Raw genomic sequence first — 56,117 nt, forward strand, 5'->3', positions numbered from 1 at the left:
GACCGCACGCGTAAAGACCGTGCTTCGCCCACCGATCTGGACCGGGCACGCCGATTTCACCAACCCGTTTGAATTCGCGACCTTCATGCGAATGGCCGAGGGGCTGTTCTTTGACGTGATGATGGAAGGCAAGTCCAAGGATTTGAGCCTTTTGCGGCTGCGCCCCGATCTGTTGCGCTTCGCCCCCGACGTGGCGGCACGGTTCGGGATCACCGAGAAGGATGCGGCTGCCTTTGCCGCCGACGAAGCATGGCTGGACCAGGGCATGGAGTCGGATGACGAGCCCGACGTCGATGAGGGATTGGCGCAGGCGGCGGAATGATCGCGCACGGCACGAGTTGAAAAGGAGTGGAGATGGAAATCATCAAGCAACCGATCGGCGAAGCGGCTCCGATCGACGGCGATTGCATCCGCGTCCAGGAACTGGAGGGCGGGCGTTTCCTGCTAAACGGATCGGTGTTGCTCAACTGCGGCGATGTCGAGCCGGCGGAATCGGTCGCGCTGGTCGGCGGCGAGCCATATGCCAGCTATGACGCGGCAGAGGCTGCGGGCCTCGCCTGGGCGAACGATCATTGCACGGATCGGCTTTACGTCTGCCGATCGGATGGCACGATACCGCTGCCCGACATGGTGTGACGATTGCGACAGGTTGTTGCGTGAAAGGGTGTTGCTACGTAACCACGAAGCTATGAAGCTCCTTTCCACGGCGGCAATCGCTGCGCTCGCGCTATCCCTCGCCACTCATGCCGCGGCAGAGGTGCAGCGCTACAGCGTGATCTTCGGCGGCAAGAATGTCGGCCACCTCAATGCCGATGTGCAGGGCGAGCGCACGGCAATCGATTTCGATTACAAGAACAACGGTCGCGGCCCGACCATGAAGGAAGTGCTGCGCACCGACGCCAGCGGGCTGCCGGTCGCCTGGGATATTACCGGCACGACCACCTTCGGCTCCAAGGTGGAGGAGCATTTCGCGCGCGACGGCAAGGGCGCGCGCTGGACCGACGCCACCGGCACTGGCTCGGCCGCGGGCACGGGGGTCTATGTCGCGCAGAGCGGCAGCCCCTGGGCGACGGCCCTGTATGCGCGCGCGATCATGAACGCGGGCGGCACCACGCTAGCGGCGCTGCCCGGCGGCACACTGACGCTGACCAAAGGGCAGACGCTGACGGTGAACGGCGCCGGCGGGCCGTTGCAAGTGACCGCCTATGACCTGGGCGGCATCGAGACCACCCCCGACACGATCCTGCTGGATGCCAAGGGCGACATGTTCGCGGCGCTTTCCACGCGGCAGGTGATCGTGCGGGCGGGCTATGAAGGCGAGGCCGAGCGGCTCAAGACGCTGGCGGCGCAATGGTCGACCGACCGGTTCGTGGCGATCAACAAGAAGGTGGCGCATCGCTATGCTGGGCCGGTGCGCATCCGCAACGTGCGGGTGTTCGACAGCAAGGCGGGCACGGTCGGTACGCCGGTGTCGGTGCTGGTTTCGGGCAACAAGATCGTGCGGGTCGAGCCGCTGTCGGCCAAGGGTGCGGCTGGTGAAACGGTGATCGATGGCGCGGGCGGGACAATCGTTCCCGGCCTGTACGAGATGCATGCGCATACCGGACAAGAAGGCGCGCTGCTCAACCTGATGGCGGGCGTCACCACGATGCGTGACATGGGCAACGACAATGCGGTTCTAGACAAGCTGGTCGAGCGGATCGACGGCGGGGTGATCGCCGGCCCGCGCATCGTTCGCGCCGGCTTCATCGAGGGCAAGAGCCCGTTCAGCGCCAACAACGGCATCCTCGTCAACAGCGAGGCCGAAACCGTGGCGGCGGTGCGCTGGTACGCCGACCAGAAGAAGTTCTGGGGCGTCAAATCGTACAACAGCATGAACCCGGCGTGGATTCCCGCGCTGGTCAAGGAAGCGCATGCGCGCGGGCTGAAGGTGGCGGGGCACGTCCCCGCCTTCGCCACGGCCGACCAGATGATCGAGGCCGGCTTCGACGAGATGACGCACATCAACCAGTTCATGCTGGGGTGGGTGATCAAGCCGGAGGAGGACACGCGCACGTTGTTCCGCCTGACCGCGCTCAAGCGCCTGCCGGCGCTCGATCTGGATAGCCCCAAGGTGCAGCATACGATCGGGCTGATGGTCGACCGCAAGGTGCCGATCGACGTGACGCTGGGCATTCACGAGAACCTGCTGCTCAATCGCGACGGGCAGGTCGCGCCGGGGGCGGTGGACTATATCGATCACTTGCCGGTCGGCGCGCAGCGCAGCCTGAAGCAGCAGTGGATCGATACGTCCGCGCCCGGCGACGATGCGGCCTATCGCGGTGCTTATGACAAGATCGTTGCGACGATCCGGATGCTCAACAATCGCGGTGTGATGATCGTGCCAGGTACCGACACGGGCGGCTCGTTTACGTTTCACCGCGAGCTGGAGCTTTACCAGAAGGTCGGCATGACGCCCGCGCAGATCCTGACGCGCGCGACATGGGACATGGCGAAGTATCTGGGGCAGGATGCGACGCTGGGGTCGGTGGAGCAGGGCAAGCTGGCCGACTTCTTTCTGGTGCCGGGTGACCCGACGAAGGATTTGAAGGCGATCAAGCGCATCGCCATGGTGGTGAAGGATGGCGCCTTCTACTACCCGGCCGAGGTATATCCGGAGTTCGGGATCAAGCCGTTCGCGGCGGCGCCAGTGGTGCGTGGGGCGGCGAAGTAAGCGCAAGCCACGCGCCCCCCGGGGCCGAGCACGTGCGCCGGTGCATATGCTGCGACGTGCACGCCCATTTGCTTCTTCATCCCGGACTTGATCCGGGATCCATGGTGCCGCGCAGGGTGCGCTCACAAGGCAAGCGGGAGCGCCAGCGGAGGGTTGGATCCCGGAGCAAGTCCGGGATGACGGATTATTTCGGCGCCGCGTGCTCAGGACAGGTCTGTGCCAGGGTCCAGATTCTGGGAACCAGGCGATATCGGAGTGCGCGGCACCCTGATGCCGGGTCAAGCCCGGCAGGCGGGGCCGTTTAAGGAAGCTGGCGGGAGTGGCCGGATGGTGAAAAAGCATTACGGCGCATTATCTTAACGGTTCCATGACCGTCGCTACCCCGCTCATCCTCGCGTTCGGCGACAGCCTTGTCGCCGGCTATGGCCTCGCCCCTACCGACAGCTTCCCGACGCAGCTCGAACGCCGCTTGCGTTCCGAGTATCCACAAGCGCAGGTGCTTAACGCCGGCGTGTCCGGTAACACCACTGCCGACGCGCTGGGTCGCTTACCCCGCGTTCTCAGCGCGTTGCCCGCGCGGCCGGATCTGGCGGTCGTGCAGATCGGCGCGAATGACGTGCTGCGTGGCATCGCGCCGGATCGTACCCGCGCCAACCTTGATGCAATGCTGACCGAGTTCGCGCGCTGCGGCATTCCCGTGCTGCTCGCCACGCTGGAGCCGCCGGCGTTTCTGCGGGCTCGCACCAGCGCGTATCTCGGCATCCATGCCGAGGTGGCGGCACGGCACGGGGCGGCGATCGCGAGCTTCTTTCCGGCGGGCGTGCTCGGGCGTGCGGACATGGCGCTGTTCGACCGGGTGCATCCCAATGCGCGCGCGATCGCGGCCGTCGTGACGCACATGCTGCCGGCGATCGAACAAGCGCTGCGGCAGCGTAGCGGCGGGGCCATGGCGGCTTGACGTTATTGATCGGACCGGTCTCTCGTTTCGTCTTCTTTGATCGATTTCGTCGCTGTCGCTGACGAATATATCCTGCTTCTCTCGCGTTGGGATCGGCCTAGGCTGACCCCCGAGATTTCGCGAGGAGAGGATAATCGTCATGGACGCACCAACCAGCGGCTGCCCAGTCACCGGGAGCGGGGGCGGGAGTCCGCTCAGCGATCATAGCAAGGAGCCGGCGGCGCTGCGCAGCCTGCTCGGCCGCACCAACCGCGATTGGTGGCCCAACCAATTGTCGCTGGAAATCCTTCAGCAGAACGGCCTGTCGGGCAATCCGATGGGTGACGATTTCGATTATGCCGCCGAATTCAAGACGCTCGATCTCGAAGCGGTGAAGGCGGATCTCAAGGCACTCATGACTGACAGCCAGCCATGGTGGCCGGCCGATTACGGGCATTACGGCCCGTTCTTCATCCGCATGGCATGGCACTCGGCCGGCACCTATCGCACCGGCGACGGCCGCGGCGGTTCGTCGTCGGGTTCGCAGCGGTTCGCGCCGCTCAATTCCTGGCCGGACAATGGCAATCTCGACAAGGCGCGCCGGCTCTTGTGGCCGATCAAGCAGAAGTATGGTCGCAAGCTGAGCTGGGCGGACCTGTTCATCCTGACCGGCAATGTCGCCATCGAATCGATGGGCGGGCCGGTGTTCGGCTTTGGCGGGGGGCGCACCGACGTATTCGAGCCCGAGAAGGACATCTATTGGGGCACCGAAGAGGAATGGGTCGGGCATGAAAGCAGCCAGACCCGGATCCAGCCCGATCGCGAGATGGTGCTGGAAAGCCCGCTTGCTGCCATCCAGATGGGCCTGATCTACGTCAACCCCGAAGGGCCGGGCGGCGTGCCCGATGCGGCGCAATCCGCGCGCGACATCCGCGAGACGTTCGCGCGGATGGGCATGAACGACGAGGAGACGGTGGCGCTCACCGCGGGTGGCCACACCTTCGGCAAGGCGCATGGCGCGGGCGATGCGAAGCTGGTCGGGGCGGAGCCGGAAGGCGCCGATATCGCGCAGATGGGCCTCGGCTGGGCCTCCACGCACGAAAGCGGCATGGGCGATCACACGATCACCAGCGGCATCGAAGGCGCGTGGACGCCGACGCCGATCACCTGGGACATGACCTATTTCGACATGCTGCTCGACCATGAGTACGAGCTGGTGCGTAGCCCGGCGGGCGCGAAGCAGTGGCAGCCGGTTGGCAATCCGGAGGAGACGCTGGCGCCCAAGGCGCATACGCCGGACGTCAAGGTGCCGACCATGATGACCACCGCCGACATGGCGATGAAGGTCGATCCGAAATACCTCGAGATCATGCAGAAGTTCCGGGCCGACCCGGAGTATTTCGCCGACGCCTTTGCACGCGCCTGGTTCAAGCTGACCCACCGCGACATGGGGCCGAAGATCCGCTACCTCGGCCCGGACGTGCCGGCGGAGGATCTGATCTGGCAGGATCCGATCCCCAAGGCCGATCATGCGCCGATCGACAGCAGCGACGTGACTGCGCTGAAGCAGAAGATTGCAGATGCAGGGCTGACGATCAGCCAGCTGGTGAAGACGGCCTGGGCCTCGGCGGCGACCTATCGCCGGTCGGACCATCGCGGCGGCGCGAATGGCGGGCGCATCCGGCTGGAGCCGCAGCGTAGCTGGGACGTGAACGAGCCGGAGAAGCTGGCCAAGGTGCTCGACGTCTATGAGCGGATCAAGGCCGAGTTCGACAGCGGCGCGAGCGGCGGCAAGAAGGTGTCGATCGCCGATCTGATCGTGCTTGGTGGCACAATGGGTGTGGAGCAGGCGGCGAAAGCGGGTGGCCATGACGTGTCGGTGCCGTTCACGCCGGGGCGCACCGATGCCAGCGCCGAGGAAACCGACGCTGAAAGCTTCGAGGTGCTGGAGCCCAAGGCGGATGGTTTCCGCAACTACCTCCAGGTGCGCTACAATGTGCCGACCGAGGAGCTTCTGGTCGATCGCGCGCAACTCCTCGGGTTGAGCTCGCCGGAAATGGCGGTGCTGGTCGGCGGCCTGCGCGTGCTGGGCGCCAATCACGGCGACACCGACCATGGCGTGCTGACCGATCGTCCGGGGCAGCTGACCAACGACTTCTTCGTGAATGTGCTCGACATGGGCACGGCGTGGAAGCAGGTCGATGACAGCAGCGACGAGCTGTATGTCGGCAGCGACCGCGCGACGGACGAGCCGCGCTGGAAGGCGACGCGGACCGATCTGGTGTTTGGCGCCAACTCGCAGTTGCGCGCGCTGTCGGAAGTCTATGCCTCGGCAGATGCCAAGGAGAAGTTCGTGACGGACTTCGTGGCGGCATGGACCAAGGTGATGAACGCCGATCGCTTCGATCTGCGGTACAACTGACAACCTCGTCACCCCGGACTTGATCCGGGGGTTCCGCTGTTGACTGACTTCGCAGAAGAAGCGGGACCCCGGCTTAAGGCCGGGGTGACGTGCCTGTCCGGGGCAGGGCAACGCCTCGTTATCGGAACCCCACCCCCGCGCCCCCGTTCATCGGCGCATGGCCAATGATCCGCATAGCGTCGGCGATATTCTCGACCGGCTCGACGAACTCGCCGATAGCAATGACGAGGTGTCGCTCGGCCAGACGATCGAGGCGTTCGGCAATCGCAGCTATGCGCCGTTCCTGATCGTCATTCCCCTGATCGACATTTCGCCGGTGGGATCGATCCCCGGCTTGCCGACCCTGCTCGCGCTGGTGATCGTGCTGACCGCCGGACAATTGCTGTTCGGGCGCAAGCATCTGTGGCTGCCCGGATTCCTTGCCAACCGTTCGCTCAAGTCGAAGAAGGTGAAAAAGGGCGTGGAGAAGGTGCGCCCGGTCGGCAAGTGGATGGACAAGTGGTTCCACGGCCGGCTGCCGGCGCTCACCAAGGGGCCGATGGTGCGGGTGGCGGCGGCGGCGATCATCGTGTTGACCATGGCGGTGCCGCCGCTGGAGCTGCTGCCGCTCGCCACCACCGCGCCGATGGCGGCAATCGCGGCGTTCGGCATGGCGCTGCTGGTCAGGGACGGGCTGCTGATGATCGTGGCGTTTGTTGCTGCGGCGGGCGCGCTGGCGGCAGCGGCGGGGCTGTGGGCGTCGCGGGGGTAGGGGATACCTCCTCCAATTGGACAAAGTGTCGGCGTTCGTCCGGTGAGTCGACGCAGGTATCTTACCTCCATGCCGGGCTTGTCGCGGCATCCAGGCACCCGTGTACTCACTGGCCGCTTGGTTTGCGGAACACTGGATGCCGGAACGAGCCCGGCATGACGATTGTGGCCAGGTTGGTGTTTCAGCGACGGGGTTCCCCGGTCGTCACGCCATCACACGATCAGCGCTGGCAATCCCTGCCACAGCACGGAGATGGCGCTGATCCCCGCGCCGACGAGTGCGAGCTTGCGCATCCATTCGCGGAAATCGTCACCGCCGCTGGGCACACGCAGACGCACGATCAGCCACGCATCCGCCGCGAGGCACGCCAGCGTGATCAGCAGCGTCAGCACATGGCCGAGCGGAAGCCCGGGAAACACACTTGCCGCGATGTAGATGGCGAAGAAATGGACGGTCCAGACGATCAGGCCGCCCAGCATATAGGCCCAGGCGCGCATCGCTCAGAACGGCCCCGGAAAGAGGCGCGCGATCAACGCGGCGGCGATGCCTTCGACGGCGGTGTAGCACATGAACATCACCACCAGGTCCATCGTGTTGTTGCGTGGGCAAACGATCAGTGCGCGGCTGTTTCGCGCCGACAGGTAACCGGCCATCAGCACGCAGATGAACACCAGAATGCCCTGCAGCGACTGGAAGGCGTAGACGATCGCGCCCTGGCCGCTCGCCGTCGGCCACAGGCCGTGCGCGGTCCAGTTCCAGCAATCCACGCCGAAACCGAAGAGCAGCGAGGCGGCGGCGCAGCAGATCAGCACGCCGGGGGTCCATAGCTCGGTATTTTCGCGGGCCAGCATATAGCGGGCCAGGATCGCCAGCCCCGCGCCGCCGCCATGGCCGAGCAGGATCGGGACCAGCCACGTCACGTCGGGCGGCTTGATCCAGAATTGCGGATGGATGCCGTAGAGGTAGAAATAGCCGAACACCGACATGGTGAAGATCATGCCGACGACGATCAGCAGGATGATCATCGCCCACCAGCCGTGGGTGCCCGGCCCGGTGCGATAGGTCGGCAGCATGATTCCGGCGCCGACATCGACCTTCTTGTCGGGCACCAGCCGATCGGTGTCCCACATCCAGCGCAAGATGCAGGCGATCGCCAGGACGCCATTGGCGAAGGCGGTGTAATAAGCCTGGATCGTCAGGATCATGAAGAAGCCGGCGGTGAAGATCGCGGCGAGCAGCGGCCACGGCGACGGGCCAGGCATGATCTGCACATATTGCGGCTCGGCACGCAGCGGGCTGGTGACGATCGTTTCGCGCAGGCCAGTGGCGGAGTTCGGGAGGAAGTAGCGACCTTCCTCAACATCCTTTGGCAGGTCCGGATCGTCCCACAGCGGATAGCGGCTCTTCACCACGGGGATGCTGCGAGTGGAATACAGGCCGGTTGGCAGCCATTCGAGCGTGCCTCCGCGATATACGTTGCCCGCGTCATTGTCGGTGGTGAAGCGCATGTTGCGTGCGCAATCGATCAGGAACAGCAGCACGCCCGCGCCGAACAGGAAGGCGCCGACCGTCGAGATCATGTTGAGCAGATCCCAGTCGCGGCCGGGCAGATAGGTATAGACGCGGCGCGGCATGCCCATGAAGCCGGTGAGATGCATCGGCAGGAACGTCACCTGCATGCCGGCGAACATCAGCCAGAAGATCCACTTGCCGAGCCGCTCCGACAAGGCGCGGCTGCTCGTCATCGGCGTCCAGTAATAAAGCGCGGCGAAGAAGGGGAAGACCATGCCCCCGATCAGCACGTAGTGGAGGTGCGCGACGATGAAATAGCTGTCGTGCGCCTGCCAATCGAACGGCACCATGGCGACCATCACGCCGGTGAGCCCGCCGATCACGAAGGTGATGAGGCCGCCGAGCAGGAACAACGTCGGCGTGTTGTAGCGCGCGCGTCCCATCGCGAAGGTCGCGATCCAGGAGAAGACCTGGATACCGGCGGGCACGCTCACCGCCATGCTCGCCGCCGAGAAAAAGCTGACCGAGAGCGTCGGCATGCCGGTGGTGAACATGTGGTGCGACCAGACGCCGAAGCTGATGAAGCCGGTGGCGAGGAAGGCGAGCACGATGAGATTGTGGCCGACCAGCGGCGTGCGGTTCACCGCGGCGATGACCATCGAGACGAGGCCAGAAGCGGGCAGGAAGATGATGTACACTTCCGGATGGCCGAAGAACCAGAAGAGGTGCTGCCACAGCAGCGGATCGCCGCCGCGGGTCGCGTCAAAGAACGGCCAGTTGAACGCGCGCTCCAGCTCGAGCAGCAGCGTGCACAGGATAACCGACGGGAAGCCGATGATGATCATCACGCCGAACACCAGCATCGCCCAGGCGTAGATCGGCATCTTGGCCAGCGTCATGCCCGGCGCGCGGGTGCGCAGCGCGCCGACGATGATCTCGATCGCGCCGGCGATGGCGCTGATCTCGATGAAGCCAATGCCGAGCAGCCAGAAATCGGCGTTGATGCCGGGCGAATAGGTGGTGCTGGTGTACGGCGGGTACATGAACCAGCCGCCATCGGGCGCGAGGCCGACGAATAGCGAGGCGAAGAAACACAGCCCGCCAACGGCATAGGCCCAGAACGCATAAGCCGAGAGGCGCGGGAACGGCAGGTCGCGCGCCGCCAGCATCTGCGGCAGCAGCAGCACCGCCATCGCCTCCATCGCGGGGACCGCGAAGAGGAACATCATCACCGTGCCGTGCATGGTGAAGAACTGGTTGTACGTTTCCTGCGGCAGCACGCCCATCAGCGGCAGCGCAAGCTGCACGCGCATGACGAGCGCGAGCACGCCCGCGAGCAGGAAGAAGGCAAAGGCGGTCGCGACGTAGAAGAAGCCGATGTAATTGTTGTTGACCGCGGTCAGCAGCTCCCAGCCCTTGGGCTTGCACCAGATGTCCTCCAGCTGCTTCAGCTCGCCGGCGGGACGCTCTCCCTTGGTGGGAAAGCGATCGTAGAGCGCGGGGTCGAAGCCGGTTTCCGAGCTCACTTCTGCGCCTGCATGTAGTCGGCCAGCGCCTGGAGATCCTCACCCGACAGCATTGTGTAGGGCGGCATGCGGTTACCCGGCTTGATCGCTTGCGCATTGCCGATCCAGCCGATCAACGTACCGCGATTGTTGGGCAAAATGCCGGCGCCAATGGACTGGCGCGTGCCGATATGGGTCAGGTCCGGGCCGGCGAGGCCGTTCGCCTGTGTACCGGCGATGCGGTGGCAGGCCGCGCAGCCGGTCGACTGGAAGAGCTGCGCGCCGCGGGTGTTGGCGGCGGCGGCCTGCTGCACGCGTGTCTGGCGAGCGGCCATCCAGCGCTGGAACTCGGCCGGTTCGTGCGCGACCACGACGAAGCCCATCAGCGCGTGCGGCCCGCCGCAATATTCGGCGCACTGCCCGCCGAATACGCCCGGCTTGTCGGCCTGGATCTTCATGACGTTGCGGCGGCCGGGGATCATGTCGAGCTTGCCCGAGAGCCGCGGGACCCAGAAGCTGTGAATGACGTCGTTGGATTCGAGCTGCACCACCACCGTCTTGCCGACCGGGATATGAAGTTCGTTGGCGTCGCGCATCGCCAATTGGCCGTCGCTGCCGAGATAGTCGACGCGCCACCACCACATCTCGCCGGTGACGCGCACCGTCATCGCCGTGGGGCCCGGCGGCGCGGTGAGGTTGCGGGTGAGCGTCAGGCCATAGACCAGCAAGGCGGTGAGCACGACCACGGGAAAGGCGATGCCGCCGATCCAGATCACCTTCTTGCCGCCAAGCCGCGCGCGCAGCCGTTCCTTGCCGAACAAGGCGATCCACAGCGCCATCAGCACCACGCCGAGCACCGCCACACCCATGAAGAACAGGATCCACGACAGCGTCGTCACCGATCCCGCATACGGCCCCGCCGGATCGAGCACGGGCGGCGGCCATCCGGCGAGGCTCTCCGCAAAGCCGCCCTTATTTGGCGCGGAGAGTGTAGAGGTAGGCGGCGACATCGCGCGCTTCCTTCTCGTTGAGCGGCATGGCCGGCATGGTGGTTCCGGGGACGAGTTCGGGCGCTGCGCGGACGAAATGCGCGAGCACGTCGGGGCGGTTAGGCAGACGGCCGGCGATCATGCCCTGATCACCGAACTTCTCCAGCGAGGGGCCGAGCGCGCCCTTGGGCCAGTTGAGGCCGGGAATGGCGTGGCACGCCGCGCAGCCGACCCGCTCGATCGCTGCCAGGCCGGCGGCGGGATCGGCCTGCGGCATATGCTGACGCTCGTCGGGCGGCGGCTTGCAGGCCGCCACCAACGTTACCAGCGGCAGCAAGGCGCGTAACGCGAACAGAAATCCCCCGTCATGCCGCATCGCAAGACCCGGCAGTTTGTTTCGGAACCGATCGGACCACGCGTAGGTTCCCAGAGGCGCGATGACGACGGCTGAAACTTTCCGACGGCGGTCGCTCGTCTGCCTTCCCCTGCTCCTGATCTCGGCCTGCGGTGTCGCCGATCGTACCGCGGCGGATCGGTTCGTGGAGACCGGCCAACTTGTTGCGCTGAGCGGCGGCGATGCGGGGGCGTCGAGCGCGTGCTTCAGCTGCCACGGCATGGATGGGCGCGGCAACGGTGCTGGCGCGCCGCGGCTGGCGGGGCTGGACCTCGGCTATATGTCCGCGCAGCTGGAGGGATACGCCAGCGGGCGGCGCAAGCACCCAGAGATGGAATGGATCGCCAAGCGGCTGACCCCGGCGAATCGGCAGACCGTGTCAGCTTATTATGCGTCGCTGCCCTACAAACCGGCCACCGAAACGGTAGCCACAACAGGGCCGGGCGCTGCGCTCTATCAACACGGCGATGCGTCGCGCGGGCTTCAGCCTTGTGCCGTGTGCCATGGGCGTGCGGGCGAGGGGGGAGGACCGGGCAACCCGGCGCTGGGCGGGCAGCCCGCCGGCTATTTGTCCGAACAGCTCGACCAATGGCGCAAGAGCGAGCGGCGCAACGATCCGGGCAACGTCATGCTGGAGATCAGCCGCAAGCTCACCCCGCCTGAGGTTGCGGCTCTCGGTGTTTATGCGTCCGGTCTCCCTGGGGGTCTTCCTCGTCGGGAATCTCCGGCAGCATCCCGCGCAGAACGTCGTGGCGATCCCAGAAATGATGCTTCAGCGCCGCCCCGACGTGGAGCGGAATGACCAGGAACAGCGCGAACACGGTGACGAGGTGGACATCCTCCGCCACGTCCATGATCCGCCAGCGCAGGGTGAGCGGCATGTCGCCGAGCGGGAAAGACGGCCAGGGGATCACCCCGGCAAGGTAGAGCGGTCCCGGCTCGGCCAGCGCGGACCACATGATCCAGCCGCTGATCGGCAGCAGGAAGAAGGTGGCGTAGAAGACCCAGTGGATCGCGACCGACACGGTCGTCTGCCAGCCCTGCTTGTCGGCATCATTGATCGGGCCGGGAACCGCGAGCCGCCACCAAAAGCGGCCGATCGCGAGCAGGATCACGACCAGCCCCGCGGCGCTGTGCACCTGGTAGAAATAGAGTTTGTCCGCGCCGACCGGCAGCCGGCTCATGGTCCAGCCCCAACCGAGCTGGAACAGGATCAGGAAGGCCATGACCCAGTGAAAGGCAATGCCGACGGGCGAGTAGCGGGCACGGTCGGTGTGGCCGCGCGCCCATTCGCGAAGTGCCTTGATCATCGCGCGGTCACCGCCTCGCCGCGCTCCTCCACGCCCAGCCAACGCGCAAGCATCCACAGCGCGCCGGCGAGATAGAAGCCTGCGGCTGGCGCCCACATGATGAGGCCGGCGAGCTGCTGGTCCTCGAGCGGCGAAAAGCCCCAGGCTTGCGTGCTGAGATAATGTGGCGCGTAGAGCGCGTCGGCGTTGAACACGAGCAGCGCGCCGAGCAGCCCCATCTGCACCATCAACGCCAGCAGTGCGGCGATCCCGAACGGCAGGGCAGCGGTGCGGATGTGCGCCCACATGCCCCAGGCGGTGACGAGCAGGCTCGCCTGCATCGTCCAATAAAGCATGTCGCTCGACAGCGCGGCGGCATAAGCGGGCGGCGCATGCCACAGCCAGAAGGCGAAGATATGCACCACCGTCCAGATCGCGATCCCGCCGCGTGGCGCGCGGGCGACCGGGGAGAGCGCAAAGGCGAGCAGCGGCGCGAGAACGGCGGTGAGCAGCGTGTGGTGAACGGTGCGGGCGGAGAACAGCGCGCTGGTCAGCGCACAGAGCGGCGACACGAACAGCAAGGCCGCCAGCGCCAGCGCGGCGACGAAGAAGCGCCGCTCGGCCGCGTTGCTGGGCAGCAAGCGATAACAGCCTGCCGCGAGGATCAGCGCGACGATCAGGATCGGATCACCGTTCCAGCGCGCCATCAGCCCGTCAGGCGCCGGCGCGACCCCGCAATAGGGTAACCATGTCGCTGCGCTGTTCATGCCGGCTTCCCCCTTGGCGTCCGTGCCCCGCGTCGTTCGGGACGAACGCTAAGGGAGACTAACGGGGCGCCTTGGGGTTCCCGTTGGGCTTGGTGCCAGGCAGCGTCACTGGCGCGCCGAGCGCCGGGGCGGGGGCAGCGGGCGCGGCCTGATAGGGCGGGGGATTGTCCGCCGCGATATAGGCGTGGACGATGCGGGTGGGGTTCGCCGGCGGCTCGCCCTTTTGGATCCCGTCCACATATTGCATGCCCTGCAACACGCGGCCGAACACGGTATATTTGTTGTCGAGGCTGAGGCGCGGCATCAGCATGATGTAGAACTGGCTGTTGGCGCTATTCTCATCCTGCGCGCGCGCCGCGGCGACTGCGCCGCGCACGTGGGGCAGGTAATTGAACTCTGCCTTCACGTCCGGCAGGTCCGACCCGCCGGTGCCATCGCCCTGAGGGTCGCCACCCTGCGCCATGAAGCCGTCGATCACGCGGTGAAAGGTGAGGCCGTCGTAGAATTTGCGGCGCGTCAGGTTCTTGATGCGGCGTACCATGTCGGGCGCCACGTCCGGACGCAGCCAGATCGAGACGCGGCCACCCGACGACAGATCGAGCAACCAGGTGTTTTCGAGATCGTTGGTGGGGGGCGGGGTATAGCGCTGCTTGCTGGCGGTGGTGGTGGTCGCCTTGGCCGCTTCCTCCATCGCCTTGTTCTGAGCCATGGCCGGGCCGGCGAGCAGGGTCGCGGCCAGCATCGCGATCATTCCAACAAAACGCATCGTTATCCCAACCAGATCGTGTCCAGCCGGCCCTAGACCAGATCGGGCCTTGCGCCAATCTGAACTGCGTGGGGGAGCACTTGTCGTCACCCCGGAATTGATCCGGGGTCCCGCTGCCTTCGGCTGTGTTGGAAGAAGAAGCGGGATCCCGGCTCAAGGCCGGAATGACGGCAGGAGGGTCGTTTCTCTTCATTCCTCCCTGCTAGGGGGAGGATGACAAGGTCAGCCGCCGCGCTTGCCCCGCTGGGCCACGCGCGCGATTACTTCCTCGCGCACTGACGGCGTCACGAACTTGCCGATCTCGCCGCCGAACATGGCGATTTCCTTCACCAAGCGGCTGGCGATCGGCTGGAGCGCGACGTCGGCCATCAGGAAGACCGTCTCGATCCGATCGTTCAGCTGCTGATTCATGCCGGCCATCTGATATTCGTATTCGAAATCGGCGACGGCGCGCAGGCCGCGGACGATCATGCTGGCGCCCTCGCGCTCGGCGAAATCCATCAGCAAGAGGTCGAAACTGACCACCTGGATGTCGGCATCAAGGGAGGCGCATTCGCGCTCGACCTGCGCCATCCGCTCTTCCAGCGTGAACATCGGGCTTTTCGACGGATTGGTCGTCACGCCGATGACCAGCCGATCGACCAGCTTCGCGCCGCGACGAATGATGTCCATATGGCCCAGCGTGATCGGGTCGAAAGTGCCGGGGTAAACACCGATACGCTTGGTCATGATTTTCAATGATCCCTTGAGAGCACGAAACGGGCGATATCACGGAGGAGATCGGCCTCCGGGCCGTAGGAACGCAGATGGGCGATGGCCTGATCGACCAGCATGCGGCAGCGCTCGCGCGCCGGCTCCACGCCAAGCAGGGAGACGAACGTCTCCTTGCCCGCGCCTTCGTCCTTGCGCAGCTTCTTGCCGGCGAGCGCCTCATCGCCCTCCACGTCGAGCAGATCGTCGACGATCTGAAAGGCCAGACCGATGTCGCGGGCATAGCCGCGCAGATGCGTGCGCCCGTCAGGCGGCACGCGACCGAGGATCGCGCCCGCTTCCACCGCAGCGAGGATCAGCGCCCCAGTCTTCATCGCCTGCAATCGCGTGACGGTGGCAAGGTCAAACGCGGCGCGTTCCGCCTCCAGGTCCATCATTTGCCCGCCCGCCATGCCGGCGGGGCCGGCGGCGTGCGCGAGATTGAGCACCAGTTCGGCGCGAACAAAAGGATCGGCGTGCGTGGCAGGATCGGCGAGCACTTCAAAAGCGAGCGCATGGAGGCAGTCACCGGCAAGGATGGCGGTTGCCTCGTCGAACTTCCTGTGCACTGTCGGGCGACCGCGACGCATGTCGTCATTGTCCATCGCCGGCAGATCATCGTGGATCAACGAATAAACGTGGATCGCCTCCAGCGCCGTGGCAACGCGCCCGGCACAGTTCATGTCGCAATTGAACAGCCGCGCGGTGGCGAAGACCAGCAAGGGACGCAGCCGCTTGCCGCCGTCGATCGCGGCGTGGCGCATCGCGCGGTAGAGATCGGCGCGCGGATCATCCGGCACCGTCAGCAGCACGTCAAAGCGTGCGTCGACGTCACGCGCGGTATCGGCGAGCGCCGCCTCAAGCGCGGGGGAAAGGCTCATCCGGCGGCGAACGGCGTGGTGGTCGCCCGGCCTTCGGCATCGAGCCGGATCGCCTCGATTCGCGCCTGCGCGGCATCGAGCCGTTCGGCACAGCGCGCGCGCAGGGCATTGCCGCGTTCGTACAATTCGATCGCATCGGCCAGCGGGGTGTCGCCGGATTCGAGGCGCGCGACGATCGTCTCGAGCTCCTTGAGCGCGGCCTCGAACGTCAGGCTCTCCACAGGGGTGTCCATGGGGGCGCTATGGGCCAGCGGCGTATCGGGGGTCAAGGATACGCACCGGGCGCCGACCGCTTGCGGTGACAGATTTCGGAGCGTTGATCCCCTCACCGGTGCCAAAGAGACCGCTTTTTGCCGAGTGGATCGACAGGCCCGAGCTTGGCATTCATAGTGTGCACGCGTCGAGGGACGTGACGAAGGTGTCCGGGCGAACGCTCCATTCCGGCGGCAGCCCGTCGCATCCTTTACCGCCCGTTTACCTTGCGGGGCGCACGTCTGTGGCTCGGGAGCCGGGGGGTAATCGGAGCCGTCATGTCACGCGTCACGCAAGCCATCTTCGCCACGGCCGCCATTGCGGCGATTGCCGCCTGTTCCACCAGGCCGAAGGAAGTGGCGATCGCGCCGCCGCCGCCTGAGCCGACGCCCGTTCCGGTCTATGTCACGCCGCCGATCTCGCCGATCAACCGCGGGCTCTCGCCGGCAGCAACGGTGTGGCACATGCGAGTCGCGCTCAACGTCGCTGCGCTTGCCTGCCGCGGTGCGCAGGAGGCGGTGATCGTTCAGCGCTACAATGCGCTGCTCGCGAAGCACAAGACGACGCTGGCAGGCGCTGAGAGCACGTTGGAGCAGCAGTATCGCGCTACCGGTGCAGGCTGGCAGGATCGTTATGACGATGCGATGACCAGGCTCTACAATTTCTTCTCGCAGGCGCAGGTGCGCGAGGCCTTTTGTACGGCCTCCGCGGCGACACTGACCGAAGCCGAACGGCTTGTGCCGGGCGAGTTGCAGACCTTTGCGGCCGCAGTGTTGCCGACGCTTGACGCGCCGTTTGCCGAAATGCTGGTACCTCGGCCGGTGATAGCGGCGGCTGCGCCGGCGGCCGCGCCGATTAGCGGGGCGGTGCCGCTGGTGCCGCTTGGGCCTGTTGCTGTTCCCGCGCCTGTTGCTGCACCAGCGGTCACGCCGGCGACGGCGGTGGGGACCCGGGCGGCGGCGCCAGTGGTTCCAGCACCGACGGCGGCGGCTCCCGCCGTCGCGACGCGTGCGCCGGCGCCGGCTGTGGGTATGCGAGCAGCGCCGGCTGGCGCTGTCGGTACGCGTGCGCCGCGGATCGAGGTCGATCCGTCGGTGTTGCAGGACTGATCTAGCCTTTTTCGACCACTTCGACCCGTTCGCCCTGAGCTTGTCGAAGGGCGCGTTCGGGACACGTGCTTCGACGAGCACAGCACGAACGGTTCGGGTGTAAGGCGCTGGGAACGGCGAGGTTGGGCGCGGTCGTAAGCATCGTCGGCCTTTCGCCCCCTCCGCCACCCCGGCCCTGTGCCGGGGTCCAATGTTCCGCAAAGTTGATAGCCAGAGGTTTGCGGCACGGTGGATGCCGGGACGAGCCCGGCATGACGGGACAGGCTGTGTGGCCGATCCTCTTTATGCGGGATGACGACCTCGCTTCTCCTACGGGACTGTTCTAGCGCGAACGCTTGGGTTAACAGCGGGCTATGGAGACCGGCCGTGCCGATCAGCCCGCAGACCAGCCGACCGGGGGGCGCTTCGTCGGCGCCGAGCACCGGTTGCCGATCCGTGTCTATTTCGAGGACACGGATCTGTCGGGCATCGTCTATCACGCCAATTACCTGCGTTTCATGGAACGCGCGCGATCGGACATGTTGCGGCTTGCCGGCGTGGACCAGCGCACGGCGCATGAGGCGGGCGAGGGCGCCTATGCCGTGGCGAGCCTGGCGATCCGCTATCGCGCGCCGGCCAAGCTCGACGATGCGTTGGTTGTCATTACGCGCGTGACGGAAGTGCGCGCGGCGAGCGTCTCCATTCATCAAAGAGTCATGCGCGGCGCGCTTGTGCTGGCCGATGCGGATGTCGTCGCCGCACTGGTTTCACCCTCGGGCCGGCCGCGGCGGCAACCGCGTGACTGGATCGATCGTTTCGCCGCTCTTGTCGAAAATGGGGTAACAAGGCCTTGAACCCGTTCTTCAATACCGATGCCGCTACTTTGTCGCCGATCGCGCTGTTCCTGCAGGCCGATTGGGTGGTGAAGGGCGTGATGTTCGGCCTGCTCGCCGCGAGCATCTGGACCTGGGCGATCATTTTCTCATTCTGGCGCAAGCTGGGCCGGACGCGGAAGGCGACGGAGGTGTTCGAGCGCGATTTCTGGAAAGCGGACGACATCGACGCTTTCTACAAGACGCGCGCTGATGAGGACCTGCCGAGCGCGCGGGTGTTCGCCGCGGGCGTGGCGGAATGGCGGCGGTCGACGCAGGGCTCGGTGATCGATCGCGGCGGCACGCGCGAGCGGCTGGCGACGAGCATGGGTGCTGCCGTGGCCAACGAGATCGACAAGCTTTCGGATCGGCTGAACGTGCTGGCGACGGTTGGCTCGGTGGCGCCGTTCGTCGGGCTGTTCGGCACGGTGTGGGGCATCATGCGCAGCTTCACCAGCATCGCCAGCCAGCAGAACACCAGCCTTGCGGTGGTGGCGCCGGGTATCGCCGAGGCGCTGTTCGCGACCGCGATCGGCCTGTTCGCGGCAATTCCGGCGGTGATCGCGTACAATCGCTTCAGCCATGGGATCAACCGGATCGAGGCGCGGCTGAACCGGTTCGCGGATGGATTCCATGCGACGCTGTCGCGCCAGTTGGACCGCGAACGGTGACGGGCGATCAGGTTATCCTCCCCGCTCCGCGGAGGATGTAAGCCATGGCGATGCAGCTTCCTTCGCAGCGCTCGGGTGGGCGTCGGGCGCCGATGGCGGATATCAACGTCACGCCGCTGGTCGACGTCATGCTGGTGCTGCTGATCATCTTCATGGTGACCGCGCCGCTGCTGACCGCGGGCGTGCCAGTGAACCTGCCGGACAGCCGAGCCAAGCCGCTGGACCAGGACAAGCAGCCGACCGAGATCTCGCTCGACGCCGACGGGCGCATCTTCATCGCCAAGGACGAGGTATCCGCGGATGATTTGCCGGCGCGATTGGAGGCAATCGCGGCGCAATCGGGTGAGGGCGATCCGCCGCAGGTCTATCTGCGTGCCGATACGGCGCTCGGCTACGGCCAGGTGATGCGCGTGATGGGCGAGCTCAACCGCGCGGGGCTGAACCGGGTCGCGCTGGTGACGATCGGGGACGAGTGACCCGGATGGAGCGGTCGGAAAAGGTCGGGCTGGGCGTCGCCGGGGCAGGTCATCTTGTCCTGTTCGGGCTGCTGTCGGTCGGCTTTCTGTCGACCCCCAACCCGGAGAAACTGAAGCAGCAGCCGATCGACGTCAGCCTCGTCAAGGATGTCGGGCTGGAAGCTGCCGCGCCGCAGGCGGTGGAGGAGCCGGCGCAATCGATCGCGCCCGAAACCGGCGAGCCCGACGATGCCGCGCCGCCGGCGCCGGCCGATCCAGCGCCTGAGCCTGCTCCTGCGCCGCCGCAGCCCGCGCCCAAGCCGGCACCGCCCGAACCCGCGCCCAAAGCGGCGCCTAAGGCTGAGCCGAAGCCCAAGCCTGCGCCGCCCAAGCCGAAGCCTGCCCCCAAGCCGGTCGAAAAGCCCAAGCCTGCGCCCAAGCCAAAGCCCCCTGCGGCAGATCAGGCGGCGGCGGCGAAGAAGGAGGCAGCCGAGGCAAAGGCCAAAGCGGCGGCTGCGGCAAAGGCCAAGGCGGCGGCCGATGCCAAGGCCAAGGCAGCCGCCGAGGCGAAGGCGGCCGCAGCTGCGAAGGCGGCAGCGGACGCTAAGGCCAAGGCGGCGGCAGCGGCGAAAGCGCGCGGCACGGGATCGGACAGCCAGTCCAAGGCGAGCAAGCCCAAGGGCGGGCGGCTGGGCGACGATTTCCTCAAAGGGCTGACCAGCGAGCCGTCGAAGAGCCGCAGCCAGACGCCGCGTGCCGCCAAGATCGACGCCAGCGCACTTGCCTCGATCGTCCAGGCGATCGCGCGGCAGATCCAGCCATGCGCCGATCGCCAGGTCGACCCCGGCCCCGGTGCGAACGAGATCGTCACGACGCTGAACCTGAAGCTCAACGAGAACGGCACGCTGGCGGCGACGCCGACGATGGTGCGGCAGACCGGGGTGACGCCGGAGAACCAGCGCTATGCGCAGCGTGTGCGCGACCTGGGGATTGCGGCGTTCAAGGGCTGTTCACCGCTGAAGTTGCCAGCGGAATATTACGACACGCCCAATGGGGGGTGGAACAACATCAACTTCAAGTGGAAGCTGCGGTGATGACCGACCCAACAACCGTTCGCCCTGAGCTTGTCGAAGGGCTGCACTTCCCGGCGAAGAAGGGCAGGGCTTCGACAAGCTCAGCCCGAACGGGGTTGGCGGCGCTTTGCCTTGCGATGCTCGCCGCCCCCGGCGTGGCGCAGGACATGCCGCCGACGCCGCTGATTGTGCCCGATCAGGCGCCGGCGACCACGGCTGCGCCGGGGCAGACTGCGGGCGGCCCGCTGGAGGTGGACGTCACCGGCGGCATCTCCGCGCCGATGCCGATCGCGATTCCTGCCATGCCGACCACCGCGGTAACCTCGACGCCGGCCGGGTCGACCGACGAGCTCGGGCGGCAGCTCGCGCAGATCGTGACCAACGATCTCAAGAACTCCGGCCTGTTCACCCCGCTCCAGCCGGCGCAGCTGCGCGCGGTGATGTACCCGGAGGTGCAGGCGCCGGCGTTCAGCTATTGGGGTGGCACGGGCGCGCAGGCACTGGTGCAGGGTTATGTCCGTGCCAATGGCGATGGGACGCTGACGGTCGGATGTTATCTGTACGATGTGTCGGCGCAGACCGAGCTGATGCGGCAAGGCTTTGTCGTGCCGCCGTCGGACTGGCGGCGCGCGGCGCATAAATGTGCCGACATGGTTTATGCCCGGCTGACCGGCGAAGGGCCGTATTTCGACAGTCGCGTGGTGTACGTCTCGGAGACCGGACCCAAGGGCAAGCGCATCAAGCGGCTGTCGATCATGGACCAGGACGGCGCCAACCACCGCTTCCTGACCAACGGCCAGTCGATCGTGCTGACGCCGCGCTTCTCGCCCAACCAGCAGTCGATCGTGTACATGAGCTATGTCGGCCGGGTGCCGGGCATCTACGTGTATGAGATCGGCTCCGGGCGGCAGCGGATGGTGGTGCAGAACGTCGCCACCACCTTTGCGCCGCGTTTCTCGCCCGATGGGCGCTGGATCCTGTTCTCGATGGCGACGGGCGGGAATACTGACCTGTACCGCGTGCCTGCTGGCGGTGGCACGCCGCAGAAGCTGACCAATTCGCCGGGCATTGATACCGGCGGCAGCTATTCGCCCGACGGCAGCCGGATCGTGTTCGAGAGCGACCGCTCTGGCGGGCAGCAGCTTTACGTGATGAATTCGGACGGATCGAACCAGCAGCGCATCAGCTTCGGCGGCGGCCGCTACGGCACGCCGGCATGGAGCCCGCGTGGCGACATGATCGCCTTCACGCGCATGTCGGGCGGGTTCAAGATCGGCGTCATGAGCCCCAATGGCGGCGGCGAGAAGATCCTGACCAACGGCTGGCATGACGAGGGCCCGTCCTGGGCGCCGAACGGCCGCGTGCTGATGTTCTACCGCTCGGCGCAGGGGCGCAGCGGCAAGGCCGATGTCTGGTCGGTCGATCTCACCGGCGTGAACGAGCGGCGCGTGCCGACGCCGCTCGACGGCTCGGACCCGTCTTGGGGTCCGTTGCGGCCGTAAATCCGTTACCGCGGGGGCGAACGGGGAATGCAGTTCATGGGAGACACGAGAATGGCGAAACTGACCACCACCATCCTGCTCGCAACGGCACTGGTAACCACTGCGGCCTGTTCCAAGAAGCGGCCCGAAGTGCTGCCGCCGGCGCCGGGCGAAGCGCCGCAGGGGCCGATCGATGGTTCCGGTGGGGCCGGCAGCGGCGCAGTGACGCCGGGTTCGTCGGAGGATTTCAAGCGTTCGGTCACCAGCGACACGGTGAACTTCGGGCTCGACATGTACGACATCGACGCCACCGCGCGCGGCATCCTCGACAGTCAGGTCGTGTGGCTGCAGCGCTACCCGAACGTGCGGGTGACGCTGGAAGGCCATGCCGACGAGCGCGGCACGCGTGAGTATAACCTGGCGCTGGGTGATCGGCGCGCGAATGCTGCCAAGAACTATCTCGTCGCTCGCGGCATTTCGCCAAGCCGGGTGACGACGATCAGCTACGGCAAGGAACGGCCGCTCGCATTGGGATCGGATGAAGAGAGCTGGGCGCAGAACCGCCGTGCCGTGACGGTGGTGCTGAACTGAGATTCCTGGCCTCTGCCGTGGTGGTTCACCAGAGCCACCCGGCAGAGGCCGCGTTTTTCTTTCACGAGCGATCCGGTGCGTTCCGTGATTGCCGTTCTGATCTTTCGCGTCGGGCTACGATTAGAGATAAAGGGGCACGGTGGGCCGACAGGCCAGGCCGTGCCGATAGGCCGGGCGCGGGCCGCTTGATGGATGCTCAGGCGCCGGTGTCGCCCGAAAGAGGGCGCGCTTCCTCCACCAACAGCACGGGAACGCCGTCGCGGATCGGATAGGCGAGACCCGCCGCCGCGGACACCAATTCGCCCGCCGCCTCATCCAGAACCAGCGGTGTGCGGGTGAGCGGACAGACCAGGCGCTCGAGCAGCCAGGGATCGATCATCATTGCAGCGTTACGCGATCGTCGCCATCGTGGCGACCGAAGAATTGCATCAGCTGAACGATCAGGTCGGCGCGGGTGACGATGTCGGGCGCTTCAAGAAGCGCCTGCTTGGCCGCGACGTCGAACGGCGCGATTTGGGCGATGCCGTTGACGAGGCTCTGGTCGTCCAGACGGGAGACCGCTTCCCAATCCACCGCATAGCCCTGGCGCTCGGCAAAGCGGCGTGCTTCCATTTCCAGCGAAGCGCGGCCGCCGAGCGACAAAGTGTCGGCCTCGCCGTTGGCGATCAGCTCCGCTTCGACCTGCCGGAACAACGTCGTCACGTCGAGTTCGTGGACGAGGCGGAACAGCGATACGCCCTCCAGCACCAGGTTCGATCGGCCATCATCGAGCATCTCGATCTCGGCGATGCGGCCGACGCAGCCGATGTCGTAGAGCGCGGGTTTGTCGCCAGCGCCTGCTTCCATCGCGCGCGGCTGAATCATGCCGATCCGCCGGTCACGCGCCATGGCGTCCGACACCATGGCGCGATAGCGCGGCTCGAAGATGTGCAGCGGCAGGTGCATGCCTGGGAACAGCAGCGCGCCGGGCAAGGGAAAGACGGAAAGCCGCGTCATCCGAACAGAATGGCGGAGAGGCGGCGGCGCTGCGCGGAGACCCATGGATCTTCGAGCCCCACTACCTCGAACAGCTTCAATAGCTGCTGGCGCGCGGCGCCTTCGTTCCAATCGCGCTCGGCCGCGGTGATCGCAAGGAAGCCATCGGCGGCGGCATCGCGGTTGCCTGCCGCCATCTGCGCATTGGCAAGGTCGAAGCGGGCCTGGAGATCGTCGGGGTTCGCTGCAACGGCCGCTTCCAGCGGGGCGAGATCATCGACCTGAGGAGCCGAGCGGGCGAGCGCGAGCGCGGATCGTGCGCGTTCGATGTCGGGACGCTTGGCAGCCTCCTCTGGCAGCGTCGCGAGTGCGGCTTCAGCCTCGTCATGCGCGCCCGCCGCGACCAGCGCACGGATGCGGCCGGAGAGGACGGCAGGGTGCTCGGGCGCCATTTCGAAGAGCTGATCGAAGATCGACAGCGCGCGTTCGACATCGCCTTCGGCCAGCACTTCCTCGCCCATCGCGATCAGCGGCTCGAGCTCAGCCTCCTGCGATTGTGCCTCGCCCTGGATCGGCAACTGGCGGAGCAATTGATCAATGGTGGTGCGCAGTTGCGATTCGGTGCGCGCATTGGTGAGATCCGCAACAAGCTGACCCTGGAACATCGCATAAACGGTGGGAATCGAGCGGATCTGGAATTGCGAGGCGATGAACTGGTTCTTGTCGGTATCGACCTTGGCCAGCACGACGCCCTTGTCGGCATAAGCGGCGGCGACCTTTTCCAGCACCGGCGCCAGCGCCTTGCAGGGGCCGCACCATTCGGCCCAGAAATCGATAATAACGAGCTTCGTCATCGACGGCTCGACCACATCCGTGCGGAACGCCTGAACGGCTTCCTTTTCCGCGGCACTCATTCCCAGCGTAGCCAAGGGCTGCTCCCGTTTCGTCGTTCGCGCCCTTATGTGGGGATGGGCCAGGGGAAGCAAACCCCTGGAATGCTGGATGACCCGCTCTCTAGCCATCCTCCCCATGCACGGCATGGGGAGGGGGACCAGCCGACGGCTGGTGGAGGGGTACGCCGCAAGCATCGCGTTCGTGACAGTCCCCTCCACCACCGCCTGCGCCGGCGGTCCCCTTCCCATGCCGTGCATGGGGAGGATCGATACGTCAAAAGGCCGCGGTGAGCGAGAAGACCACCTTGCTTCCGGCGATCGAGCCGGTGCCGTCTTGCCCCCGGCTGAAGCTGGGCTGGAGATAGGCGGCCTCGGCGGCGTCGATGTTGGTGTCGACATAGGCCACGCCGAGCGTCAGCGGCGTGCCGGGGATGACGAGATCGGCGCCGAGCAGCCAGTCGATATACTCGCCGGTCGGCGCGACGCTGGTCGCGAACGGCCCGAGCCCCGCGTTGCCGTTGGAGAAGCCGGCATGGCCCTTCAGCGTAACCGGCGTATTCGGGATGCCAGCCGCGCCATCGACCCAGACGTAGAGATTGTCGCCCTTCGCGCCGGGATCGTCATAGAAGCCGGTGGCGGCCGAGGTGCCGTTGAAATACCAGGCGCCCAGTGCCTCCTGCTTGGGGGCATAAGCGGCGCCGACGGTAAGCGCGGCCGGCCCCATCGTGCCCGATACCTTCACATAGGGTTCGATGAAGTCGGTGTTGTCGAAACCGCCGGGATACATATACCAGGTGGCACCGACATCGACCGTCACGTCGTCGAAGGTCGTCTTGTAGCCGGCGATCAGATCCAGCTCCATGTTCGCGCCGCCGAACGTGCCCCAGCCCGACAGGTTGGAGCCCCAGGTGCCGATATAGACACCGCTTTCGTGTGCGATGGTGAGGCCGCCCTGGACGGCGAGCTGCTCGTCCGACTGGGAAACGCCGCGGAACCGATAATCGGAGACGAGGCCGACACTGCCGCTGACCGTGACCGGTTTGGGCGGCTCTTCATCCTGCGCGGCGGCCGGAACCGCGAGGAACGCCATGATGGCGGCAGGCACATACTTCAGAAACGTCATGGAACCTCCTGTTGGCAGAGGCTCCTCCTGCTTCCGGTCCGCCCGCGCTCCTCCTCCCTGGGGAGCGGTCGCAAGCTAGCCGGAAAGCTGACGCTATCGCAGCAACTCGAACAAAGTGTTGCTGGATAGCGTCAAAGTGTTTCTGTGCTTAACTTTCAGGCAGCCAGCGCGGCGATCTGATCTCGCTGGCCGCGCAGCTCGACGGGGTTGCCCGCAGCCTTGCGGCGCTGGAACCAGTCCCGCAACATTTCGGCTGTGGTGTGATCGACCGAGTCGAGCTTGGAGACGTCGAGCCGGACGGGTGCGTTTGACGGCACGCGATCCAGCGTGGCGGACAGCTTCGGCAAGGTCACGAAGGTTGCCGCACCATCGAGCGAGATGGCATGCGCTTCGCCGTCGCGCTGCTCGAACACCTTGAGACGCAGGCGCCGCAGGTTCGGGATCAGTTCCAGCACCGTCAGGCCGATGCCGACCAGCACGCCCGTCAGCAGGTCCGTCGCGACGACCATGATCAGCGTGATCGCCCAGATCGCTACCGGCAGCACGCCGTAATCCTTGAACAGGTGACGCGCATGCTTGAGGCTGACGAGGCGCCATCCGGTGATGACCAGCACCGCACCGAGCGCGGCCATTGGAATGGTGCGCAGCAGCCATGGCAGTAGCGCGACGAAGCCCAGAATCCAGGCGCCGTGCAGAACCGTCGACAGACGAGTGACAGCACCAGCCTGCACGTTGGCCGAACTGCGCACGATCACGCCCGTCATCGGCAGCGAACCCGCGAAGCCGCACAGCAGGTTGCCGATGCCCTGCGCGCGAAGTTCCTTGTTGTAATCGGTGCGCACGCCATCGTGCATCTTGTCCACCGCGGCAGCGGACAGCAACGTTTCGGCGGACGCGATAAAGGCGATGGCGAGCGCGGCGGTGAGCACCGACGGGTTCGCGAACCGTGCAAGCCAGCCATCCTCCGGCGGGGTGATCGCAGCGAAGATCGATTCCGGCACCGCAACCTTGGCGACATCAAGCCCGAGCGCCACCGTCAGCAGCGTCGCCACGACCACGCCGACGAGCGCTCCGGGCAGCAGCCGCATCGATTGCGGGCGAAACTTCTCCCAGCCCAGCATGCTGCCGATGGTGACCAGCGCCAGGAAGAAAGCGAGCTCGGTCGCGCGGATGTCGGTCGACAGGCCGAGCAGGCGACCCGGCATCGCCGCCAGATTGTCGAGACCGGACGAGAGCGGCTTGGCGTCGAACAGCACATGGAACTGGCCCACCACGATCAGCACGCCAATGCCGGCAAGCATGCCGTGCACCACCGCCGGGCTGATCGCGCGGAACCAGCCGCCGAGCTTGAAGATGCCGGCGACCACCTGGATCGCGCCGGCCAGGATCAGGATCGGCCCAAGTGCCGACAAGCCCTGGTCACGCACCAGTTCGAAGACGATGACCGCCAGACCGGCGGCGGGACCCGACACCTGAAGCGGCGAGCCGGCAAATGCGCCGACGATGAGGCCGCCGATGATACCGGTGATCAGCCCCTTCTCGGGCGGGACGCCGGAGGCGACCGCGATGCCCATACACAGGGGCATCGCGACCAGAAACACAACGATCGAGGCGGTGAGATCCCGCCCGAGGAATTTAATCGAGGGTACGGAGACGCCTGGGCGCTCGATCGCTTCGGATGTCATTACTCGGCTGCCTCTTGAATGAAGTCGGCCGCGAGGCGCTTGGCGGCCGGCAGGGCGACAGGGAGCGGCTGATCGGCGCGAACGGCCTCAAAGCGATTGGTGTTGCCGTTCAGCGCCAGCATCTGGCCGTTGTGGATGTCGACAAACCAGCCGTGGAGCGCGATCTCGCCCCGCGCGATACCGGCGGCAACCGACGGGTGGGTGCGCAGGTGGGCAAGCTGCGTGACGACGTTCTCGAGGCTCACGGCACGGACGCGATCGTCATCGCTCAGATCCGCATAGCTCGAATCAACGACCTGCCGTGCGGCGCTGCCGTGCCGCAGCCAGGCGGCGACGTTCGGCATCGGTTCAAGCTTCGCGGGGTCGCCCGCCAGACCCTTCATGGCGCCGCAATCGGAGTGGCCGCACACGATGAGGTCGCGAATGCCAAGGACCATGATGGCATATTCGACCGTCGAGGTGACGCCGCCGTTCTGGGTGGCATAGGGCGGCACGATGTTGCCCGCGTTGCGGCAGACAAACAGGTCGCCAGGCTGCGCCTGCATGATCTGCTCAGGCACAACGCGGGAATCAGCGCAGCTGATGATGAGGGCCTTTGGTTCCTGGCCATGGTTCGCGAGCTTCGAGTAGAGCGCGCGGCTGTCTTCATAGACCTTCTTTTCGAAGTTGAAGACGCGACCGATCAGTTCGTTCACGGGGGCTGCTCCTAAAAAACTGGAACAGCCTATTTAGTTGCTGGGCCTTTCCGGCGCGCAGCGGCAGCGTTACGTTTTATGTCCGGATAGGGCGAGTCGGGTGATCGGCAGGGTGACAGTCGCCGCCAATCCGCCCCCCGGACGATTGGCCAGCGAAAGCGTGCCGCCCTCGGCTTTGATCACCTGCACAACGATCGGCAGGCCGAGCCCAAAGCCGATCGTGTCGCGCCCGCGCGCCGGATCGAGACGCACGAACGGCTCAAGCACGTGCGCCATCTCCTCTTCGGGAATGCCGGGACCATTATCGAGCACGCGAACGGTGACCACGCCGTCGCCGGGTTCCAGCTCCACCGTCACCCGCTCGCCGTAGTGAAGCGCATTCTCGACCAGGTTGGTGAGCGCGCGCTTGATCGCCAGCCGGCGAAGGCGAAGCTCGAAGTGATCCGGGCCGACATAGGTCGCTTCGAAGCCGCGATCGCTCGCATCGTCGATCAAGGTTGCGCAAAGCACCGCGAGATCAAGCGAGCTGGGCTTTTCGGGGTCGCTGTCCCCGCCGAGAAATGCGAGCAGCGACGCGATCATTGCCTCCATCTCGGCCACGTCGTGCACGATCGCGTCGTGCGTTTCGCCGGGGGCAATCGCCTCGGTGCGCAGGCGCAGGCGGGCAAGCGGCGTCCGCAGATCGTGGCCAACCGCAGCCAGCGACTGGGTGCGAGCGTCGATCAGGGCGGCGATGCGCGCCTGCATCCGGTTGAACGCGGCGACGAGCCGGCGCACTTCGCGCGGGCCGTCCTCGGTCACGGTGCCGACCTCGTCATAGCCGACCCGATCGGCCGCCTCGGCAAGGCGACGCAGTGGATGAAGCGCCCGCCGGAGCATCAGACCACCGAGAATCATCAATGCGATCGCCGGCACGAGGCCGAGCAGGATGCGCTCGAACGCGAAATCGAGCTTGGCAACGGCGGAAAGCGTGCGGAAGTGCAGCCAGCTGCCATCGCGCAGCCGCAGCGCGCCCTTCACCTTGGAATGCCGCCCGGGCGAGATCAGCACCAGCCTGAGATCGCCGGTGCGCAGCGTCGGTTCCCATTCCACGATCTGCCGCCGCATCGGATCGAGCGCAGGCTCGACCCGCGGCGGGACGCCGATCTCGCCGTCCCAATGCACCTCGTAGCGGTCGGTGGTGAGTTCGTTGGCAAGCGCAGGGCGCTGCGCCGGTGCGCGATCGTCAAGCAGGCGTCGGCTGATGACGAGATGCTCGGCCAGACGTCGAGCCTCGTCGTCGCGCACCGAGAACTCGCTTGCCCGCTCGTAAAGCAGGGTCGAGACGCCAAACTCGATAACCATGGTGAGCAGCAGGATCGCGACGACCTGCCCGAGCAAGCCGACCGAGGGCAGCCACCGCCTCAACTGCGCTCCACCGGCACGTTGAGCATATAGCCGACACCGCGCACCGTCACGATCGGCGCCTGTTCGCCGGCGCTGGAGAGCTTGCGTCGCAGTCGGCTGACCAGCACGTCGATCGAACGATCCGAACTGTCCCCGAGCCGGGTGCGCGACAATTCGATCAGCCGCTCGCGCGCGATCACGCGTTGAGCATGGTCCGCGAGCGCGACAAGCAGATCGAATTCCGCTCCCGTCAGATCGACCGAGGCTCCGGTGGGCGAGGTCAGCTCGCGACGCGGCAGGTTAACTGTCCAGCCTTCAAACTTGAGCATGCCATGGTCACCCTCGCCAGAGCGGCGATCGAGCGCGGGGCGGCGCAGCACCGCGCGAACACGGGCGACGAGCTCGCGCACGCCGAACGGCTTGGCGATGTAATCATCCGCGCCAAGCTCCAGCCCGACCACCCGATCGGTCTCGCTGGAGCGCGCAGAGATGAAGATGATCGGCACGTCGCTCTTCTGCCGCAGCGAGCGGCAGAGATCGATGCCGCTGGTGCCGGGCAACATGATGTCGAGCAGAACGAGATCGACCGGCCCCGAATCGAGCGCGAGCCACATTTCGGGCGCGGCAGAGGCGGGGCGGACGTTGAAGCCGTTTTCCTGAAGCGCGCGTGCTGTGAGCATGCGCAGCGCGGGATCGTCCTCGACGAGCAATATGGTGGGGGCGGTCATGCGGCCGCTGCGGTAAAGGCGAACAGGCGCCCCGGTCAACGTTTCGCACAAAATGTTGCGAAAGGGGGGTTGCCGGGTTGGAAAGCCACTGCTAGTGGCCGCGCCTCACCCAGCCCGGAACCTTCCGGGACTGACGCCAGAGCGGGCGTAGCTCAGGGGTAGAGCACAACCTTGCCAAGGTTGGGGTCGAGGGTTCGAATCCCTTCGCCCGCTCCAGTTTCTTCAGCAACAGCAGCGACATAGAAACTGACCGCCCGGGCGGATCGGTACGAGCACGTCTTCTCGAGCAACGCTCGAGTAGGTCGCGGTGATTACAGTCTTTACCGCGATGCCACTCGACCTTCGATCCTCCACGAACGCGCTCGCCCCAATTCACCCTTAAGCAGGCGGAGGATGGAGCAACCGTCAAGCAGGTCTGCCGGAAGCCTGGCATCCCGATCCGGGCCCATTGCCGACGACGCAGCAGATACCTGCCGCCTGATCCCGTCAGAGATGAACCTACCGAAGTGCTTGAGGAGCAAAACGTCCGCCTGAAGCGGCTGGTGGCCGATTTCTGTTCGGGCAAGGGGATGCTGCAAGACGTCATCCGCCGACAAATGTAGGGCTTGCTCGAGCCCTGAGATCGTCGGTTATTTGCAGGCGAGTTACCAGGTTCAACGGACGGCGAGCTTGCAGTGAGTTTCCGATCGATTGATCGATCGATCGATCGACCCAGCGCCATCAGTTCTGCCGGCCTAATCAGGTCGCCCTCAAGATTTGGATCAAGGAGGCGGCGACGACCGTGTTCGCTACAAGTATCGACGCCTCACGGACTACTGCGGCGTGAAGCCTGAGGGATAAACCACAAGCGCATCCATCGCCTGCATAGCGAAGTGGCGCTTCAGCTGCGCGACAAAACACCCGGGCGCAAGGTCAAGGCAAAGCCGCGCGGTGACCGAACACCGGCAACTGCGCCAATGAGTGCTGGTCAACGGATTTCTTGTCAGACCAGATGCCTGCTGAGTGCAAGATCCGCGCGTTGTCGATCGTCGACAACTGCAAACGGGTCTCGCCGGCGCTTGACGCGCGGCAAACTATTGCGGTGCCGACATGGTTAAGGCGCTCCAGCGCATCGCCGCGGTACATGGCCGGCCTTAGCGCATTCGTCCGGACAATGGCGCGAAGTTCATATCGAAGGACCTGGACCTGTGGCTATGTCAGTACGGCGTGGCGCTTGATTTTAGGGGGTCCGGCAAACCAACTGGCAATGCATTTCCATAGGCGTTCAACGGCCGCCTAGGTGCTGGACGCGTCCTAACACTGCCTCGCCTATACTTGTGTCAATCGAGGACAGGTTGAGAAATGTGCAGATAAATTCGTTGGATGACCCGGCCGGGGTATGGTCAAGCCCCCGGAATGCGTTCATAGTTTGTTAACGAACACGAGTCGTCGAAGAATTCGTGCGGGGGGTTTTGATGAAGTGCTTTGCTCTTGCGTCTGTGTTGAATGTGAGCGCTGCGTTCTTCTTTGTGTTGCCGGCCTCGGCGCAGGATATCACATACCAGCCGATCGATCCCAGCTTTGGCGGAAACCCGTTTAATTCGGCCCATCTGCTGGGCATAGCCAACGGGCAGAACGACTACAAGGACCCGGCAGCAGCGGCGACGAGCAACTCTCAAGCGGATATCTTCGCCCGCCAGCTACAGTCGCGGCTACTGTCAGCTCTGTCGTCCCAGATCGTTGATGCCGTTTTCGGCGAGAACCCGCAGGAAAGCGGCACCGTCAGCTTCGGCGGACAAACGATCAACTTCGTGCGCAGTCTGACCGACGTCACCCTGACCATCACCGATGACGATACAGGCGAGGTGACGAAGATCGTCGTTCCGACCTTTATCGACGTGACTCCGTAAGGGTGGGCCGCAGCAGATGCTTGCCAGATCCATCTCCGTCAGCCTCACGGCTCTTGCCCTTTCCGCGTGTGGCACGTTGACCGACCACGGACGCACCAATTTTCCGGAAACCCGATCCAAGGCGTTCATTCCAGACAAGACGCAGACCCAGACCTTGCTGGAAGCGCTGCCCGCGCCGGATCGGCCAGTGGCCGTCGCAGTGTACGGGTTTTCCGACCAGACCGGCCAGTTCAAGCCGATGGAGGCCGGGCAAACGCTGTCACGCGCGGTTAGCCAAGGTAGCTCCTCGATTTTGGTCAAGGCGCTCCAAGATGCTGGCCGGCGCCGGTGGTTCACCATCGTGGAGCGGGAATCGCTCAAGAACTTGCTCAACGAGCGGCAGATCATCCGAGAGATGCGCGAACGCTATCTCGGCGAACAGGGGATCAATCCGCAGGCGCTGCCCGCGCTGCTGTTCGCCGGCGTGCTGCTCGAAGGCGGGATCGTCGGCTACGACACCAATACAGTTACCGGCGGGGCGGGCGCTGCGTTCCTCGGGATCGGCGGGCGCACTGAATATCGGCAGGATACCGTCACTGTGTATCTGCGCGCGGTTTCGGTTCGTACCGGTGAGGTGCTGACCACGGTGACCGCATCCAAGACGATCGCCAGCCAATCGCTTGGTGCCAGCGCATTCCGGTACGTCGCGTTCAAGGAGCTGCTCCAGGCGGAAGCCGGCTATACGACGAACGAACCGGACCAACTCGCGCTGCAACAGGCGATCGAGAAGGCAGTCTATGGCATGGTTCTGGAAGGGGTGGAACTCAACCTGTGGAGCTTCGCCGATCCAGCAGCCGGAGCGCAGCTGTTGAGCGAATATCGTATCGAACGGGAAGGCCGGGTTGACGCGGCCAAGATGGCCCAGGCGCTGCGCAATGCGCCGCCGATGGCGCCCGAACGGATCAAGCGCACTGCCGCGAAGGACGAAGGCGACGAATTGCCGCTCGGCCGGCGCGGAAGGGAGCGCGCAAGCAATTGATCGCCGCCACCCGGCGGTGATCGATGGCGCGGGCAGGGGCCGGACCTGTTCGGAAACGCCAAGGTTCCGGTGGTCTTGCAGGGTGGTTGCAGCCGCTCCGCCAGGCCGTTGAAGGCAAAGGCGCGCCGGAGTTGCAGCTCCGACGCGCCCCAAGAGACAAAGTTGCGTGTGAGACAACCACGTCTGCCCCGTGCATGTGCACGTGACAGGCATGGCTATGAATCTCCGGTAGGAGTTTGACAACCATGTTCCGGGAAGAACGACCCGTTATGCACCGGGTTCCTGCACGCTGCAGGTTAAGAAGTCCTGAAACCAAGCTCCTGTCCGGACCGCGGGGAACGGAGGGCCAGTGCGCCTTCCGCAAGCCGATCAACAAGAACGAGGCCCGCCAAAGGGCCCACGCTTCAGCGTTCAGCGAGGCCACTCGCGGAGCGCCGGGCCGCACCTTCGGACCAGCAAACCGCTTCAGGAGCTTTTGAAATGAAGAATATGCTTTTCGCGACCGTTTCGGCCGCTGCCCTCGCGTTTGGCGCTCCCGCCGTGGCGCAGACCGCCAGCCTGGAGTCAAATGACCAGCAGTCCGCCGTTACCCAGACCGGTGATGACAACAAGGCCACTGTCACGCAGCGCATGGCGAACCAGACCTCGACCATCGAGCAGACCGGCAACAAGCACACCGCGACCGTGACCCAAGGTCACAATTTCGGCAGCACGAGCAACAACAACACCGCCACGATCACGCAGGGCAAGCGGGCTGATGGCACGACCGCACCGACTGGTTCGCAGGCTGAAGTGTATCAGCTCACCGCCAACAACACCGGCACGATCGAGCAGAAGGGCCGTAACCAGGCCGATATCGCTCAGGGAACTAACGACAACCTGAAGGGCGGCAACAACACTGCCACCATCAGGCAGTCGGACACCAACCTGGTGGCTGCCGGCGTCAACATCAACGTCGGCGGGATCAAGCAGGACGGCTCGAACAACGTCGGCACCACGAACCAGACTGGTGACGGCAACATCGCACTCGTAAAGCAGACCAACGCCGTTGGCGGCGCCGGAAACTCGTCGACCCTCACTCAGACCGGCCTACGCAACGTGTTCGACCTGGGTCAGGCCGGCAACGGCAACATTCTAACCGCTGGCCAGATCGGGGATGACAATCTCGCTGACGTTCTTCAGACGGGCGACACTAACACTGCCGGCGTGACGCAGACCGGCGGCTTCAACGAAGCCACGGTTAAGCAGGAGGGTAACCTCAACGGCGCTACCGTCATCCAAAATTCCGACTACAACTCGGTGGGCGACGCTGCGGATCGCTCCGGCAACTTCCCCAACCCGCGTGTGACGACCTACACAGCGAAGGCTGTCGGCATCAACCAGAAGGGTAACAGCAACGGCGCCTTCGTGTCGCAGACCGGCAACGGCAGCGCTACGATCGATCAGATCGGCAACGGCAACTGGGCCGGTGTGGCGCAGGACGGGGTTGGCGCTTCGTTCAACGTCGACCAGACCGGCAATCTGAACTCGGTGAGCAAGACCGCCGGTTTGAAGGACAACGTGATCCAGCAGGGTGCCTCGGCTGTCGTTGAAGTGGTACAGAGCGGAAGCGAAAACGAAGCCGTTCTTGCTCAGATCGGCGACAACGCACTAGTCGACATCGACCAGATCGGCTTCAGCAACTTCGCCCGCACGACGCAGGCCCCGGATGCTGACCACGCTGAATCGACCATCTTCCAGTCGGGCGACAACAACACGGCCGAAGTGTCGCAGGGCGCCAATTCGTACTCGCTGGTGTCGCAGACTGGGAACAGCAATGCTGCGACCGTGTCTCAGGCCGCCAACAACTGGTCGAGCGTGACCCAGCTCGGCAACGGCAACACCGCCAGCGTCACTCAAAACTGATCGATTGGAGGCGGCGACCCGGTCCGGGATTGCCGCCTCCTCCTTTCTGGCTCGCTGCAGATCAGCGAAGTTCCACCTTTCGGAGATTAACAAAATGAAGAATATGCTTTTCGCGACCGTATCGGCCGCTGCCCTCGCGATCACCGCGCCGGCCATGGCGCAGACTGTGAACGAAGATACCGCTGAGAACGAGTCCACTATCCTGCAGACCGGAAACGGCAACAAGGCGACCGTCACGCAGAACCAGACCGAGCAGACCGCTTCGATCGAGCAGACCGGAAACGGCCACAGCGCCTCTGTCCTTCAAGGTGAAGGCGGCGGTGGCGCCACGATCAACAACGAAGCGACCATCACGCAGAAGGCTCGTGCTGACGGGAACGGCAAGGGCGAATCCAACGTCACGCAGGAGTCGAACAACAACGCGGCGACCGTCGACCAGACCGGCGATGGCCGCGCAGACATCAGCCAGGGCGTCAACAACAACTTCCGCAACGGCGGTGGCAACAAGGCGACCATCACGCAGACCGACCTCAATACCACCAGCGCCAGCCCTAGCTCGAACACGATCCGCAACGTGGCTGGAATCACGCAGGACGGCTCGACCAACACGGGCATCATCACGCAGAAGGGCGATGCGAACGTCGCTCTGCTCAACCAGCAGGCTGCCGTTGGCTCGGTCGCGCCGAACACTGACAACTACGCGAAGATCGACCAGGAAGGACAGGACAACGTCCTCGACGCCAACCAGACCGGCGTCGGCAACATCTTCAATGCGACCCAAACCGGTGACGACAACGTCACCAACAGCTTCCAGTCGGGTACCTCGAACGTCGCTTCGGTGACGCAGACGGGTAACTCGAACGAAGCCGCGATCGAGCAGAAGGGTAGCGGGAACAACGCAACCGTGCTGCAGACCGGCAACCTCAATGACGTTGGCGATGCCAGCCCGAACAGCACGCCGGGTGCGTACAACGTCAATCCGTCGTACAGCGGATCCTCGTACAGCCCGGCTTCAATCGGCCTGAAGCAGGACGGCGTCGATAACCTAGCCTACATCTCGCAGACTGGCCGCGGTGCGGCGAACATCGACCAGATCGGTAACCGCAACTTCGCCGGCGTGGAGCAGGACGGCGTTCGCGCGCTGCTGGACATCAACCAGACCGGCAACGACAACCGCGTGACCAAGACCAAGGGTTCGAACGTCAGTCTGTCCCAGGACGGCGACGACACGATCATCCGCGCCGACCAGACCGGTAATCTCAACCAGGCTGAGCTCAACCAGATCGGCGACCGCGCGTTCATCGATGTGGACCAGATTGGCAACAGCAACTTCGCGCGCACCACGCAGGCAGACTCGTCCGACGCCAGCTCGACGATCAGCCAGACCGGCAATTCGAACCGCGCAGAGGTTACCCAGGCTTCGTGGGCCAGCTCGAGCATTACCCAGTCGGGCAATAGCAATCAGGCTGACGTCACGCAGAACGCGAACTCGTACTCGCTGGTGTCGCAGACGCTTGGCCACAACAACGTTGCCACCGTCACGCAGGGCGCGAGCGACTGGTCCAGCGTGAGCCAGGCCGGCAGCAGCAACACTGCGACCGTGACGCAGAAGTAAGATAGCGCGGCGGGTCATGCAAATGATCCGCCGCACCCCTTGCCCGGCCCACCTGTGGGTGGGCCGGACTTCGGCCTTCTGTGGTGAATTGATGTAGGACACGAACGATGACGCACAGGCTTTTCTCGTGGTACTCGGTGCTTCTGGCAGTCAGCCTTGCGCTCCCCGGTGCCGCAGCGGGTGCGTCCCCTTCCTGTTCGGGAGACCATGAAATGCGCAGCGACACGCCTGGGGCTACCGTCGTCACCAGCGGCACCGGGCATAGCCGGGTGATCGTCCAGCACGATCCCGATGGCACGATCCGGCTCGACCAGCACGGAAAGGATCATGCCGCCATGGCGGTTCAGTCGGGCAGCGGCGGTTCGCTGGCGATCAGCCAGTCGGGATCGTCCGCCGAAGCGAGCGTGACGCAGGACGGCGCGTGCAACGCCACCCAGCTTACCCAGTCGGGTGCCGGCAATCGCGCCACCGTTACGCAGAACGGCGGCGGCAACCGGGTGGTAATCCGCCAAGGGCCGGCCCAGAACACCTCCGGGCGAGACAATTGATGCGTCGGTTGCTTCTCGCCGCGTGCCTCGCCGGCACCAGCCTCGCGGTCGTGCCCACGGCCGCGCTTGCCGCAACAGACAAGGAAACGCCGGGCACGCCGTGCACGCCCGGCGGCGGTGCTGCCGTCGGCAACCCGTGCAACGGCAACAACGGCAATCCGAGCCCGGAAGGCAACGCGGGCGAGAAAGTCCGCTACGACAAGAGACCGGATCGGTTCGCAGTTATTCGTGGTGGGGGCGGCGGCGCCTTCATTCACCAAATTGGTGAGGGCAACCGCGCGGCCATCATCCAGTCGCACAACGCGCAATACGCCCGAATCGACCAGAACGGGCAGCGCAACACGGCAAGCGCGACGCAGAGCGGCCTCGGCGCGCACTACGCCCGCGTCACTCAGGAGGGGCCCGATAACCTTGCAACACTCGTTCAGTCGGCCGAAGGAGCACAAGTTGCTTACCTGACCCAGAACGGCGCGAGCAACGTGATGAACGTCACGCAAAATGGCGGCGGGCTCATCTCGGGGGTCGAGGCGTTGCAGATAGGCGATCGTAACACCATGTCGCTGACGCAGAATGGCGAGAACAACATGGCCCGGCTCACGCAGAACGGTTCAGACAGCGCGATGACCGCGGTGCAGAACGGCAACAATCAGCTCACATGGACGCAGACCGGGGTGGGCTTGTCCGATCTTCAGATCACTCAGCCCGCCGGTCAGGCGCTCCTGGTTACGCAGACCCGCTGATGCGGTACGGCGCGCCCCTGCTGGGTCTGGCGCTGCTCGCCACGCCGGCCGCCGCGCAGGTGAGCGACAGCCGCACCCGTATCGATGACTTCGCGGTACCGGCGCCCGCTGACGCCGCGCTGCCGGTGGAGCAGGTTGCCGCGCGCAGCACCAGCCTCGACACGCCGCAGCAAGCGCCGGACCGGATGGTGAGCACTCAACAGCGCGCAGATCAGCGAGGAGTGCGCGCCGAGCAGCTATCGAGCACCGGCGCAAGCGGTGCGCCTGCGCAATTGAGTGCCGACGCAGACTCAACGGCGGCGATCCCCGGCGCCGGCTCGACTGCGGCGGACAGCCGGCCACGCGGGGTGGTCCGCATCGCCGGTTCTGATCGCTGCGACCCACAATTGGCTGCGCAGGAGCGGGCGCAATGCTTGCGCATACTTGAGCTGCGCGCCCAGGAGTTCAACGCGCCCGCGCCGCCGCGGCTAAGCGCCGAAGAGTCACTGCTCGCCGCCCAACGAAGCGAGGTAGATCGCAGGGCGGCGCCATCGCCCGAGACGCGGCTGCGCCTTGCCTCTGTGCCAGAACCGGACGCCGATCTCGGCAGCAATCAGGAGGTTGCAGCAATCTATCTCCGCCGTAGTGAACCCATTGCTGAACCAACGCCGCAGGAACTGTCGGCTGACGCAGCTACGCTTGCCGAGATACTGACGTCGGTCACGGAGGGGACGCCGCGCTCGTCGCCCTAGTCCGATGCTTTCAGGGTGTGCCGGTCTACCGCGATCCGGTCGCTGCGCGATGTACGTTCCTCTTAGTGGAGGAGACGATCCGTAGCACCACCGGCGAACAAGCAGCTGAAACGAGCGGGCGGCAGGGCATCTGAACGTCGGGGCGTGTCGATCGGCCCGTCGCAGGCTGGTCCCGCGGCGTAAAGCAGGAGGCGAGGCGAACAAGTCTGCTCTAACCCCCCGTGCCCGCTCCGGTTGCTGCCGCGGGTTAGCGGCGCTGATCCACGACACAAGCAATGGCTACAGCCGGCGGCGTAGGATGCGACGGCGGACCATGCGGCTTCGCGGCGACGCACCCGCGCTGCTACACCTGCGCGCATGACACATGCACCGATTCGCGTCGGCATTGGCGGCTGGACCTATGAGCCTTGGCGCGGCAGCTTCTATCCCGGTAAATGGCCGATCAAGCGCGAGCTGGAATATGCCAGCCGCCATGTGACCGCGATCGAGGTCAACGGCACCTTTTACAGCGGGTTCAAGCCGGCGACCTTTGCCGGCTGGGCGAAGACAGCGCCCGACGGCTTCGTCTTCGCGCTGAAAGCATCGCGTTTCTGCACCAACCGCAAGGTGCTGGCCGATGCGGGCGAATCGGTCGCCAAGTTCGTGGGCCAGGGCATCGTGGAGCTTGGCGACAAATTGGGGCCGATCCTGTGGCAGTTCATGGCCACCAAGAAGTTCGAGGCGGAGGATTTTGCGGCGTTCCTCGCGCTGCTGCCGCCTGAGCAGGACGGAATAGCGCTTCGCCACGCCGTACAGGTGCGGCACGAGAGCTTCGCGGCGCCCGAGTTCGTGGCAATGTGCCGCAAGGCTGGCGTGGCGATCGTCTATGCCGACTCGCGCGACTATCCGGCGATTGCCGACGTCACGGGCGACTTCGTCTATGCCCGTCTGGAGGATGCGAGGGAGGATGAGCCGGCCGGCTATGCGCCGGCGGCGCTCGATCGCTGGGCCGAGGAGGCGCGGACCTGGGCGGCGGGCGGGCAGCCGGACGGGCTGCCCTGTCTCGCGAGCGAGGCGGCGACGATGCTGCCGCGAGAGACGTTCGTATTCTTCATCAACGGGTTCAAGGAACGGGCGCCGCATGGGGCGATGGCGTTGATCGAGCGACTGGGGGCGTGACACTCTTCTCCAGTGGAGGCGGCGCTGAAGGGGGTGACGGAGGAGCATTTCCACGCAGCGCACCTTCTGTGGCGACGCCCATCCACCAGCCTGCGGCTGGTCTCCCTCCCGTACCGGGGAGGGTAGGGCTGTCGCTTGCGGGGAGCGCGGGCGCCAGGCATGGCGGTTGCGCCGATGAGTGAGACAAGCCCTCTGCCGACCCCTCCCACAAGCGAAAGGGACGAAGCGCTTCCCGAACGGCTCGCGCGGGCGATCACGCTTGGCGGGCCCATTCCGGTGAGCCAGTTCATGGCCGCGGCCAACGCACATTATTATGCCACGCGCGATCCGCTGGGTGCCGATGGCGATTTCACCACCGCGCCCGAGATCAGCCAGATGTTCGGCGAGCTGATCGGCTTGTGGGCGGCCGACCTCTGGAATCGCGCCGGACGACCCGATGTTGATTGGGTGGAGCTTGGCCCCGGGCGAGGAACGTTGACCGCGGATGCGCGCCGCGCCGCGAGCAAGGCCGGCTTCACGCCGCCGGTGCATTTCGTCGAGACCAGCCCGACGCTGCGTGCGCGGCAGGCGGAGCGCGTGGCCGACGCACATTGGCATGACGATGTCGAGGATCTGCCGACCGATCGCCCGCTGATCGTGATCGCCAACGAATTCTTCGATGCGCTGCCGATCCGGCAACTGGTGCGCGGGCGGGCCGGCTGGCACGAGCGAATTGTCGCTTGCCAGGATACGTTGTTCCTGCCGATCGCTGGCGCTTCGGTGCCGGACGTTATCATCCCCGAACATCTGCGCGACGCTGCTCCCGGATCGATCATCGAAACATCGCCAACGAGCGTCGGCATCATGCGCGTCCTCGCCGCCCGGATCATGGCGCAGGGCGGCGCGCTGCTCGCAATCGACTATGGCTATGAAGGGCCAGCCGTTGGCGAGACGTTGCAGGCGGTGCGCGGCCATGCCTTTGCCAATCCGTTCGAAGATCCGGGCGACCGCGACCTCACCGCCCATGTCGATTTCGCTACCCTGAGCGCGGTCGGCACGGCCAGCGGGGCGCTGGTGTCCGGCCCGATGGGGCAAGGCGACTTCCTTGTCCGCCTCGGTATCGATGCGCGTGCGGCGGCGCTCGGGCCGCGGGTCGCGCCCGATCGCGCGCGATTGGTCAACGATATGGGGACGCTGTTCAAGGTGCTGGCCATGCGGCATCCCGACTGGCCGCAGCCGGCAGGGTTCGCATGATCGATTATCGAAACGCGGTGAGCACCGATGGCGTCGCGCTGGACGCGATGGCGCGCCGGGTGTGGCTTGCCACCTTCGCCCATTCGGCGCCCGCAAGCGACATCGAGGCCTATGTCGCGCAGGCTTACGGCCCGGACGGTACCTTGCGGCGGCACCTCGCCGATCCGGCTTATGAGTTTCAGCTCGCACTGCGGGCAGGCGAGGTGATCGGCTATTGCAAGGTCGGCCCGACCTTTTTCGATGGTGAAGTGCCGACCGCCGGCACGCTCCACCTGCACCAATTATATGTCGATCCCGCCGCGCATGGCAGCGGCGTGGCGGCGCATCTGCTCGAATGGACCTATGACATGGCGCAGCGGCGCGGAAACGAGGCTATCCTGCTTACCGTATGGGAGGAGAATCACCGCGCCCGCGCCTTCTACGCGAAGCATGGCTTCACCCATGTCGGCGACTATGCCTTCAAGACTGGCGAGCAGATCGATCGCGACCTCATCATGAGGCGCGAACTGTGAGCGGCATCGATGTCATTCAGGCGCGGACGCTGACCGGCGTTGCGCACGGCTTTCTCGGCCGGCGTGGCGGCGTTTCGCAAGGCTTGCATGACGGATTGAACGTCGGGCTCGGCTCGGATGACGACCGGGACGCGGTTGAGGAGAACCGCCGGCGGGCCGCCGAAGCGGTGCTGCCGGGAGCGCCGCTCGTCACGTGCTTCCAGATCCATTCCGCCGAATGCGCAACGGTGGCCGGCGTGCCGGCCGAACGACCCCGGGCAGATGCGTTGGTCTGCGACCGGCCCGGGCTGGCGCTGGGCATCCTCACCGCGGATTGTGCGCCGGTGCTGCTGGCGGACGCGGAGGCGGGTGTGATCGGCGCTGCGCACGCCGGGTGGAAGGGGGCGATCGGCGGCGTAACCGACGCGACGATCGCGGCAATGGAAGCACTTGGTGCGCGGCGCGAGCGCATCGCGGCGGCGATCGGACCCTGTATCGCGCGCGCCAGCTATGAGGTGGACGACGGTTTCCGCGCACGCTTCGAGGAAGACGATCCGGTCAACGAACGCTTCTTCGCCGATGCCCGCGCCGGCCATGCGCAGTTCGATCTGGAAGCCTATGTCGCACATCGACTGGCACTTGGCGGCGTACGGCGGATCGAGGCGCTGGGGCTGGATACCTATGCCGACGAGACGCGCTTCTTCAGCTATCGCCGGGCGACCCATCGCGGCGAGCCGGATTACGGCCGGCAGATTGCGATCATCGCCCTGCGCTGAGCCCGTGCTTTCGCGAACCGCGCGCAAGCGCTAGAGCCATTTATCGACCTGTTCTCCGTGAAAAGACGGGGTGCAGTTGGACCGGCACGATGCTGAACCCGCGGCCTGCGCCGGGGAACAAGCGCGCGTCGAAAGATCGAGCGATAAGGCAACCGGCATGCACCACGCAGACGTTCTCATCCTTGGCGGCGGTCTGGTCGGGGCGACGCTGGCGCTCGCGCTCGATCGCCACGGCCTGTCGGCGATCGTCGTCGATCCCGCCGATCCGGCCGTGACGCTGGCCGCCGGCTTCGATGGTCGCGCCTCCGCGATTGCGAGCGCCAGCCACCGCATGCTGGAGGTGATTGGCGTGGCCGAACGGCTGGCGGGGCAAGGCTGCGCCATCCGCCAGATCCGTGTCAGCGATGGCCTGGAGCCGGGGGCGCTCGACTTCATCCCCGACGCGGGTGATAGCGCGCTGGGCACGATGTACGAAAATCGCGCGCTGCGACGTGCCCTGGCGGACAGCCTTGCCGCGAGCACCGTGGACTTTCGCCCGCTGACCCGGACAATCACGGTTGAACGTTCGGCGAGCGGCGTGCGCGCGACCTTGAGTGATGGCAGCGAGGTTTCCGCGTCGCTGCTGGTCGCCGCCGAAGGGCGCAACTCACCGACCCGCACGGCGGCGGGGATCGCGACGGCGCATTGGCGCTACGACCATGCCGCCATCATCGGCGCCTTTCATCACGAACGCTCGCACGAGAATATCGCGTTCGAGATCTTCTATCCGTCCGGGCCGTTCGCACTGTTACCGCTGGTCGATGACGAGGACGGGCATCGCTGCGCGATCGTCTGGTCGGTGAAACAGGCGCAGGGCCCCGCGATGCTGAAGCTGAGCGACCGCGCGTTTCTGGCCGAGGCGGAGAAGCGCATGGGCGGCTTTCTCGGTCGTTTGTCGAAGGCCAGCCCGCGCGCAAGCTACCCGCTCGGCTTTCACCATGCCGCACAGATCACGGCGGAGCGGCTGGCGCTGGTTGGCGATGCCGCGCATGGCATCCATCCGATCGCGGGGCAGGGCCTCAACCTCGGTTTTCGCGATGTCGCCGCCTTGGCGGAGGTGCTTGTGGAGGGGCGGCGGCTCGGGCTGGAGCCGGGCGACGCGCAATTGCTGGATCGCTACCGCCGCTGGCGCAGTCTGGACACGCTGATGGTGGCGGGTGCGACCGATACGCTGACGCGGCTGTTCGGCATTCCGGGCCGCACCGCGAGCGCCGTGCGGCGCTTCGGCATATCGGCGGTAAACGCCCTGCCGCCGCTCAAGGACCGTTTCATGGCCGAAGCACGCGGCGAAAGCGGCGCATTGCCGCGGTTGTTGCAAGGAATGGCGGTGTAAGTAGATCAAGCGGCGCGATGTCGCCTTGCTGACCGCGGAGGCGCGCTCCGCCGACGCGATGATCAACATCGCCGACAGCGATCATGAAGGGGCGGTCCGCGCGTTTCTCGATCGGCGCGACTAACGAATTGAGCTATTCCGAACTGCCGGCGCGCAGGCGGACGGTTTGAAAAAGAGGGCGCACAAGCCTCCTTCGGTCCACAATTCTGCCGCGAAGCGACGTTATCCTTGTCGTTGGCGATTCGCTCGGAGCTGATCCGCGATCGCCCAACTCCCAAGAGACGATGACATGCGGTTACATCATGCGGCCGGGCTGAAACGCCCGTCTCCTTTCATGCGCGCGCTGGCGCTTCTTCTTCCCGAGCGCGGGACGGCCTCTGCCCTGCTGGGCGCAGGCGGGTTGATCGCGCTGCTCCAGGTCCTGGAGCCCGTTTTGTTCGGCAAAGCGATAAACGCGCTGTCCGCCGGCACCGGATCCATGACCTATGTTGCCCTTTGGTGCGCGATCAGCATCGTCGGCTTTCTCGCGGCGATCGTCATTTCGCTTGGCGCAGACCGATTGGCGCATCGCCGCCGGCTCGCCGCCATGGCCGCCTTTGTGGAGCACCTGCTCGCCCTTCCGCCGTCCTTCCATCATCAGGCGCGCGCAGGCCGCCTGATGCGGATCATGACGGCAGGCTGCGACGGCCTGTTCTTCACCTGGTTGCCGCTGCTGCGTGACCAACTCACCAATGTCGTCATTCTACTGACGATCATTCCGATCGCGCTTCTTACCAACTGGCGCCTGGCGCTCGTGCTGATCGCGCTGATGATCGTCTATACCTCGGTCAACCTGATCGTCATGCGGCGAACGGCGGCCGGCCAAGCCGGGGTGGAGACTCGCTTCACCGATCTCTCCGGTCGGCTTGGCGACGTGCTCGGTAACGTTACCGTGCTCCAGAGCTTTCTCGCCGTGCCCGGCGAGCTGCGGCAGGTAAAAACCTCGTTGCATGACCTGCTCCATGCGCAATATCCGGTGCTGAACTGGTGGGCGATCTCGGCCGTGCTGACGCGCGGAGCCTCATCGATCGCCATCGTCTCCGTGTTCGGCATCGGCGCCGCACTGATCGCGCGCGGGCTGGCGTCGATCGGTGATGTGGTTTCGTTCGTTGGCTTTGCCACGCTGCTGATCGGTCGGCTGGAGATGGTAACCAGCTTCATCGTCGATGTTGCGCAACGCTCGCCCGCTCTCGCCCAGTTCTTCGCCGTGCTGGACGAGGAGTCGCATATCGCGGAGGCGCCGCAAGCTGCGCCGCTTGCGGTTACCGCGGGCGAGGTCCGTTTCGAGGATGTCTCCTTCCGTTATCCGACGGGGTCGGGCGCGGTCGATGGTCTCGACTTCGTCGTTCATCCCGGCGAGACGGTAGCGATCGTCGGGCCGACCGGATCGGGCAAGTCGACCGCGCTTGGCCTGCTTCAACGCGCCTATGATCCCGGCCGCGGTCGCATCACGATCGATGGCCAGGATATCCGCAACGTGACGCTGGCCTCGCTTCGCGCGGCAACGGGCGTCGTCTTCCAGGAGGCGGGACTGTTTAATCGCTCTATCGCGGAAAACATCGCAATGGGTAATCCGGCTGCGACCATGGCGCGGATCGAAGCAGCCGCGCGCGTGGCGGGCGCCTATGACTTCATCATGCGAAAGCCCCAAGGTTTTGCAACGCCGGTCGGTGACCGGGGACAGGGGCTTTCCGGCGGCGAGCGCCAGCGTATTGCCATCGCCCGCGCGCTGCTGAAGGACGCGCCGATCCTGCTGCTCGACGAGGCAACGTCCGCGCTTGATGTCGCTACGGAGGCGCGCTTGCAGGAAAGTCTTGACCGGCTGCGTGCCGGCCGCACCACCTTTGTCATCGCTCACCGCCTTTCAACGGTTCGTGCCGCCGACCGGATCATCGTTCTCGACGCCGGCCGGATCGTGGAGCAGGGCAGCTTTCATGATCTGATCGCCCTGGGCGGCGTGTTTGCGGCGCTGGCGCGTGACGGCGGCCTGACTCAGCCCGGCGCCAATGACGATGCAGACGCCGCTGCCGCCGCTTGAGGAAGGCGCGGGAAAGGCGTGCGCAAGCGGAGCGCCACTATGCTGGCGACAGTTCCATGCTTCGACTGCAAGGAGGGCAGTGCGAAGCGGGTTGGGCCGGCGATGAGGGCGATCGGGTGCTAGCCGCGGGCGGAGCGTCCCGCGGTGCAGCGGTCCTGATCGTGGTTTCGCCCACCGGCGTTTTCAAAGCTTCGCGGATTGGCTCGTCCCAAGCGCGAAGTGCAATCCGGCCAACAACCATGACGATCAGAAGCAGCGCCGTCGCGATGGCTAACTGGATCGTCGCGGGAGCCTCCTGTCCGACAGAGTTCATCCAGACGGGCAAGAGGGGCATGTGCGTTATATAGAGTGGACATGAAATCTGGCCGCCGGCGACCGCAAGTTATTGCTCGCGCAGGATCGGATAGCGTAGCGCATAAGGATCGGCCGGCAGCAGGCGGTCGCGAAACCACGCAAGACGAGCCGCCGGATCAGAGGCGAACGCCTGATCGGACGCGACTTTCCGTTCGAAAGCAACCTTCAGCGCCGGATCGTTTGCCAGTGCGCGTTCCCCCCACGCGGCCAACACGAAGTCGTCCGTACCGGGCTCGAGCTGCAACGCTCCGTTGAAGAAGCCCCATGCGAGGAACGAATCCTGGCTTTCCGGCTCCAGCAGCGCGGCGGCCAGCAGCCCGAGCGGCTGGTCGCTGGGCACCCGGACCGAGCCGGCCGGGAGTACGGCCTTTCGGCTTTCATGAACGAACTGCGCCTGAACTGGCACGCGGCCTTCGCTGGGCGTCTTCAGCGTCGGAGCGATGAAGCGCACATGGTCCAGATCGAGCGTGCGCGGCGTATCCAGCCGATCATGGCGGATGCCGTGAAGCGCCAGCCGCTCCACCACATCGGTGTAGCCGGGTGGAACCCACCATGCCTTGGGCAGGTGGACCTGCTCGATCGACGTCTGCCCGATGATCGGCATCCGATAGGAGATCGGCCGCCCGAGCCAGCGCTGTTCGAGACGCCCGGACGCGGGCGAGAGATACGTTTCGAAGGCAACACCCTTGAAATCGTCGATAAAGCCGATCGGCTGCGGCGTCGGCTGCCATTGGGTCATCAGCATGGTCGGACGTGCCGCGCGATCCGTGGCCTTTGCCGCTGCGATGCGCGCGCCCTCCACACCAGTGAAACGTAGCGCTGACTCCATCAGCACATAACTGCCGAGCACACGCCGGCGATAGGGTTTGAGATGATGGCTCTCGACCAGCACCGTCGGCACCCCGATGAAATCGCCATAGCCGGTGGAGTAGCGCGGCCCTTCGGGGCTGAAGCGGATGCCCCTGGCAGGATCCTGCGCATCAATCGCGCTTGGATAAACGCCCGGAACGTGGCCGGCGCGACGCAGGTCTTCGCTGGCGGCGGGGCCGAACCGCTGCTCGAGCCAATCGGCCGTGGCGCGGTGCCGGGCATATTTGCCCCAGCCGGCGTAGGTGAAGGTTACGTCATACTGATGGTCGAAGCCGTCGCTGACATGAAAGTCGATGTAGAGCGCCGGATCGAGTTTGCGCAGCAGCGCCACGATCGCGCGCGTCTCTGGCGCATCAAGCTTGGCATAGTCGCGGTTGAGATCGAGATTGCGAGCGTTGGCACGATAACCCTTGGCGAAGGGAATGCGATCGTGCGGTCGATACAGCCGGTTCGTGCGCTCATGCCCGTCCGCGTTGAGGACGGGCACGAACACCAGGTCGACGTGGTCGAGCAAGGGGTCCTTACCGCGCAGCGCGATATCGCGCAGCAGCATCAGCCCGGCATCTTTGCCGTCAATCTCGCCGGCATGGATTCCGGCCTGAATCAGCACCACTGGCTTGCTGGCGCCGCTCTTGCTAGCACGGACGTAGATCAGATCACGGCCTTCGCCCGTGCGGCCGAAGGTCTTCACCTCGATCAGCGGCGAGGCGGCATCGAGCCGCTCAAGCCAGGCGCGCGTCTCGGCATAGCTGGGCGAGGATGCAAACCGCGCCTGTTCCGCCGGGGTAATCCAGCGATCGTCGATGGGCGCGATCAGTTTCTCGCTGGCGCCGGACCAGGGCAGCTCCGGCGGAAGCGGGGGTGTCTGCTGGGCGTGGAGAGGTGCGGACGTCATCAAAGCGGCGAACACAGCGGTACGGAAGGCCAAGAACAACTCCTTGAGGTTTAGATACGGCACAGGCGGGCGGCACCGGCGAACGGCGCTGCCGCCCGCGGCCAAGATCAGGGCGAGCATCGGCGTTGCCGAGCAACCGCCAGTGACCCGCATGTAGAGGTACGGGACAAGAGCAACTTGCCCGCTCCGTTCCCGTTTAGCGGCGCGTCGATCTCACCAGCGTCGCTGCGGAAGCGGAGATCGCGCAGCAACTCGCGCCTGTCATAGCTGTGGGACAGCGCCCGGAGCCCGGTGGCGGGAGAAAAGACAGCCACGGTCCTGAGCGATGCCTTGACCGTGATGCTGCTGCGGCCGTCGCTCAGCACGCCCTCGAATCTGTCGGCAGGGGCGCTGCCGCTCGCCGGCACCGACGGGAGAAGATGGCTGCCGGACATGCGGACGCGCTGCGCTGCATCCGCCCCGAACCATCCGTCACCTACGGGATAAAGGCGGGCGGTGTCGCGGCCGAGGGCGATCGCAGTGTCGATCAGGAACTCCCAGCGGTCGCCCGTGCGCGTGACACTTGCCGTCCCGGTGGCCGGGCGGGGTAGCGCCGCCTCCGCCTTGCGGAGCAGAGCGGCGTCCATGCCGGCGCTGCGTCCGCGCCCGGCAACCAGATCGACCGCGATATTTGCCCGCTCAGGCACGCACAAGCTGTCGGAACAGGCGAGCCACGTCAGCGCGCCGCGGATCGGCAGGCGAGTCCCCGGCCGCACCGTGTCGTCGACGCTGAGGTCGGCAAGCAGCGTAAACCGCCCCTCGTGAACATAGCTCGCCAGCCCGCCCAGCGTTAGCAGCGTTGGCGCAGGGTATTCGAGCGCGCCGATCTTCACGCCTTCGGGCAGCGTCCAGGTCACCGCCGGCGGCAACCCACTGTCGCCGGGGTTGCGCCAATAAGCGTGCCAGCCGGGCTGCGACGTCATGGTGATGCCGATCCGCGTGCGCATTCCCGGTCGGGGGTCCGACACCCGCGCCGACAGGTCGGTGGCGATGTGCGCGGCGGGCGCCTGCGCGGCGGCAGGCGCAAGCGCCGCGCCCGCCACGAACAGCGCGAAAAGAAGGCGGAAGATCATGCGCGGCGCCTGCTTACTTCGGCAGCGCGTTGGGGTTGCTGCGCGCCAGCGCCACCGCCTTGCGCAGGCCGGCAAGCTCCATCGCGCCGGGCACCAGATACGGGCCGACGAGCAGCGCCGGCGTCCCGGTCAGCCCCATCATCGCGGCATAGCGGCCGTTGCGGTCGATCAGACCATCGATGTCGCCCGCATGAGTCTTTAGATCGGCCTGGAGCCGCGCCCAGTCGACGCCGGCCTTGGTCGCCGCGGCGCGGATCGTCTGCGACGTCACCTTGCCCGGCGTGTGCATCATCGCGTCGTTGAACGCGGCGTGCTTGCCCTGATATTTGGCGGCGGTCGCCACCTTTGCCGCCTCGACCGAGCCCGGGCCGAAGATCGGCCAGTCGCGATAGACCAGCGTCACCTTCGGATCCTCGCGCACCAGCTGCTCGAGCACCGGATGCATCTTGCGACAATACGGGCATTGATAGTCGGAGAACATCACCAGCGTGACGTCCGCGCCCTTGCGCGCCACGGTCGGCGCGAGCGGATCGTTCTGAATCTGCTTGCGCAGCCGCGCGCCCTCGGCTGCGCGTGCGGTGGCGCTCGACGTTTGCGCCTCCGCAGGATCGATGACGCCGCTGCGCCCTACCATGATGCCGACCAGCAACAGCACGACGGCGGCCAGCGCGAGGATCGTGGGTCTTTTCATGCTCAATTCCTTTCCAGTTCGCGGATGCCCGCCGTCAGGGCAGCGCGAGAAATCTCGCCGGCGCGGACGCGAACGATCTGTCCATCGGCATCCACGAAAATGGTGGTGGGATAGGCACGCGCGCCGGTCGCGGCGGCGGCCTTTTGCGTGGCGTCGAGCAGGACGGAATCGCCGCTCATGTCGTGGAGCGACAGGAAAGCCTTCACGCGCCCCGCCGGCTCACCCTGGTTGACCAGCAGCACGGGCAGGCTGGCGGTGGCCGCCACGTCCATCACCATCGGCATTTCGCGCCGGCACGGCGGGCACCAGGTCGCCCACAGGTTCAGGACGAAGCCATGCCCGCGCATCGCATCCAGCGCGACCGGCTCACCCGCCAGGCTGGCCAGCGCGATCCCCGTCGGCAAGGGTCGCGGCTTGGGCGCGACGGCGGCGCTTACCGCCGCATGGGTCAGCGACAAAGCGGCAAGCGTGCCCAGCATCAGCCCGGCCGCCCGGCTCCGGCCCAGCCGCAGCAACAGGGTCAGCGCGGCGGCACCCACCCCGACCCAGGGCGAGAAGCCGCCCTGCCAGATCGCGATCACCGTCCACGGCTCGACCATGAAGGCGGACAGGTTTTCCAGCACATAGCCCAGCCGCGCGGCAACGATCCCCACCAGCAGTGCGATCCAGCCGGCACGGCTGGCGTTGCCATCCGTCCGCGCCCCCACCACCGCCGCGACGGTAAGAAACGTCCAGACGGTAGCGACCGCCAGCGCGCGATCAGTCGCCATCATGAGTGGGCCTAGTCTGATAACACCGTCCATGATGGCTCCCGTTGCCGCTTCAGCTTAAGGCAGTCTTAGTTCGCCTTAAGCCGGCGATAAGTTTCCGGAGTGATCTGGGCGGAATGCGTATCCTGCTGGTCGAGGATGATGAGGTTTGCGCGATGGCCTGACGGTGGGGCCTGGACTGGAAGGGTTCCAGGTCGATGCCGTTTCGTCGACCGAGGACGCGCGCGCCGGGCTGTCCACTGGCGAGCATGCCGGCGTCATCCTCGACATCGGCTTGCCCGACGGGTCCGGACTGGACCTGCTGGCCGAGTGGCGGCGCGCGGAGATCATGATTCCCGTGCTACTCCTCACGGCAAGAAACCTCGTCACCGATCGCGTGGATGGCCTTGACGCGGCGGCGGACGATTATCTGGGTAAGCCATTCGACCTCTCCGAACTCGCAGCACGGGTACGTGCCATGCTTCGCCGCGGCGAGGGCCGCGCATCCGACGAGATCGTGCTGGGTGTGCTAGCGATCAGCATCGGCAGGCGGGAGGTTGCGCTGGCCGGCGTGCAAGTGCCGGTATCCCGACGCGAATTCGCGATCCTTCACGCTCTAGCCGAACACCCCGGCCATGTCCTTTCCCGAGGCCCATTCGAAAGTCGCATCTATGGATGGCAGGAGGAGGTGCAGAGCAACGCGGTAGAGGTCCACATCCACAAGCTGCGAGCGAAGCTCGGGCGCGAGCGCATCGAGACCGTCCGCGGTGAGGGCTTCCCATCATGGTAAGGTCAAGGACCAGTCACATCAAAATTGTGCGGGTTCGGCACTTGACCTTCCCACAATGGCAAGCCCCATCTCAAGCGCGGACAATGCTCAAAGGAGAGTTCGCAATGTATCGATTTCATGTTCCCGGCATGACCTGCGGCGGGTGCGCTCGTGCGATCACGAATGCCATTCTGGAGGTTGATCCCGCAGCCGAGGTGTCTGCCGAACCTTCGACCCACGCGGTGACCGTCTGGTCGTGGATGGATGAGGCGGTGATCGTCGCTGCGCTGGTAGATGCGGGATATCGCCCCGAGCAGCCGGGCCAAACCTCGCATTCGTAAAAACATGGCCGGCGAAGAGGCGAGTCACTGCGGCACGTATCCGGAGATCCGGGCCAGTCGGGAGGACTGGGCGTTTCGCCGCTCAACCTGCCCTAGGTGGTGAACGCATATATCGCTGCCTCTGGAAGCCTGCTTCTGCTCGGGAAAGTGGAGGCGACTTGCGGAGGCGCGGCCAGGTTTTTCGGCTCGGGATTGCGCTGTTCGGTCTCGCATTCTCCTGGCGGGCTCGGCCCCCCTACCGGCGAGTGGGTCATCGCAGCGCGCGGGCTGAAGGGGATCGGCGCGTCGATCACTGCACCCAATAGGCTGGCACTCGTCGCCGTGACCTTCCCGAAGTGGCCGCCTGCAGGATGCGCTTGCGATCCTCTAGGTTTCGCTGCTCGGACGGCGTGCATGGTCGTGGTACTTCCGTCACGAGCGGTCCCATATTGCTTCCTTCCCTGCCAACAAACGGACCGCACCATCAAGCCGTTGGGCCGAACAACTAGGCCCAACCGGATTTTCCGCTCTCGACTACTGCTTCTCGCAGCATCCGTACTGTTGCTCGGGCGGACCGGCGGTCGCTGATCGCCATCAGTCGTGCATTTAGTGCTGCGCGAGTCAGGTTCACACTAAGGTAGCCGCGCTCTTCCTGCTCGAAATAGCGGATGTGCGGATTGTCCCGCATGGCCGCCTTGATCCCCTCGCCGGGCGGCGGGGTGGAGGTGATAGAGGTGACGGCGATTTCGGTTGCGACGGGTGCGCTGGCGGGCTTGTCAGGATCCTGGTGCAGGTCGGTCATCCACCAGCTGTGGTAATCGCCCGCTAGCGTCACCGGATTGGCCAGCCGGGTGCCGGCCATCGCCTCGATCATACGCGAGCGCGCTGCGCCGAAGCCGTTCCAGGTATCGGTCCACAGCTTTGCCGCATCGCCCGTGCCGAAGCGCATTGGCGCGACGAGCAGGTTCTGCACCAGCAGGTTCCACCGCGCATTGCTGCTCGCCCAGCCATCATACAGCCAGCGTTCCTGCTCGAAGCCTAAAAAGGTGCGCGACGGATCGGTGAAGTCGGGGCAGTCCGCCGGCGCGATCCGGCCGCGGCGGCTGGCCTGGTCGCCGTCGATACACGCTTGACGCGAACGGAATTGTCGGCCGTCCACCGCGTCGAACTGCGCCAGTCGCCCCCAGTGCAGCCGGCGATTGATGCGGAAGCTGCCATCTGGGCGCATCACCTGCGACAGGCGTAGCGGCATGTTCTCGCAAAAGGCGCGATAGGCGGCGAGCCGGCGCGCAGCGAAGGCGGCAGGACTGACCGTCACATCTTGCGGCCAGATACCGGAATAGTCGTTCTGGGCCTCGTGATCGTCCCAGATCGCAACGCAGGCGGCGGCGGCGTGCAGGCTTTGCAGATCGCGGTCTGTGCGGTGAAGGGCGTAGCGCCGACGATAGTCGCTGAGCGTCATTGCTTCCGGCATCGCATACGATCGCACTACTTGCTTTGCGCGCTCTCCCGTGGCGGTGGACTCGTAGATGTAATCGCCAAGAAACAGGGTGAGCTTGCTGTCTTCTTCCGCCGCCATGTGGCGATAAGCGCTGAAATAGCCCCATTCCCAGTGCGAGCAGGTCGCGGCCGTGAAACGCAAGGCGGCGGGATCGCTGCCGAGGCTCGGCGCAGTCCAGGCGCGGCCGGTCGGGCTGTTCACCCCCGCAGCGACGAAGCGGTACCAGTACGGGCGATCGGCGCGCAGCCCGTGCACGTCGACATGCACGGCGCCGGCCATCGCGGGGTGTGCTGTCGCGTCTCCGCGCGCAACGATGCGGGCGAAGCGGTCGTCCTCCGCCACTTCCCAGCGCACCGGCACCGGCGTGCGGCAGCCGCCCGATCCATCTTCGGCCAGCGGCTCGGCGGCGATCCGAGTCCAGATCACGAACCCGTCGGGGAGCGGCTCGCCGCTTGCCACGCCTAGCGCGAACGGATCGGTGGCGGCCAGCGCACGGCCGGAGACAAGCAGCGCAGGCGCGCCGACCAGGCCGGCCACAAGGAAGTGACGGCGGGCAAGCGGAAGCGAAGTCATGGTTGAATTCATTCCTGAACAGGGCGCTATCGGGGGCGCGGCATTAGCCGCGCCGCCGGTACCGGGTCAGTAACGGTAGCTCAGTCGAACACCCACCGTTCGCGGCGGATGTGTGGAAACGGTGCGCGCGGTGATGAACCGGTTGCGCGTCTCCTGAATATATTCGTCGAACAGATTGTGGACCCACAGCGTCACCTTAACCGGCATGTCCGCCGGCGAGATGCCGATATTGGCATTGGCCAGCCAATAGGACGGGATCACCGATGCATCGGACACGCTGTAGCGACTGGCGCGATAAGCGTAGTTCACCTCCGGCTCAAAGTCCCAATCGCCGACGGGGATCGTCCAGGCGACCGAGCCCTTGTAGTCAAGATCGGGCAAAGGCAGCCGCTCGCCCGCGCGATCGTTGTAGAGGATGTCGACATATTCGCCGGTCACCGGATCCTGCACCGCAGTGTCCGGCGAGAGGAACTCGTCATATTCACCATATTTGTACGACAGCGCCTGCGTGATGCGCAGGTTTCGCATCGGCGCCCAGGTGAGTTCCGCCTCCGCCCCGTAGATGTGTGACTTGGGGACGTTGGTGATGCGGCCGACGCGCGATGTCGCGGTATAGATCACGCCCTGCAGCTGCTGATCGCGATAATCGTAATAAAAGCCCGCCAGGTTGAAGCGCAGCGTGTCATCGAGCAGCGCGGATTTGAGACCCACCTCGTAGGCGATCAGCTTTTCCGGATCGTACGGATCCAGCTGCTGCGGAATGCCGCTGTTGTAGGTGGTGAAGCCGCCGGACTTCACGCCGCGTGAGACGCTGGCATAGGCATGGACGTCGGGCGCGAACCGCCAATCGATGGCGGCGCGCCCGGACCATTCGCGCATTTCGCGCTGCGGCGAGGCCGTGGCCCGCAGCTGATAGGTCGGTGCGATAACCTCCGAGCGGAAATTGTCGAGCCGCCGGGTCTCGAACTCATAACGTGCGCCGGCGGAAATGCTGAGGTTGTCGGTCAGGAACTGTTCGACGTTGCCAAACAGAGCGGTGGTCTTCACCTCCTGGTCGTAGGTGGTACTCCATACCGCGCCGGTGCGTGAGCTTTCGGTAAAGTCCGAATAGAAGCCGCCGCTGACCGTCTCGTTGGCGTGGTAGACGCCGCCTACCCAGTTGAACGGGCCCGAGCCGTTCGAGGCCAGCCGGATTTCGCCCGAGGCCGTTTCGATATCGTTGAAGAAAAAGGTCCCTGCTTCGTTCGATGCGGTGGCATCCCAGTCGTTGAACTCGCGACGCTTGAAGTTCTGGTAGCCGAACACGCCCGTTAGCGTCGCCCAGCCCAGATCGCCTTGCGCGCGCAGCGTGGCGCCATAGCCTTCATTGTCACGGAATGGCTTGGCATCGAGATCGGCACCGATCAGGCTGGCGAAATAGGGTGAGATGCCCCAGCCGGTCACGCGCTTGTCGGTATCGGCGGGGTACAATACGCCAAGCGGCGGATAATTGTGGCTTTGAAAGTCGTTGAGCAGCTGCAGACCGCGGCCGTCCGACTGGTCGCGGGTATAGTTGCCGGTCAGGTCAATGGTGGTGTCCGCATTCGGCTCCCAGCGCAGTTTGCCCCGCGCCGACTCCTGGTTGCGGTTGCCCAGTTCCTCGCCCGTGTCGCGGTTGATCTGCCAGGCTCCGCCGTAATTGGTGGAGACCGCAAGGCGCGCTGACAAGGTGTTGGTCAGCGGGCCCGACAGGAACCCCTCCAACGCCAGTTCGTCATAGCTGCCATAGGTCGCGTCGAAGCCCGCGCTAAGCTCGCGGGTCGGCGCGTTTGTGATGACATTGATCGCCCCACCTGTTGTGTTGCGGCCGTACAATGTACCTTGTGGTCCGCGCAGCACCTCGATCCGTGACACGTCGAACAGCGCGTTCTGCGTCATCGCGCCGTAAGGGTAGGCAAGTTCGTCGATGTAGAAGCCAACGGTGTTGGTGTTGTTGGCGGCGTAATCCGTGCCACCCACGCCGCGCAGTCGGAACTGCGGCTGGCCGCCGCCGAATTGGCTGTCGATCTCCAGGCTGGGAACGCTGTTTTCCAAATCATTGACGTTGAAGATGTTGCGCCGGTCGAGTTCCCCGCCGCCGATCACCGTCAGCGCGGCCGACACGTCCTGCTCGCTTTCTTCGCGCCGTCTGGCCGTGACGAGGATGTCGCCCAGGCCGTCGCCCGTCGCATTATCGGCGTCATTTGCCTGGATTTGCGGGGCAGCCTGCGCTTCGGCCGAGGCGGCTGAGACAAGCGACATGACAATCGCGAGCGCTGAGCACGCAACGCGTCGATGGGCGCCGCGGATCGCGACGCCGTCCAACTTACACATGGTATCTCCTGAAGGGTGCCGCTCCCATCCGGGGTCCGGGCGAGGATACGTTGCTTTTTGGGCGATCGTGTCGCCCTACTCGCGCTCCGCTAGCCAAGCTGTGCGACGGGCACGTTACGCTACGGAAACGGTTGTATGACACCCGCGGTTCGGAACTTGCTCATACAGGCTCCACTCCTCAGGCGTTGGAGCCCTCCGACAAACCCAGGGCCGTTCAGTCTTGAGAAGCGCTCCAGTCACGCTGAACGCAGCGCCTGCGTCATTGCGGCGGCGGCTTTCGAGCGGTCGGATCGGCAGGCGTCAGCGGTTTGTAGCTGGCAAATCACGTTGTTTAGGGTGAAGCCTCCGCGCGATTTCGCCCAGGGCGGCAGCTAAAGCGACCCCCGCGATGAGAGCCGCCGCAGTAGAAGGCGTAAGTTGGAGGGCACCCAATGTGAGCAGCATCGTGGTTGCGGCGGCCGGGGGATGCTGCGCCCTGATAAGCTGCTGGCCCGCTATGGTCAGGCCAATCGCGACTGCCGTGGCGGCGGCGCGCCCAACCGTGAGAGTCCCGCTGGCAAGCGCGGCCGGATCGGTCTGCGCATCACAAAGGAAGAGCGCAATCAACGCCGCCGCTGCACCGACCGCATGGCCCGCAACGGTGTTCCATGGGCGGGCGGCTTGCTCTTCGGACGTGACGGTTTGCAGGAAGACGGTCGGACCGAGGCTTGGAAACAGCCAAGGCTGACCCGTAA

General features: G+C 65.4%; 54 protein-coding genes, 1 tRNA gene and 1 pseudogene (2 of these 56 only partly in view). 30 read left to right on the forward strand and 26 right to left on the reverse strand.

Annotated elements, in window-relative coordinates; all coding sequences use genetic code 11:
* From uvsE to SPHI_RS10505, 6 genes are all read left to right on the forward strand, one after another.
* Positions 1-322, forward strand: the end of a protein-coding gene (uvsE, locus tag SPHI_RS10480; protein ID WP_233130873.1) for a UV DNA damage repair endonuclease UvsE. It extends 842 nt beyond the left edge of the window; 322 of the gene's 1,164 nt are visible here — the last part of the coding sequence; the start codon falls outside the window, past its left edge; it ends in the stop codon at positions 320-322.
* Positions 323-354: 32 nt separating this feature from the next.
* A complete protein-coding gene (locus SPHI_RS10485) occupies positions 355-636 on the forward strand; it encodes a hypothetical protein (protein ID WP_076744888.1) in 282 nt (93 codons plus the stop codon).
* A gap of 52 nt (positions 637-688) precedes the next feature.
* Positions 689-2,713: an amidohydrolase family protein gene (locus tag SPHI_RS10490; protein ID WP_076744889.1), complete on the forward strand. Its 2,025-nt coding sequence runs from the start codon at positions 689-691 to the stop codon at positions 2,711-2,713.
* 367 nt (positions 2,714-3,080) lie between these two features.
* A complete protein-coding gene (locus SPHI_RS10495) occupies positions 3,081-3,671 on the forward strand; it encodes a GDSL-type esterase/lipase family protein (RefSeq protein ID WP_076744890.1) in 591 nt (196 codons plus the stop codon).
* 139 nt (positions 3,672-3,810) lie between these two features.
* Positions 3,811-6,072 carry a catalase/peroxidase HPI gene (gene katG, locus SPHI_RS10500; RefSeq protein ID WP_076744891.1) on the forward strand — a complete coding sequence of 754 codons (2,262 nt, stop codon included), beginning with the start codon at positions 3,811-3,813 and terminating at the stop codon, positions 6,070-6,072.
* 157 nt (positions 6,073-6,229) lie between these two features.
* On the forward strand, positions 6,230-6,823 hold the full coding sequence (locus SPHI_RS10505; protein WP_076744892.1) for an exopolysaccharide biosynthesis protein: 594 nt from the start codon (positions 6,230-6,232) through the stop codon (positions 6,821-6,823).
* Between the two features lie 212 nt (positions 6,824-7,035).
* Here SPHI_RS10505 and SPHI_RS10510 read toward each other — a convergent pair whose 3' ends face one another.
* Genes SPHI_RS10510 through SPHI_RS10525 form a run of 4 tightly spaced genes read right to left on the reverse strand, consistent with a single transcriptional unit; the run spans position 7,036 to position 11,205 of the window.
* Positions 7,036-7,320 carry a hypothetical protein gene (locus SPHI_RS10510; RefSeq protein ID WP_076744894.1) on the reverse strand — a complete coding sequence of 95 codons (285 nt, stop codon included), beginning with the start codon at positions 7,318-7,320 and terminating at the stop codon, positions 7,036-7,038.
* Between the two features lie 3 nt (positions 7,321-7,323).
* Positions 7,324-9,861, reverse strand: coding sequence for a cbb3-type cytochrome c oxidase subunit I (locus SPHI_RS10515; RefSeq protein WP_076744895.1), 2,538 nt, complete (start codon positions 9,859-9,861; stop codon positions 7,324-7,326).
* Positions 9,858-10,850 (reverse strand): cytochrome c oxidase subunit II, encoded by a 993-nt coding sequence (gene coxB / locus SPHI_RS10520; RefSeq protein ID WP_076744896.1) that lies wholly within the window; start codon positions 10,848-10,850, stop codon positions 9,858-9,860. Before coxB ends, SPHI_RS10515 begins: the two co-directional genes overlap by 4 nt.
* Complete coding sequence (locus SPHI_RS10525; protein ID WP_076744898.1) at positions 10,813-11,205, reverse strand: c-type cytochrome; 393 nt, start codon at positions 11,203-11,205, stop codon at positions 10,813-10,815. The genes coxB and SPHI_RS10525 overlap by 38 nt, the downstream gene beginning before the upstream one ends.
* A gap of 61 nt (positions 11,206-11,266) precedes the next feature.
* On the opposite strand from SPHI_RS10525, the pseudogene SPHI_RS15520 reads away from it, so the two are divergent.
* A pseudogene (locus tag SPHI_RS15520) lies at positions 11,267-11,818 on the forward strand (c-type cytochrome); the annotation flags it as partial.
* 55 nt (positions 11,819-11,873) lie between these two features.
* On the opposite strand, the gene SPHI_RS10535 reads toward SPHI_RS15520, so the two are convergent.
* The 6 genes from SPHI_RS10535 to SPHI_RS10560 all read right to left on the reverse strand — a co-directional run bounded on the left by SPHI_RS10535 (position 11,874) and on the right by SPHI_RS10560 (position 15,909).
* Entirely contained in the window at positions 11,874-12,533 is a 660-nt protein-coding gene (locus SPHI_RS10535) for a cytochrome b (RefSeq protein ID WP_076744900.1), read from the reverse strand.
* Entirely contained in the window at positions 12,530-13,279 is a 750-nt protein-coding gene (locus tag SPHI_RS10540) for a cytochrome c oxidase assembly protein (protein WP_076744902.1), read from the reverse strand. Before SPHI_RS10540 ends, SPHI_RS10535 begins: the two co-directional genes overlap by 4 nt.
* A gap of 58 nt (positions 13,280-13,337) precedes the next feature.
* On the reverse strand, positions 13,338-14,045 hold the full coding sequence (locus SPHI_RS10545) for a peptidylprolyl isomerase (RefSeq protein WP_076744903.1): 708 nt from the start codon (positions 14,043-14,045) through the stop codon (positions 13,338-13,340).
* A 222-nt stretch (positions 14,046-14,267) separates the two neighbouring features.
* Positions 14,268-14,774 (reverse strand): pantetheine-phosphate adenylyltransferase, encoded by a 507-nt coding sequence (gene coaD / locus SPHI_RS10550; RefSeq protein ID WP_076744904.1) that lies wholly within the window; start codon positions 14,772-14,774, stop codon positions 14,268-14,270.
* A 5-nt stretch (positions 14,775-14,779) separates the two neighbouring features.
* The gene (locus tag SPHI_RS10555; protein WP_076744905.1) at positions 14,780-15,676 is read right to left on the reverse strand and encodes a polyprenyl synthetase family protein; all 897 of its coding nucleotides are present in this window, start codon (positions 15,674-15,676) and stop codon (positions 14,780-14,782) included.
* Positions 15,673-15,909: an exodeoxyribonuclease VII small subunit gene (locus tag SPHI_RS10560; protein ID WP_076744906.1), complete on the reverse strand. Its 237-nt coding sequence runs from the start codon at positions 15,907-15,909 to the stop codon at positions 15,673-15,675. Before SPHI_RS10560 ends, SPHI_RS10555 begins: the two co-directional genes overlap by 4 nt.
* Before the next feature lie 297 nt (positions 15,910-16,206).
* Here SPHI_RS10560 and SPHI_RS10565 point away from each other — a divergent pair, with 297 nt between their 5' ends.
* The 7 genes from SPHI_RS10565 to pal all read left to right on the forward strand — a co-directional run bounded on the left by SPHI_RS10565 (position 16,207) and on the right by pal (position 22,159).
* Positions 16,207-17,037, forward strand: coding sequence for a hypothetical protein (locus SPHI_RS10565; protein ID WP_076744907.1), 831 nt, complete (start codon positions 16,207-16,209; stop codon positions 17,035-17,037).
* Positions 17,038-17,390: 353 nt separating this feature from the next.
* Positions 17,391-17,870 carry a tol-pal system-associated acyl-CoA thioesterase gene (gene ybgC / locus SPHI_RS10570; RefSeq protein WP_076744908.1) on the forward strand — a complete coding sequence of 160 codons (480 nt, stop codon included), beginning with the start codon at positions 17,391-17,393 and terminating at the stop codon, positions 17,868-17,870.
* On the forward strand, positions 17,867-18,559 hold the full coding sequence (tolQ, locus tag SPHI_RS10575; protein ID WP_076744909.1) for a protein TolQ: 693 nt from the start codon (positions 17,867-17,869) through the stop codon (positions 18,557-18,559). The genes ybgC and tolQ overlap by 4 nt, the downstream gene beginning before the upstream one ends.
* 44 nt (positions 18,560-18,603) lie before the next feature.
* On the forward strand, positions 18,604-19,035 hold the full coding sequence (gene tolR, locus SPHI_RS10580; protein WP_076744910.1) for a protein TolR: 432 nt from the start codon (positions 18,604-18,606) through the stop codon (positions 19,033-19,035).
* 5 nt (positions 19,036-19,040) lie between these two features.
* Entirely contained in the window at positions 19,041-20,108 is a 1,068-nt protein-coding gene (gene tolA, locus SPHI_RS10585) for a cell envelope integrity protein TolA (RefSeq protein ID WP_076744912.1), read from the forward strand.
* Between the two features lie 146 nt (positions 20,109-20,254).
* Entirely contained in the window at positions 20,255-21,589 is a 1,335-nt protein-coding gene (gene tolB / locus SPHI_RS10590) for a Tol-Pal system beta propeller repeat protein TolB (protein WP_408640484.1), read from the forward strand.
* A gap of 51 nt (positions 21,590-21,640) precedes the next feature.
* Positions 21,641-22,159: a peptidoglycan-associated lipoprotein Pal gene (gene pal, locus SPHI_RS10595; RefSeq protein ID WP_076744913.1), complete on the forward strand. Its 519-nt coding sequence runs from the start codon at positions 21,641-21,643 to the stop codon at positions 22,157-22,159.
* A 196-nt stretch (positions 22,160-22,355) separates the two neighbouring features.
* On the opposite strand, the gene SPHI_RS10600 is transcribed toward pal, so the two are convergent.
* From SPHI_RS10600 to SPHI_RS10635, 8 genes are all read right to left on the reverse strand, one after another.
* Positions 22,356-22,541: a Trm112 family protein gene (locus SPHI_RS10600; RefSeq protein WP_076744915.1), complete on the reverse strand. Its 186-nt coding sequence runs from the start codon at positions 22,539-22,541 to the stop codon at positions 22,356-22,358.
* The gene (locus tag SPHI_RS10605; protein WP_083719935.1) at positions 22,538-23,155 is read right to left on the reverse strand and encodes an LON peptidase substrate-binding domain-containing protein; all 618 of its coding nucleotides are present in this window, start codon (positions 23,153-23,155) and stop codon (positions 22,538-22,540) included. The genes SPHI_RS10600 and SPHI_RS10605 overlap by 4 nt, the downstream gene beginning before the upstream one ends.
* Positions 23,152-24,048 carry a tetratricopeptide repeat protein gene (locus SPHI_RS10610; RefSeq protein WP_076744918.1) on the reverse strand — a complete coding sequence of 299 codons (897 nt, stop codon included), beginning with the start codon at positions 24,046-24,048 and terminating at the stop codon, positions 23,152-23,154. The genes SPHI_RS10605 and SPHI_RS10610 overlap by 4 nt, the downstream gene beginning before the upstream one ends.
* Positions 24,049-24,301: 253 nt before the next feature.
* Positions 24,302-25,150, reverse strand: coding sequence for a TorF family putative porin (locus SPHI_RS10615; protein ID WP_076744919.1), 849 nt, complete (start codon positions 25,148-25,150; stop codon positions 24,302-24,304).
* Positions 25,151-25,305: 155 nt separating this feature from the next.
* Complete coding sequence (locus SPHI_RS10620; RefSeq protein WP_076744920.1) at positions 25,306-26,835, reverse strand: SulP family inorganic anion transporter; 1,530 nt, start codon at positions 26,833-26,835, stop codon at positions 25,306-25,308.
* Positions 26,835-27,530: a carbonic anhydrase gene (locus SPHI_RS10625; RefSeq protein ID WP_076744921.1), complete on the reverse strand. Its 696-nt coding sequence runs from the start codon at positions 27,528-27,530 to the stop codon at positions 26,835-26,837. Before SPHI_RS10625 ends, SPHI_RS10620 begins: the two co-directional genes overlap by 1 nt.
* 69 nt (positions 27,531-27,599) lie before the next feature.
* Entirely contained in the window at positions 27,600-28,937 is a 1,338-nt protein-coding gene (locus tag SPHI_RS10630) for an ATP-binding protein (RefSeq protein WP_076744922.1), read from the reverse strand.
* A complete protein-coding gene (locus SPHI_RS10635; RefSeq protein ID WP_076744923.1) occupies positions 28,934-29,644 on the reverse strand; it encodes a response regulator transcription factor in 711 nt (236 codons plus the stop codon). The genes SPHI_RS10630 and SPHI_RS10635 overlap by 4 nt, the downstream gene beginning before the upstream one ends.
* A gap of 141 nt (positions 29,645-29,785) precedes the next feature.
* On the opposite strand from SPHI_RS10635, the gene SPHI_RS10640 reads away from it, so the two are divergent.
* Positions 29,786-29,860, forward strand: a tRNA-Gly gene (locus tag SPHI_RS10640).
* A 696-nt stretch (positions 29,861-30,556) separates the two neighbouring features.
* Here the strand turns inward: SPHI_RS10640 and SPHI_RS10650 are convergent.
* Complete coding sequence (locus SPHI_RS10650; RefSeq protein WP_076744924.1) at positions 30,557-30,769, reverse strand: hypothetical protein; 213 nt, start codon at positions 30,767-30,769, stop codon at positions 30,557-30,559.
* A gap of 329 nt (positions 30,770-31,098) precedes the next feature.
* Here SPHI_RS10650 and SPHI_RS10655 point away from each other — a divergent pair, with 329 nt between their 5' ends.
* The 13 genes from SPHI_RS10655 (at position 31,099) to SPHI_RS10715 (ending at position 45,197) form a co-directional block, all read left to right on the forward strand.
* The gene (locus SPHI_RS10655; RefSeq protein ID WP_083719936.1) at positions 31,099-31,533 is read left to right on the forward strand and encodes a curli assembly protein CsgF; all 435 of its coding nucleotides are present in this window, start codon (positions 31,099-31,101) and stop codon (positions 31,531-31,533) included.
* Positions 31,534-31,609: 76 nt separating this feature from the next.
* Positions 31,610-32,551 carry a CsgG/HfaB family protein gene (locus tag SPHI_RS10660; RefSeq protein ID WP_233130875.1) on the forward strand — a complete coding sequence of 314 codons (942 nt, stop codon included), beginning with the start codon at positions 31,610-31,612 and terminating at the stop codon, positions 32,549-32,551.
* 480 nt (positions 32,552-33,031) lie between these two features.
* Positions 33,032-34,456 carry a hypothetical protein gene (locus SPHI_RS10665; RefSeq protein ID WP_076744927.1) on the forward strand — a complete coding sequence of 475 codons (1,425 nt, stop codon included), beginning with the start codon at positions 33,032-33,034 and terminating at the stop codon, positions 34,454-34,456.
* A gap of 4 nt (positions 34,457-34,460) precedes the next feature.
* On the forward strand, positions 34,461-36,071 hold the full coding sequence (locus SPHI_RS10670) for a hypothetical protein (RefSeq protein ID WP_144036188.1): 1,611 nt from the start codon (positions 34,461-34,463) through the stop codon (positions 36,069-36,071).
* A 212-nt stretch (positions 36,072-36,283) separates the two neighbouring features.
* Positions 36,284-36,619 carry a hypothetical protein gene (locus tag SPHI_RS10675; RefSeq protein WP_076744930.1) on the forward strand — a complete coding sequence of 112 codons (336 nt, stop codon included), beginning with the start codon at positions 36,284-36,286 and terminating at the stop codon, positions 36,617-36,619.
* The gene (locus SPHI_RS10680; protein WP_076744931.1) at positions 36,619-37,359 is read left to right on the forward strand and encodes a hypothetical protein; all 741 of its coding nucleotides are present in this window, start codon (positions 36,619-36,621) and stop codon (positions 37,357-37,359) included. Before SPHI_RS10675 ends, SPHI_RS10680 begins: the two co-directional genes overlap by 1 nt.
* Entirely contained in the window at positions 37,359-38,090 is a 732-nt protein-coding gene (locus SPHI_RS10685; protein ID WP_076744933.1) for a hypothetical protein, read from the forward strand. The genes SPHI_RS10680 and SPHI_RS10685 overlap by 1 nt, the downstream gene beginning before the upstream one ends.
* A gap of 357 nt (positions 38,091-38,447) precedes the next feature.
* Positions 38,448-39,248 carry a DUF72 domain-containing protein gene (locus SPHI_RS10690; protein ID WP_076744934.1) on the forward strand — a complete coding sequence of 267 codons (801 nt, stop codon included), beginning with the start codon at positions 38,448-38,450 and terminating at the stop codon, positions 39,246-39,248.
* 174 nt (positions 39,249-39,422) lie between these two features.
* Complete coding sequence (locus SPHI_RS10695) at positions 39,423-40,481, forward strand: class I SAM-dependent methyltransferase (protein WP_076744960.1); 1,059 nt, start codon at positions 39,423-39,425, stop codon at positions 40,479-40,481.
* Positions 40,478-40,993, forward strand: a complete 516-nt coding sequence (locus SPHI_RS15330) for a GNAT family N-acetyltransferase (RefSeq protein WP_076744935.1) — start codon at positions 40,478-40,480, stop codon at positions 40,991-40,993. The genes SPHI_RS10695 and SPHI_RS15330 overlap by 4 nt, the downstream gene beginning before the upstream one ends.
* Positions 40,990-41,748, forward strand: coding sequence for a peptidoglycan editing factor PgeF (pgeF, locus tag SPHI_RS10705; protein WP_076744937.1), 759 nt, complete (start codon positions 40,990-40,992; stop codon positions 41,746-41,748). Before SPHI_RS15330 ends, pgeF begins: the two co-directional genes overlap by 4 nt.
* 157 nt (positions 41,749-41,905) lie before the next feature.
* Entirely contained in the window at positions 41,906-43,120 is a 1,215-nt protein-coding gene (locus SPHI_RS10710) for a UbiH/UbiF/VisC/COQ6 family ubiquinone biosynthesis hydroxylase (protein ID WP_076744961.1), read from the forward strand.
* A gap of 289 nt (positions 43,121-43,409) precedes the next feature.
* Positions 43,410-45,197, forward strand: coding sequence for an ATP-binding cassette domain-containing protein (locus SPHI_RS10715; RefSeq protein WP_076744938.1), 1,788 nt, complete (start codon positions 43,410-43,412; stop codon positions 45,195-45,197).
* A 382-nt stretch (positions 45,198-45,579) separates the two neighbouring features.
* Here the strand turns inward: SPHI_RS10715 and SPHI_RS10720 are convergent, their stop codons facing one another.
* The 4 genes from SPHI_RS10720 to SPHI_RS10735 all read right to left on the reverse strand — a co-directional run bounded on the left by SPHI_RS10720 (position 45,580) and on the right by SPHI_RS10735 (position 49,889).
* Positions 45,580-47,316, reverse strand: coding sequence for a M14 family metallopeptidase (locus SPHI_RS10720; RefSeq protein ID WP_096348757.1), 1,737 nt, complete (start codon positions 47,314-47,316; stop codon positions 45,580-45,582).
* A 107-nt stretch (positions 47,317-47,423) separates the two neighbouring features.
* A complete protein-coding gene (locus SPHI_RS10725; RefSeq protein WP_076744940.1) occupies positions 47,424-48,428 on the reverse strand; it encodes a protein-disulfide reductase DsbD domain-containing protein in 1,005 nt (334 codons plus the stop codon).
* Between the two features lie 13 nt (positions 48,429-48,441).
* A complete protein-coding gene (locus SPHI_RS10730; protein ID WP_076744941.1) occupies positions 48,442-49,119 on the reverse strand; it encodes a DsbA family protein in 678 nt (225 codons plus the stop codon).
* A 2-nt stretch (positions 49,120-49,121) separates the two neighbouring features.
* Positions 49,122-49,889 carry a TlpA family protein disulfide reductase gene (locus tag SPHI_RS10735; RefSeq protein WP_158049685.1) on the reverse strand — a complete coding sequence of 256 codons (768 nt, stop codon included), beginning with the start codon at positions 49,887-49,889 and terminating at the stop codon, positions 49,122-49,124.
* 148 nt (positions 49,890-50,037) lie between these two features.
* On the opposite strand from SPHI_RS10735, the gene SPHI_RS10740 reads away from it, so the two are divergent.
* Positions 50,038-50,658, forward strand: coding sequence for a winged helix-turn-helix domain-containing protein (locus SPHI_RS10740; RefSeq protein WP_233130877.1), 621 nt, complete (start codon positions 50,038-50,040; stop codon positions 50,656-50,658).
* A 104-nt stretch (positions 50,659-50,762) separates the two neighbouring features.
* Positions 50,763-50,978, forward strand: a complete 216-nt coding sequence (locus tag SPHI_RS10745; protein ID WP_076744944.1) for a heavy-metal-associated domain-containing protein — start codon at positions 50,763-50,765, stop codon at positions 50,976-50,978.
* 484 nt (positions 50,979-51,462) lie between these two features.
* Here the strand turns inward: SPHI_RS10745 and SPHI_RS10750 are convergent, their stop codons facing one another.
* The 3 genes from SPHI_RS10750 to SPHI_RS10760 all read right to left on the reverse strand — a co-directional run.
* Positions 51,463-53,031 carry an alkaline phosphatase D family protein gene (locus SPHI_RS10750; RefSeq protein ID WP_083719938.1) on the reverse strand — a complete coding sequence of 523 codons (1,569 nt, stop codon included), beginning with the start codon at positions 53,029-53,031 and terminating at the stop codon, positions 51,463-51,465.
* Positions 53,032-53,097: 66 nt separating this feature from the next.
* The gene (locus tag SPHI_RS10755) at positions 53,098-55,311 is read right to left on the reverse strand and encodes a TonB-dependent receptor (protein WP_076744963.1); all 2,214 of its coding nucleotides are present in this window, start codon (positions 55,309-55,311) and stop codon (positions 53,098-53,100) included.
* A 372-nt stretch (positions 55,312-55,683) separates the two neighbouring features.
* On the reverse strand, positions 55,684-56,117 hold the 3' portion of the coding sequence (locus SPHI_RS10760) for an HPP family protein (RefSeq protein ID WP_076744946.1). 67 nt of this gene lie beyond the right edge of the window; 434 of the gene's 501 nt are visible here — the last part of the coding sequence; the start codon falls outside the window, past its right edge; its stop codon occupies positions 55,684-55,686.

This window comes from Sphingomonas jeddahensis, from assembly GCF_001981525.1.
GTDB classification, from domain to species: domain Bacteria; phylum Pseudomonadota; class Alphaproteobacteria; order Sphingomonadales; family Sphingomonadaceae; genus Sphingomonas; species Sphingomonas jeddahensis.

What these genes read in the sequence shown, in the direction of transcription:
- SPHI_RS10485 (WP_076744888.1), top strand. Translation starts at nt 355, where the DNA reads ATGGAAATCATCAAGCAACCGATCGGCGAAGCGGCTCCGATCGACGGC.
- SPHI_RS10490 (WP_076744889.1), top strand. Translation starts at nt 689, where the DNA reads ATGAAGCTCCTTTCCACGGCGGCAATCGCTGCGCTCGCGCTATCCCTC.
- SPHI_RS10495 (WP_076744890.1), top strand. Translation starts at nt 3,081, where the DNA reads ATGACCGTCGCTACCCCGCTCATCCTCGCGTTCGGCGACAGCCTTGTC.
- katG (WP_076744891.1), top strand. Translation starts at nt 3,811, where the DNA reads ATGGACGCACCAACCAGCGGCTGCCCAGTCACCGGGAGCGGGGGCGGG.
- SPHI_RS10505 (WP_076744892.1), top strand. Translation starts at nt 6,230, where the DNA reads ATGGCCAATGATCCGCATAGCGTCGGCGATATTCTCGACCGGCTCGAC.
- SPHI_RS10510 (WP_076744894.1), bottom strand. Translation starts at nt 7,320, where the DNA reads ATGCGCGCCTGGGCCTATATGCTGGGCGGCCTGATCGTCTGGACCGTC.
- coxB (WP_076744896.1), bottom strand. Translation starts at nt 10,850, where the DNA reads ATGTCGCCGCCTACCTCTACACTCTCCGCGCCAAATAAGGGCGGCTTT.
- SPHI_RS10525 (WP_076744898.1), bottom strand. Translation starts at nt 11,205, where the DNA reads ATGCGGCATGACGGGGGATTTCTGTTCGCGTTACGCGCCTTGCTGCCG.
- SPHI_RS10535 (WP_076744900.1), bottom strand. Translation starts at nt 12,533, where the DNA reads ATGATCAAGGCACTTCGCGAATGGGCGCGCGGCCACACCGACCGTGCC.
- SPHI_RS10540 (WP_076744902.1), bottom strand. Translation starts at nt 13,279, where the DNA reads ATGAACAGCGCAGCGACATGGTTACCCTATTGCGGGGTCGCGCCGGCG.
- SPHI_RS10545 (WP_076744903.1), bottom strand. Translation starts at nt 14,045, where the DNA reads ATGCGTTTTGTTGGAATGATCGCGATGCTGGCCGCGACCCTGCTCGCC.
- coaD (WP_076744904.1), bottom strand. Translation starts at nt 14,774, where the DNA reads ATGACCAAGCGTATCGGTGTTTACCCCGGCACTTTCGACCCGATCACG.
- SPHI_RS10555 (WP_076744905.1), bottom strand. Translation starts at nt 15,676, where the DNA reads ATGAGCCTTTCCCCCGCGCTTGAGGCGGCGCTCGCCGATACCGCGCGT.
- SPHI_RS10560 (WP_076744906.1), bottom strand. Translation starts at nt 15,909, where the DNA reads ATGGACACCCCTGTGGAGAGCCTGACGTTCGAGGCCGCGCTCAAGGAG.
- SPHI_RS10565 (WP_076744907.1), top strand. Translation starts at nt 16,207, where the DNA reads ATGTCACGCGTCACGCAAGCCATCTTCGCCACGGCCGCCATTGCGGCG.
- ybgC (WP_076744908.1), top strand. Translation starts at nt 17,391, where the DNA reads ATGGAGACCGGCCGTGCCGATCAGCCCGCAGACCAGCCGACCGGGGGG.
- tolR (WP_076744910.1), top strand. Translation starts at nt 18,604, where the DNA reads ATGGCGATGCAGCTTCCTTCGCAGCGCTCGGGTGGGCGTCGGGCGCCG.
- tolA (WP_076744912.1), top strand. Translation starts at nt 19,041, where the DNA reads ATGGAGCGGTCGGAAAAGGTCGGGCTGGGCGTCGCCGGGGCAGGTCAT.
- tolB (WP_408640484.1), top strand. Translation starts at nt 20,255, where the DNA reads ATGCCGCCGACGCCGCTGATTGTGCCCGATCAGGCGCCGGCGACCACG.
- pal (WP_076744913.1), top strand. Translation starts at nt 21,641, where the DNA reads ATGGCGAAACTGACCACCACCATCCTGCTCGCAACGGCACTGGTAACC.
- SPHI_RS10600 (WP_076744915.1), bottom strand. Translation starts at nt 22,541, where the DNA reads ATGATGATCGATCCCTGGCTGCTCGAGCGCCTGGTCTGTCCGCTCACC.
- SPHI_RS10605 (WP_083719935.1), bottom strand. Translation starts at nt 23,155, where the DNA reads ATGACGCGGCTTTCCGTCTTTCCCTTGCCCGGCGCGCTGCTGTTCCCA.
- SPHI_RS10610 (WP_076744918.1), bottom strand. Translation starts at nt 24,048, where the DNA reads ATGAGTGCCGCGGAAAAGGAAGCCGTTCAGGCGTTCCGCACGGATGTG.
- SPHI_RS10615 (WP_076744919.1), bottom strand. Translation starts at nt 25,150, where the DNA reads ATGACGTTTCTGAAGTATGTGCCTGCCGCCATCATGGCGTTCCTCGCG.
- SPHI_RS10620 (WP_076744920.1), bottom strand. Translation starts at nt 26,835, where the DNA reads ATGACATCCGAAGCGATCGAGCGCCCAGGCGTCTCCGTACCCTCGATT.
- SPHI_RS10635 (WP_076744923.1), bottom strand. Translation starts at nt 29,644, where the DNA reads ATGACCGCCCCCACCATATTGCTCGTCGAGGACGATCCCGCGCTGCGC.
- SPHI_RS10650 (WP_076744924.1), bottom strand. Translation starts at nt 30,769, where the DNA reads ATGTACCGCGGCGATGCGCTGGAGCGCCTTAACCATGTCGGCACCGCA.
- SPHI_RS10655 (WP_083719936.1), top strand. Translation starts at nt 31,099, where the DNA reads ATGAAGTGCTTTGCTCTTGCGTCTGTGTTGAATGTGAGCGCTGCGTTC.
- SPHI_RS10665 (WP_076744927.1), top strand. Translation starts at nt 33,032, where the DNA reads ATGAAGAATATGCTTTTCGCGACCGTTTCGGCCGCTGCCCTCGCGTTT.
- SPHI_RS10675 (WP_076744930.1), top strand. Translation starts at nt 36,284, where the DNA reads ATGCGCAGCGACACGCCTGGGGCTACCGTCGTCACCAGCGGCACCGGG.
- SPHI_RS10680 (WP_076744931.1), top strand. Translation starts at nt 36,619, where the DNA reads ATGCGTCGGTTGCTTCTCGCCGCGTGCCTCGCCGGCACCAGCCTCGCG.
- SPHI_RS10685 (WP_076744933.1), top strand. Translation starts at nt 37,359, where the DNA reads ATGCGGTACGGCGCGCCCCTGCTGGGTCTGGCGCTGCTCGCCACGCCG.
- SPHI_RS10690 (WP_076744934.1), top strand. Translation starts at nt 38,448, where the DNA reads ATGACACATGCACCGATTCGCGTCGGCATTGGCGGCTGGACCTATGAG.
- SPHI_RS10695 (WP_076744960.1), top strand. Translation starts at nt 39,423, where the DNA reads ATGAGTGAGACAAGCCCTCTGCCGACCCCTCCCACAAGCGAAAGGGAC.
- SPHI_RS15330 (WP_076744935.1), top strand. Translation starts at nt 40,478, where the DNA reads ATGATCGATTATCGAAACGCGGTGAGCACCGATGGCGTCGCGCTGGAC.
- SPHI_RS10710 (WP_076744961.1), top strand. Translation starts at nt 41,906, where the DNA reads ATGCACCACGCAGACGTTCTCATCCTTGGCGGCGGTCTGGTCGGGGCG.
- SPHI_RS10715 (WP_076744938.1), top strand. Translation starts at nt 43,410, where the DNA reads ATGCGGTTACATCATGCGGCCGGGCTGAAACGCCCGTCTCCTTTCATG.
- SPHI_RS10720 (WP_096348757.1), bottom strand. Translation starts at nt 47,316, where the DNA reads ATGACGTCCGCACCTCTCCACGCCCAGCAGACACCCCCGCTTCCGCCG.
- SPHI_RS10725 (WP_076744940.1), bottom strand. Translation starts at nt 48,428, where the DNA reads ATGATCTTCCGCCTTCTTTTCGCGCTGTTCGTGGCGGGCGCGGCGCTT.
- SPHI_RS10730 (WP_076744941.1), bottom strand. Translation starts at nt 49,119, where the DNA reads ATGAAAAGACCCACGATCCTCGCGCTGGCCGCCGTCGTGCTGTTGCTG.
- SPHI_RS10735 (WP_158049685.1), bottom strand. Translation starts at nt 49,889, where the DNA reads ATGGCGACTGATCGCGCGCTGGCGGTCGCTACCGTCTGGACGTTTCTT.
- SPHI_RS10745 (WP_076744944.1), top strand. Translation starts at nt 50,763, where the DNA reads ATGTATCGATTTCATGTTCCCGGCATGACCTGCGGCGGGTGCGCTCGT.
- SPHI_RS10750 (WP_083719938.1), bottom strand. Translation starts at nt 53,031, where the DNA reads ATGACTTCGCTTCCGCTTGCCCGCCGTCACTTCCTTGTGGCCGGCCTG.
- SPHI_RS10755 (WP_076744963.1), bottom strand. Translation starts at nt 55,311, where the DNA reads ATGTCGCTTGTCTCAGCCGCCTCGGCCGAAGCGCAGGCTGCCCCGCAA.